51 protein-coding genes and 1 tRNA gene (1 of these 52 running past the window's edge) are annotated in these 57,671 nt (G+C 52.8%); 23 read left to right on the top strand and 29 right to left on the bottom strand.

Annotation, left to right across the window (positions count from 1 at the left end; translation table 11 throughout):
• On the top strand, window positions 1-358 hold the 3' portion of the coding sequence (locus ACXAFR_RS24985; protein WP_475182302.1) for a peptidoglycan DD-metalloendopeptidase family protein. It extends 800 nt beyond the left edge of the window; only the last 358 of its 1,158 coding nucleotides appear in the window; its start codon lies beyond the left edge, outside the window; its stop codon occupies window positions 356-358.
• 8 nt (window positions 359-366) lie between these two features.
• A complete protein-coding gene (locus ACXAFR_RS24980; RefSeq protein ID WP_475182297.1) occupies window positions 367-1,503 on the top strand; it encodes an anhydro-N-acetylmuramic acid kinase in 1,137 nt (378 codons plus the stop codon).
• On the opposite strand, the gene erpA is transcribed toward ACXAFR_RS24980, so the two are convergent.
• From erpA to argC, 4 genes are all read right to left on the bottom strand, one after another.
• Window positions 1,465-1,818: an iron-sulfur cluster insertion protein ErpA gene (erpA, locus tag ACXAFR_RS24975; protein WP_475182294.1), complete on the bottom strand. Its 354-nt coding sequence runs from the start codon at window positions 1,816-1,818 to the stop codon at window positions 1,465-1,467. The two genes, ACXAFR_RS24980 and erpA, sit on opposite strands and share 39 nt — an antisense overlap.
• Window positions 1,819-1,973: 155 nt before the next feature.
• Window positions 1,974-2,399, bottom strand: coding sequence for a bactofilin family protein (locus tag ACXAFR_RS24970; RefSeq protein ID WP_475182292.1), 426 nt, complete (start codon window positions 2,397-2,399; stop codon window positions 1,974-1,976).
• 27 nt (window positions 2,400-2,426) lie between these two features.
• Window positions 2,427-3,164 (bottom strand): DUF6776 family protein, encoded by a 738-nt coding sequence (locus tag ACXAFR_RS24965; protein ID WP_475182289.1) that lies wholly within the window; start codon window positions 3,162-3,164, stop codon window positions 2,427-2,429.
• Between the two features lie 46 nt (window positions 3,165-3,210).
• Window positions 3,211-4,266 carry an N-acetyl-gamma-glutamyl-phosphate reductase gene (argC, locus tag ACXAFR_RS24960; protein ID WP_475182286.1) on the bottom strand — a complete coding sequence of 352 codons (1,056 nt, stop codon included), beginning with the start codon at window positions 4,264-4,266 and terminating at the stop codon, window positions 3,211-3,213.
• A 145-nt stretch (window positions 4,267-4,411) separates the two neighbouring features.
• On the opposite strand from argC, the gene ACXAFR_RS24955 reads away from it, so the two are divergent.
• From ACXAFR_RS24955 to hemL, 4 genes are all read left to right on the top strand, one after another.
• A complete protein-coding gene (locus tag ACXAFR_RS24955) occupies window positions 4,412-6,178 on the top strand; it encodes a chloride channel protein (protein ID WP_475182284.1) in 1,767 nt (588 codons plus the stop codon).
• A gap of 26 nt (window positions 6,179-6,204) precedes the next feature.
• A complete protein-coding gene (hemJ, locus tag ACXAFR_RS24950; RefSeq protein ID WP_475182281.1) occupies window positions 6,205-6,648 on the top strand; it encodes a protoporphyrinogen oxidase HemJ in 444 nt (147 codons plus the stop codon).
• Between the two features lie 66 nt (window positions 6,649-6,714).
• Window positions 6,715-7,512 carry a bifunctional hydroxymethylpyrimidine kinase/phosphomethylpyrimidine kinase gene (gene thiD / locus ACXAFR_RS24945; RefSeq protein WP_475182278.1) on the top strand — a complete coding sequence of 266 codons (798 nt, stop codon included), beginning with the start codon at window positions 6,715-6,717 and terminating at the stop codon, window positions 7,510-7,512.
• A gap of 132 nt (window positions 7,513-7,644) precedes the next feature.
• Entirely contained in the window at window positions 7,645-8,925 is a 1,281-nt protein-coding gene (gene hemL / locus ACXAFR_RS24940) for a glutamate-1-semialdehyde 2,1-aminomutase (RefSeq protein WP_475182277.1), read from the top strand.
• A 58-nt stretch (window positions 8,926-8,983) separates the two neighbouring features.
• On the opposite strand, the gene ACXAFR_RS24935 is transcribed toward hemL, so the two are convergent.
• The 4 genes from ACXAFR_RS24935 to mrcB all read right to left on the bottom strand — a co-directional run bounded on the left by ACXAFR_RS24935 (window position 8,984) and on the right by mrcB (window position 14,722).
• Window positions 8,984-9,352, bottom strand: coding sequence for a PilZ domain-containing protein (locus ACXAFR_RS24935; protein ID WP_475182273.1), 369 nt, complete (start codon window positions 9,350-9,352; stop codon window positions 8,984-8,986).
• A complete protein-coding gene (locus ACXAFR_RS24930) occupies window positions 9,349-11,694 on the bottom strand; it encodes a DUF1631 family protein (RefSeq protein WP_475182269.1) in 2,346 nt (781 codons plus the stop codon). The genes ACXAFR_RS24935 and ACXAFR_RS24930 overlap by 4 nt, the downstream gene beginning before the upstream one ends.
• Window positions 11,695-11,975: 281 nt before the next feature.
• On the bottom strand, window positions 11,976-12,407 hold the full coding sequence (locus ACXAFR_RS24925; RefSeq protein ID WP_475182266.1) for a tetratricopeptide repeat protein: 432 nt from the start codon (window positions 12,405-12,407) through the stop codon (window positions 11,976-11,978).
• Window positions 12,404-14,722 carry a penicillin-binding protein 1B gene (gene mrcB / locus ACXAFR_RS24920; RefSeq protein ID WP_475182265.1) on the bottom strand — a complete coding sequence of 773 codons (2,319 nt, stop codon included), beginning with the start codon at window positions 14,720-14,722 and terminating at the stop codon, window positions 12,404-12,406. Before mrcB ends, ACXAFR_RS24925 begins: the two co-directional genes overlap by 4 nt.
• Before the next feature lie 199 nt (window positions 14,723-14,921).
• Between mrcB and ACXAFR_RS24915 the strand changes: the two genes are divergently transcribed.
• On the top strand, window positions 14,922-15,923 hold the full coding sequence (locus tag ACXAFR_RS24915; RefSeq protein WP_475182260.1) for an adenosine kinase: 1,002 nt from the start codon (window positions 14,922-14,924) through the stop codon (window positions 15,921-15,923).
• Between the two features lie 11 nt (window positions 15,924-15,934).
• On the opposite strand, the gene ACXAFR_RS24910 is transcribed toward ACXAFR_RS24915, so the two are convergent.
• The 5 genes from ACXAFR_RS24910 to ACXAFR_RS24890 form a co-directional block, all read right to left on the bottom strand.
• Window positions 15,935-16,570: an HAD-IA family hydrolase gene (locus ACXAFR_RS24910; protein ID WP_475182258.1), complete on the bottom strand. Its 636-nt coding sequence runs from the start codon at window positions 16,568-16,570 to the stop codon at window positions 15,935-15,937.
• A 9-nt stretch (window positions 16,571-16,579) separates the two neighbouring features.
• Entirely contained in the window at window positions 16,580-17,584 is a 1,005-nt protein-coding gene (locus ACXAFR_RS24905; protein WP_475182316.1) for a DUF2333 family protein, read from the bottom strand.
• A 120-nt stretch (window positions 17,585-17,704) separates the two neighbouring features.
• Entirely contained in the window at window positions 17,705-18,127 is a 423-nt protein-coding gene (locus ACXAFR_RS24900) for a copper chaperone PCu(A)C (RefSeq protein ID WP_475182256.1), read from the bottom strand.
• Between the two features lie 90 nt (window positions 18,128-18,217).
• Window positions 18,218-20,152, bottom strand: coding sequence for an EAL domain-containing protein (locus ACXAFR_RS24895; protein ID WP_475182253.1), 1,935 nt, complete (start codon window positions 20,150-20,152; stop codon window positions 18,218-18,220).
• A 121-nt stretch (window positions 20,153-20,273) separates the two neighbouring features.
• Window positions 20,274-21,029, bottom strand: a complete 756-nt coding sequence (locus ACXAFR_RS24890; RefSeq protein WP_475182251.1) for a tetratricopeptide repeat protein — start codon at window positions 21,027-21,029, stop codon at window positions 20,274-20,276.
• Window positions 21,030-21,143: 114 nt separating this feature from the next.
• Between ACXAFR_RS24890 and ACXAFR_RS24885 the strand changes: the two genes are divergently transcribed.
• The 4 genes from ACXAFR_RS24885 to accC all read left to right on the top strand — a co-directional run bounded on the left by ACXAFR_RS24885 (window position 21,144) and on the right by accC (window position 25,535).
• Window positions 21,144-23,012 (top strand): protein-disulfide reductase DsbD family protein, encoded by a 1,869-nt coding sequence (locus tag ACXAFR_RS24885; RefSeq protein WP_475182248.1) that lies wholly within the window; start codon window positions 21,144-21,146, stop codon window positions 23,010-23,012.
• 207 nt (window positions 23,013-23,219) lie between these two features.
• Entirely contained in the window at window positions 23,220-23,660 is a 441-nt protein-coding gene (aroQ, locus tag ACXAFR_RS24880) for a type II 3-dehydroquinate dehydratase (protein WP_475182247.1), read from the top strand.
• A 48-nt stretch (window positions 23,661-23,708) separates the two neighbouring features.
• Window positions 23,709-24,167: an acetyl-CoA carboxylase biotin carboxyl carrier protein gene (gene accB, locus ACXAFR_RS24875; protein ID WP_475182244.1), complete on the top strand. Its 459-nt coding sequence runs from the start codon at window positions 23,709-23,711 to the stop codon at window positions 24,165-24,167.
• 27 nt (window positions 24,168-24,194) lie between these two features.
• The gene (gene accC, locus ACXAFR_RS24870) at window positions 24,195-25,535 is read left to right on the top strand and encodes an acetyl-CoA carboxylase biotin carboxylase subunit (RefSeq protein WP_475182243.1); all 1,341 of its coding nucleotides are present in this window, start codon (window positions 24,195-24,197) and stop codon (window positions 25,533-25,535) included.
• A gap of 56 nt (window positions 25,536-25,591) precedes the next feature.
• On the opposite strand, the gene ACXAFR_RS24865 is transcribed toward accC, so the two are convergent.
• Both ACXAFR_RS24865 and ACXAFR_RS24860 read right to left on the bottom strand, forming a co-directional pair.
• Window positions 25,592-27,379: an NAD(P)/FAD-dependent oxidoreductase gene (locus ACXAFR_RS24865; protein WP_475182241.1), complete on the bottom strand. Its 1,788-nt coding sequence runs from the start codon at window positions 27,377-27,379 to the stop codon at window positions 25,592-25,594.
• 276 nt (window positions 27,380-27,655) lie between these two features.
• A complete protein-coding gene (locus ACXAFR_RS24860; RefSeq protein WP_475182239.1) occupies window positions 27,656-29,590 on the bottom strand; it encodes a sigma-54-dependent Fis family transcriptional regulator in 1,935 nt (644 codons plus the stop codon).
• A 255-nt stretch (window positions 29,591-29,845) separates the two neighbouring features.
• On the opposite strand from ACXAFR_RS24860, the gene ACXAFR_RS24855 reads away from it, so the two are divergent.
• Entirely contained in the window at window positions 29,846-31,063 is a 1,218-nt protein-coding gene (locus ACXAFR_RS24855) for a hypothetical protein (RefSeq protein WP_475182238.1), read from the top strand.
• A gap of 30 nt (window positions 31,064-31,093) precedes the next feature.
• On the opposite strand, the gene ribA is transcribed toward ACXAFR_RS24855, so the two are convergent.
• The 9 genes from ribA to nrdR form a co-directional block, all read right to left on the bottom strand.
• Window positions 31,094-31,690: a GTP cyclohydrolase II gene (gene ribA, locus ACXAFR_RS24850; RefSeq protein WP_475182236.1), complete on the bottom strand. Its 597-nt coding sequence runs from the start codon at window positions 31,688-31,690 to the stop codon at window positions 31,094-31,096.
• A 42-nt stretch (window positions 31,691-31,732) separates the two neighbouring features.
• Window positions 31,733-32,401: a retropepsin-like aspartic protease family protein gene (locus tag ACXAFR_RS24845; protein WP_475182234.1), complete on the bottom strand. Its 669-nt coding sequence runs from the start codon at window positions 32,399-32,401 to the stop codon at window positions 31,733-31,735.
• On the bottom strand, window positions 32,388-33,368 hold the full coding sequence (thiL, locus tag ACXAFR_RS24840) for a thiamine-phosphate kinase (protein WP_475182233.1): 981 nt from the start codon (window positions 33,366-33,368) through the stop codon (window positions 32,388-32,390). The genes ACXAFR_RS24845 and thiL overlap by 14 nt, the downstream gene beginning before the upstream one ends.
• Window positions 33,369-33,395: 27 nt before the next feature.
• The gene (nusB, locus tag ACXAFR_RS24835) at window positions 33,396-33,842 is read right to left on the bottom strand and encodes a transcription antitermination factor NusB (RefSeq protein WP_475182230.1); all 447 of its coding nucleotides are present in this window, start codon (window positions 33,840-33,842) and stop codon (window positions 33,396-33,398) included.
• A 36-nt stretch (window positions 33,843-33,878) separates the two neighbouring features.
• A complete protein-coding gene (ribH, locus tag ACXAFR_RS24830) occupies window positions 33,879-34,349 on the bottom strand; it encodes a 6,7-dimethyl-8-ribityllumazine synthase (protein WP_475182227.1) in 471 nt (156 codons plus the stop codon).
• A gap of 12 nt (window positions 34,350-34,361) precedes the next feature.
• Window positions 34,362-35,519 carry a bifunctional 3,4-dihydroxy-2-butanone-4-phosphate synthase/GTP cyclohydrolase II gene (gene ribBA, locus ACXAFR_RS24825; RefSeq protein WP_475182225.1) on the bottom strand — a complete coding sequence of 386 codons (1,158 nt, stop codon included), beginning with the start codon at window positions 35,517-35,519 and terminating at the stop codon, window positions 34,362-34,364.
• A 22-nt stretch (window positions 35,520-35,541) separates the two neighbouring features.
• The gene (locus ACXAFR_RS24820) at window positions 35,542-36,207 is read right to left on the bottom strand and encodes a riboflavin synthase (RefSeq protein WP_475182223.1); all 666 of its coding nucleotides are present in this window, start codon (window positions 36,205-36,207) and stop codon (window positions 35,542-35,544) included.
• Window positions 36,208-36,303: 96 nt separating this feature from the next.
• Window positions 36,304-37,437 (bottom strand): bifunctional diaminohydroxyphosphoribosylaminopyrimidine deaminase/5-amino-6-(5-phosphoribosylamino)uracil reductase RibD, encoded by a 1,134-nt coding sequence (gene ribD / locus ACXAFR_RS24815; protein ID WP_475182220.1) that lies wholly within the window; start codon window positions 37,435-37,437, stop codon window positions 36,304-36,306.
• A gap of 26 nt (window positions 37,438-37,463) precedes the next feature.
• Window positions 37,464-37,928, bottom strand: a complete 465-nt coding sequence (nrdR, locus tag ACXAFR_RS24810) for a transcriptional regulator NrdR (protein ID WP_475182313.1) — start codon at window positions 37,926-37,928, stop codon at window positions 37,464-37,466.
• A gap of 246 nt (window positions 37,929-38,174) precedes the next feature.
• Between nrdR and ACXAFR_RS24805 the strand changes: the two genes are divergently transcribed.
• Together ACXAFR_RS24805 and ACXAFR_RS24800 are read left to right on the top strand one after the other, a co-directional pair.
• Entirely contained in the window at window positions 38,175-39,146 is a 972-nt protein-coding gene (locus ACXAFR_RS24805; protein ID WP_475182219.1) for a Ppx/GppA phosphatase family protein, read from the top strand.
• 109 nt (window positions 39,147-39,255) lie between these two features.
• Entirely contained in the window at window positions 39,256-40,869 is a 1,614-nt protein-coding gene (locus ACXAFR_RS24800) for a cation:proton antiporter domain-containing protein (RefSeq protein ID WP_475182217.1), read from the top strand.
• A gap of 60 nt (window positions 40,870-40,929) precedes the next feature.
• Here the strand turns inward: ACXAFR_RS24800 and glyA are convergent, their stop codons facing one another.
• Complete coding sequence (gene glyA, locus ACXAFR_RS24795; protein ID WP_475182214.1) at window positions 40,930-42,192, bottom strand: serine hydroxymethyltransferase; 1,263 nt, start codon at window positions 42,190-42,192, stop codon at window positions 40,930-40,932.
• A gap of 201 nt (window positions 42,193-42,393) precedes the next feature.
• On the opposite strand from glyA, the gene ACXAFR_RS24790 reads away from it, so the two are divergent.
• The gene (locus ACXAFR_RS24790) at window positions 42,394-44,019 is read left to right on the top strand and encodes a methyl-accepting chemotaxis protein (RefSeq protein WP_475182213.1); all 1,626 of its coding nucleotides are present in this window, start codon (window positions 42,394-42,396) and stop codon (window positions 44,017-44,019) included.
• Window positions 44,020-44,100: 81 nt separating this feature from the next.
• On the opposite strand, the gene ACXAFR_RS24785 is transcribed toward ACXAFR_RS24790, so the two are convergent.
• Window positions 44,101-46,185, bottom strand: coding sequence for a sensor domain-containing protein (locus ACXAFR_RS24785; RefSeq protein WP_475182210.1), 2,085 nt, complete (start codon window positions 46,183-46,185; stop codon window positions 44,101-44,103).
• Window positions 46,186-46,488: 303 nt separating this feature from the next.
• Here ACXAFR_RS24785 and ettA point away from each other — a divergent pair, with 303 nt between their 5' ends.
• The 3 genes from ettA (at window position 46,489) to ACXAFR_RS24770 (ending at window position 49,133) form a co-directional block, all read left to right on the top strand.
• Window positions 46,489-48,153 (top strand): energy-dependent translational throttle protein EttA, encoded by a 1,665-nt coding sequence (gene ettA, locus ACXAFR_RS24780; RefSeq protein ID WP_475182209.1) that lies wholly within the window; start codon window positions 46,489-46,491, stop codon window positions 48,151-48,153.
• Window positions 48,154-48,323: 170 nt separating this feature from the next.
• Window positions 48,324-48,749, top strand: a complete 426-nt coding sequence (locus ACXAFR_RS24775; RefSeq protein ID WP_475182207.1) for an Hsp20/alpha crystallin family protein — start codon at window positions 48,324-48,326, stop codon at window positions 48,747-48,749.
• Between the two features lie 60 nt (window positions 48,750-48,809).
• On the top strand, window positions 48,810-49,133 hold the full coding sequence (locus ACXAFR_RS24770; RefSeq protein WP_475182204.1) for a TraR/DksA family transcriptional regulator: 324 nt from the start codon (window positions 48,810-48,812) through the stop codon (window positions 49,131-49,133).
• 52 nt (window positions 49,134-49,185) lie between these two features.
• On the opposite strand, the gene folB is transcribed toward ACXAFR_RS24770, so the two are convergent.
• Both folB and tsaD read right to left on the bottom strand, forming a co-directional pair.
• Window positions 49,186-49,542: a dihydroneopterin aldolase gene (gene folB, locus ACXAFR_RS24765; RefSeq protein WP_475182310.1), complete on the bottom strand. Its 357-nt coding sequence runs from the start codon at window positions 49,540-49,542 to the stop codon at window positions 49,186-49,188.
• Window positions 49,543-49,581: 39 nt separating this feature from the next.
• Window positions 49,582-50,610: a tRNA (adenosine(37)-N6)-threonylcarbamoyltransferase complex transferase subunit TsaD gene (tsaD, locus tag ACXAFR_RS24760; protein WP_475182307.1), complete on the bottom strand. Its 1,029-nt coding sequence runs from the start codon at window positions 50,608-50,610 to the stop codon at window positions 49,582-49,584.
• 313 nt (window positions 50,611-50,923) lie between these two features.
• Between tsaD and rpsU the strand changes: the two genes are divergently transcribed.
• The 5 genes from rpsU (at window position 50,924) to ACXAFR_RS24735 (ending at window position 56,297) form a co-directional block, all read left to right on the top strand.
• On the top strand, window positions 50,924-51,139 hold the full coding sequence (gene rpsU / locus ACXAFR_RS24755) for a 30S ribosomal protein S21 (protein ID WP_475182202.1): 216 nt from the start codon (window positions 50,924-50,926) through the stop codon (window positions 51,137-51,139).
• Window positions 51,140-51,271: 132 nt separating this feature from the next.
• Window positions 51,272-51,724, top strand: a complete 453-nt coding sequence (locus ACXAFR_RS24750; protein ID WP_475182200.1) for a GatB/YqeY domain-containing protein — start codon at window positions 51,272-51,274, stop codon at window positions 51,722-51,724.
• Between the two features lie 140 nt (window positions 51,725-51,864).
• Window positions 51,865-53,892 (top strand): DNA primase, encoded by a 2,028-nt coding sequence (dnaG, locus tag ACXAFR_RS24745; RefSeq protein WP_475182197.1) that lies wholly within the window; start codon window positions 51,865-51,867, stop codon window positions 53,890-53,892.
• Window positions 53,893-54,082: 190 nt separating this feature from the next.
• Window positions 54,083-55,954: an RNA polymerase sigma factor RpoD gene (gene rpoD, locus ACXAFR_RS24740; RefSeq protein ID WP_475182196.1), complete on the top strand. Its 1,872-nt coding sequence runs from the start codon at window positions 54,083-54,085 to the stop codon at window positions 55,952-55,954.
• Window positions 55,955-56,220: 266 nt separating this feature from the next.
• Window positions 56,221-56,297: transfer RNA gene (locus ACXAFR_RS24735), tRNA-Ile, on the top strand.
• Window positions 56,298-56,411: 114 nt separating this feature from the next.
• Here the strand turns inward: ACXAFR_RS24735 and ACXAFR_RS24730 are convergent.
• Window positions 56,412-56,654: a hypothetical protein gene (locus ACXAFR_RS24730; protein ID WP_475182193.1), complete on the bottom strand. Its 243-nt coding sequence runs from the start codon at window positions 56,652-56,654 to the stop codon at window positions 56,412-56,414.
• Window positions 56,655-57,671 lie beyond the last annotated feature (1,017 nt).

The raw sequence follows: 57,671 nt of genomic DNA, 5'->3' as shown, positions 1-57,671 counted from the left end.
ATCCGGTTATTCCAAACCGAATGGCAATTACATCGTTCTCCAGCACGGCAATAATATTCAAACGAAATATCTCCATCTGGATAAACGCCTCGTTAAGAAAGGCCAAAGAGTTAGGCAAAAGCAAAAAATTGGAACTGTCGGGACAACAGGCTACTCAACTGCGCCGCATTTACACTATGAATTCCTTCTAGATGGCGTACATCGCAACCCCCGCACAATTCTTGAGAAACTCCCCAAAGCTGCTTCCGTCCCTCAAAACGAGCTGGCTGAATTTACCGCACAAACACAGCCGTTGCTGGCAAACTTGGAAAAACATCATCAAGAAGTGATGCTCGCACGCGTTGACGACGCGCAATAAGGAGCTGTATGCAAAGATATATTGGCTTGATGTCAGGTACGAGCTGCGACGGCGTGGAGGCCGTGTTACTCGAAGATGATGGTCTCAACCTGCGCTTGAATGGTCACTCATCCCTCCCCTACAGCGAATCGATACGCCAAGCAATTTTAGATCTGTGCCAAGAAGGTGGTAACGAAATCGATCGAATGGGGCAACTGGACCGTGAGTTGGGAGAAATCTTTGCACAAGCAGCCATACTTTTACTCGACACCAGCAAACTTTCAGCCACAGATATCGAAGCTATCGGAAGTCACGGCCAGACCATCCGCCATCGCCCTCCCGGCGGCGAGCTAGCACCATTCACATTGCAAATTGCCGACCCAAACGTCATTGCTGCCCGCACAGAAATTACCACTGTCGCAGATTTTCGCCGGCGTGATATGGCCCTTGGCGGCGAAGGGGCGCCTCTGGTTCCGGCCTTTCACAATGCTGTTTTTCGCTCCCCGGCAACACCTCGGGCCATCGTCAATATTGGCGGTATCGCCAACATTACTGATTTAAGTTCAGAAAACCGAGCGCCAGGGTTTGATACCGGTCCAGGGAATGTCTTAATGGACGCATGGATAGGTAAAAATAAGAATTTGCCCTACGATCATAACGGTGATTGGGCGCGCAGCGGCAGCGCTTCTCCCGAATTATTGCAGCAACTCAAAGAACATAGATATTTTTCTGCGCCGCCACCTAAAAGTACCGGGAGAGAGATGTTCAATTTAGAATGGCTAGAAACCATTCTAAAGGACAACGGGCACTTACGAGCCGAAGATATCCAAGCGACACTATGTGAATTTACGGCCATCACAATTGCCGAAGCCATCGCTCCGCACGCCCCCCACTGTAATGAAATCTACATATGTGGCGGTGGCGCAGAAAATGGCTTTTTAATGGAAAGATTGAGCAAAAGTTGCTCAGCGCCCGTCGCAAGTACAACTCAATTGGGCATACACCCTCAGCAAGTTGAAGCCGCCGCTTTTGCTTGGCTTGCAAAACAAACACTCGAGGGACTGGCAGGGAACGAGCCCAGCGCTACCGGCGCCGTAGACTATACCGTTTTAGGAGGTATATATCCGTCAAACCGCAAAGGACGAGCCACAGCCACACGTGGATGATGCATTCGGGTTTTGTACAAGGAATCGCGACCCCTGCAGACTTTCTTCATAATCTACAGTCGACCCGGCGAGATAGGGAAAACTGATCGAATCCACCAACAACGTGATTCCGCCCTCGTCGATGACGGCGTCATCATCGGCAGCAATTTCGTCAAAAGTGAACCCATACTGGAAACCTGAACAGCCTCCTCCAGTGACAAACACTCGTAGTTTCAGATCGGGGTTTTCCTCTTCTTCAACCAATTCACGTACTTTCGCCACTGCGCTGCCGGTAACATTCAGCGTTTGTGGGGTAAATATCTCTGGCGTACTCATGGCATTATCCAATTACAAACAGCAATGGCGCTGATATTGGGCCATTACCGGTGGAAACAAAGCGGTTAGCAAGTGAAGATGTTACTGGTTTCAGCGCCGTCAATGCAACGATGGGCCCTGCGAATCAACGTTTGTTCTGCCAAAAGGCAAAACGGTTAGCTTTTTGCCAACTTATTCGCTTCGCTAGACTCAGCAGCTGAAAGATCTGTCAGAACTTCCAGAGATGCCATTTCCGCTTCAGGCCCCGCAAACACCATACTCCCCTCTATTTGGGCGCCTTTAACAATTTCAATCAATCGATAATAGATATTTCCCTGAACCACGGCTTTGGCGGCAAGCTCCAAATGCTCCGTAGAGGTGATTTCACCCTTTACCAATCCGTTAATGATCACGGCTGGCGCTCGGATCTGCCCCTCAACCACGCCTTTATCCATGACTCTAACGCGGGCATCTGCCCCCTGAACTGATATCACACTGCCGGTAACCCGCCCCTCAATTTCCAGATTGCCGCTAAAGACAATATCACCGGTAATTTCGGTAGCTGCTGAGATCAGCGTTGTTCCACCGGGAGATAATGACATCTTCTTTCCTCGCGTCAGGCCCATTCTCTACCTCTCTGTTATCGCCCAAGCCAGTGTTTTCTTGATCTCAGCGGGGGTTTTTCCCTGAGTATGTACCGCCATATCAATACGCTCCGGCTCAAATCCTTCGGGTAACTCCATGGAACCAGAAATATTTTGGAAGTACTTAAACCGCAATTTGATATCTCGCTTCGCATTATCGGCGGAAATCGAATCCAGGGGTAAACGCAATAGTTTTCCATCCTGCCTGCCAACAATATCCACATTGAGCCAGCCACTGACCAACTCATGTCGCGTAGCAAATTGCTGTACCGTTAATTTATAGTCGAAACGACCTGGCTTTTCCGTCTGAGCCAACGAAAATGCTCCAAACGCCACCCCTTTTTGTTGACCTGAGGGCGACATGAGCCCGCGATAAAACGTGATATCCTCATCGAGAGTAGCGATTGTCGATTTAAGCTGTATCACCTGCTGCCGTAATTCTTCCGTCGCCTCCCGATCAATCTTTGCCCCCAGCGTTAGATTTGCCACTTGCTGCCGCAATTCGGCATTTTCGTAGCGTGTCGATTCAAGCTGACGCTGAAGATCAAAAGGTTCGCCGGTGATGGGTGAAGGAGAGAAGCCTGGCGCACGTATTCCAGCCTGAAAAGATACCCAGCCCGTCAGAATAATTAGCGTGCAAAGCCCCATTGCAATGGCAACATAGAGCCAGGGGCGCCAGGGCACGACCAGCATTCGATGCTGGCTACTGCCTTTTACTGTCATTGAATAATCCAAAACCTCCGCCGGGACCTCCGGCTGAAGCGCCTCCTCAGGGAAGCAATGCCGGCTGCTGCAGCCCCTGGCTTTCATTAAAACCAAACATGATGTTCATATTTTGTACGGCCTGACCTGCAGCGCCTTTGGTCAGATTATCGATGACTGACAACACAACCAGGGTATCTCTCCCCTGGGGTTGAAAAATCGATACTCGACAATAGTTGCTGCCCTTCACCGACCGGGTCTGAGGAAGGCTGCCCGGAGGCATCACGTCGACAAAAGGCTCTTGCCGATAGCGCTCTTCATACAGAGACTGCAAATCTCCCTGATCTACTTTAAGCCTAGCATAGAGCGTCGCGTGAATGCCCCGAATCATTGGCAGGAGATGAGGTACGAAGGTCAATTTAATTGAATCACTTGAATTGGCGCTCATATCCCCCAATCCCTGTTCAATCTCGGGTAGATGGCGATGCCCGGAAACGCCGTACGCCTTAAAGCTATCACTGACCTCCGTCAGCAGATTATCGACTTTTGCCTGGCGACCAGCACCACTCACGCCTGATGCGGCATTGGCGATCAGCGACTTGGCATCGACCAAGCCTTGCTCTATGAGAGGCATGAAGCCAAGTTGCACAGCCGTAGGGTAGCAACCGGGACACGCCACAAGTCGTGCGCCGGCAATTTTGTCGCGGTTAATTTCCGGCAAACCGTAAACGGCCTCGCTCAATAATTCTGGCGCGCCATGACTCATGCCGTACCACTGGCTCCACAACTCTGCGTCACGTATACGGAAATCTGCCGACAGATCGATTACCCGCGTCCCGCGTGAAAGCAGATCTGCCGCCGTCGACTGAGCAACACCATGAGGGGTTGCGAAAAACACGACATCGCAAGCCGCCAACTCAGCGGGATCTGGCGAAGAAAATTTGAGATCGGTAAAACCTCGCAGGCTGGGAAAGAGATCCTCAACACGCACACCATCCTCCGCCCGAGAGGTAATGGCTCGCAAATTGACCTCCGGATGATTAACCAGCAAGCGCAATAATTCGACGCCGGTATAACCAGTTCCACCCACAATGCCCACATTGATCACTATTTGTACTCCCATTTCGTTTTTGCCGACGCAGAAAGCCCATCTCGTGCGCCCGACGTAATTGCTCCGACGACCATTTAACGCCAAAATGTCATCACCTGACAGGGGACAACACAGTCAGGCCTGAGTTGATGGCTTACGGAATGACAGATTTTATAATATGACACAGGCGAGTGGCGAATCGCCCTTACGGCAGAAAATAAATCACCGGACGCAGCTATTACTGGATCGCCTTCGCCATCGCGTCGCCCATCTGGATGCCCTTCCTCAGCTCACCATTCTGGGACTGCTCTGCGGCATGATGGCGGCAGGCATAATCGTCGCTTTTCGCTATGCCATTGACGAACCACTTCTGGCGCTGTTTGGTAGCAACAGCGATGATTTCGAGTCGCTACCTCGCTATTGGCACTTCTTGCTGCCATTCTGCGGCGCATTGATACTCGGTACGCTTCTGCATTACACCCCTGCTCGCTATCGCCAAGTCAGTGTCTCCCACGTTCTCGAGCGACTCAATAACCACCAGGGCAGACTGCCCCTCGCGAACAGCCTCGTGCAATTCTTTGGCGCCATTATCGCACTCCTTTCCGGACAGTCGATGGGGCGAGAAGGCCCTGCCGTCCATATGGGAGCCGCGGCCGCCAGCCAGCTCGGACAACTGTTAAAGCTGCCGAACAATTGTCTTCGCACGCTGATCGGTTGCGGTGTCGCCTCTGCGATCGCAGCCTCATTTAATACCCCCATGGCCGGTGTCATTTTTTCCATGGAAGTTATTTTGATGGAATACACCATCGCCGGTTTTATCCCTGTAATTATGGCGTCAGTCACAGGTGCGACCATTTGCCAGCTCATCTTCGGAACCGACCCAGCCTTCTCTGTGCAACCACCACAGATGAATTCTGTTTGGGAACTGCCACTAATCGCGTTAACCGGCTTGGTTACCGCAATTTTTGCCGCCTTGTTTATTCGCATACAGCTTGGCATGAACAAACATCGAGAGCGCCCGATTTTTCTCCGCATTCTCATCGCAGGAACGCTCACGGGACTCATAGCCCTAGCCTACCCACAGATATTGGGAATTGGCTATGACACGCTCGACGCGGCCATGCACGGAGAAATTGCACTAACGCTTCTCATAGGCATTTTAATCGGGAAGTTGATTGCCACAGCCGTCAGCGGCGGCCTCGGTATTCCGGGTGGAATCATCGGTCCAATTTTGTTTATCGGTGCGGCTCTTGGGGGTTGTATTGGCTTACTTGTGCAAAACCTCGCCCCAGGCGGGGGTAATCCAAGCTTTTATGTACTTATGGGAATGTCGGCCATGATGGCCGCCGTCATCAACGCACCTCTCACCGCCCTGATAACCGTTTTTGAACTTACCCACAATCCCCACAGCATTTTCCCAACGATGCTTATTGTGGTCGTGGCCGTAATTACCACCCGACAATTATTTCGATGCGACGGGATATTTCTCGCACAACTGGAGGCGAATGGATTCAGCCTGAAACGAGGACCGATACGTCGCGCCTTGGACCGAGTCGGCGTCCGCAGCGTGATGGAAACCAATTTTCTGCGCACGCCCAACAAGCAGTCTGTACGTCAACTGACCGCCAAGCTACTCCAGAAACCGAAATGGCTGGTGATCGACGAGCCTGACCGGGATAAATTTCTGCTGTCAGCCGCCGATGTCTCTGCATTTCTGGACTCAGACGAAGCCAAAACGGAAGAGGATATCGAACTATTATCTATTCCCGGCCGCCGCTTTCGGCTGGAACCCATTCAGCAACAGGCGAGCCTCTATGAAGCTCAGCAAATGCTGCAACAGAACAAAGCCGACGCGCTCTACGTAGAACGCAAGGTTTCCGATTTGTTGTCACCGGTGATCGGTATCATCACCAATAGCCAGATCGACAACTTCTATCAGATGTAATTTCGACACAATCAAGGGCATTAACCATGGCTGCAGCGCTGCTCCCCTACTTCCTCTGGCTAAAAGCCTTCCACATTATTTTTGTTGTCTGTTGGTTTGCCGGAATATTCTATCTGCCGAGGCTTTTCGTTAACCACGCCATGGCTGAAAACGCTGCCGTGCAGGAGCGCTTGCTCATGATGGAAACCAAGCTTTACCGGTTCATCACGCCCTTTATGTGGCTCACACTGCTCTTTGGTATCTTGATGGCGATCAGCAACTGGGGTTTCTATGGAACTGCGGTATGGTTTCACATCAAAATAACGCTGGTCGTTATTCTGGTAGGCTATCACCACGGTTGCGGTCGACTACTGAAAAAATTTGCCTCGGGAGAAAATCAGCGCAGTCATCGCTTCTACCGAATTTTTAACGAAATTCCAGTGTTGATCCTGTTTGCCATTGTCATACTCGTAGTCGTTAAACCCGTATAAAAGTACGCAAACTTGCAGCTGTGATAGACTCATGAAAAACCAATAACGGTACAGGATGGATTCTCGATGACCGCATTAACCGCTCAGCCACCCGTTATTCTCTCATTTCTACACCACGATCCGTCAGGCAATACCGGGATCCAGGCTGATATCGAATGTGCTGCCAGCCTCGGCTGTCACAGCGCCAGCATCATAACGGCGTTATTTGCTACGGATACTGCCGATCAGGCAGATATCTACCCCGTTGATCCCACACTGGTTATCCATCAGGCAAGGGCGATCCTCGAAGACATGCCAGTCAAGGCAATAAAGGTGGGCTTCGCGGGGAGCATCGAAAACGTCGAAGCCATCCACTCAATTTTAAGGGATTATCCAAACATTCCCGTTGTTGTCGCACCGTTGACTCAGAGCGTTAATTCACAGCTGGACCATTCCAACGAAGTGGCTGCTGCGGTGGAAGAGCTACTTCTCCCCCATTCTTTGGTCACCTCTCTCGATTATGAAAATGCCTGTCAGATTGCTCAGCAAGCCGACAGCGTCAAAGCCAGAGCCAGAGAAATTCTGGATAAAGGCTGCGAATACCTCGTCCTTTCCGGTCTGCCAGAACGCGATTCCCACAATCAGCTGTACGGCCCGCAAGGTCTAATTAGGAATTTTTCCTGGAAGGAATCCCATTTCTTTTGCGACGGCTGTCACGCCACCTTTACAGCGGCATTAAGCTGTTACATTGGACATGCGCTCACTGTTGAAGAAGCCGTTGAACAAGGAATCAACTTCACCCGCCAGGCCATGAGCCATGCCAGACGACTGGGCATGGGACGAGCCACCCCAAATCGCTTTTTCTGGGCAGACAGGAATCGCTGAACCTCACCGATTCCGTCTTGGCCTTACCTCCAGCTATCGGCGTGAAGGTGATCAGCGGTTACAATGGCACTCGTCACAAGGCGCCTAAATTGCGCGCCCGTAATTCACACCCAATAAACCGGAAGCCATGACATGAGCCGCTCTCAGGATCTTTATTCTCTCGCACAACGACGCATACCCGGCGGTGTAAATTCACCGGTTCGTGCCTTCCGCGCGGTTGGAGGCACACCCGTCTTTATTGAAAAAGCGGAAGGCCCCTATCTGTACGATGCCGACGGTAAGCGTTATATCGATTATGTCTTGTCCTGGGGACCAATGATCCACGGCCACGCCCACCCTGAAATCGTTGAAGCCGTTGTAGCAAAAGCTCGTTCCGGATTGAGCTTCGGAGCGCCCACAGCCATTGAAACCACTTTGGCCGATACCTTATGCGAACTGGTGCCGGGCATGGACATGGTCCGTATGGTGAACTCGGGAACCGAGGCGACAATGAGCGCCATACGGCTCGCCCGCGGCCACACCGGGCGCGATAAAATCATCAAATTCGAAGGTTGCTACCACGGCCATTCGGACTCGCTGCTTGTAAAAGCTGGATCAGGCGCCCTGACGCTAGGAGTACCGAGTTCCCCCGGCGTACCCGCAGGCCTCGCCGAGCACACGATCACTCTGACCTATAACGATATCGCAGGCATTGAAGAGACATTCTCCAAACTCGGCGAGCAGATTGCGTGCGTCATCGTCGAGCCAGTAGCTGGGAATATGAACTGTATTCCCCCCGTCCCAGGCTTTCTCGAAGCCCTGCGCAGCCAATGCGATCAGCATGGCAGTCTGTTGATCTTTGATGAAGTCATGACAGGATTTCGTCTCGGTCTGGGCGGTGCACAAGGCTACTATGGCATTACCGCAGACTTAGTAACTCTGGGTAAAGTCATGGGCGGAGGAATGCCTGTTGGCGCCTTTGGCGGTCATAGAGACGTTATGTCGAGCATCGCGCCGCTAGGCCCCGTCTATCAGGCAGGCACCCTGTCGGGCAACCCTGTTGCAATGGCAGCCGGGTTAAAAACCCTTGAAATGTGTATGCAAGACGATTTCTACAAACCCGTGTTTAAGCATACAGATCGATTGATGAGCGGACTCAGAGAGCGAGCCGCGAAAGCAGGTATTCCATTCACAACCAATCACGTCGGCAGTATGTTCGGTGTCTTTTTTACCGATGCAGAGAAGGTGACCAATTATGGCCAAGTGATGTCTTGCGATACTGAGCGTTTCAACCGATTTTTCCACGGAATGTTAAATGCCGGGATCTATCTAGCGCCAGCGTCCTATGAGGCGGGATTCATGTCTGCTGCACATTCAGACGATGATATCGACATGACATTAGCAGCAGCGGAATCGGTTTTCGCAACCCTATAACATAAAAAATGCTTGAGCCCTTTCTGTTTTACGCCAGGGCTCAGGTATTCCTGGATTATTAGGCGGAAATACCCCAGCGACCGACCAACTTGCCGATCCGCTGCTTCATATCCGGAGCAATATCTATAATTTTACAGCCGGACCAGAATGAATCTGATTTGACCGCGTTTCTCGCCCAAAGACAATCCACCCCCAAGTAAAGAATGGACTCACCGTCAATGGGTTCTGGCAGCACCAGTCTAACCTGGTAGATGTGATCATCCTTCAGTGGCTTGGCGCCAACCACCAATATTCCTTCAGCATGAATATTAACGAGATAGCCGAGAGTCTCGCCTGTGCTCACATCTTCGACACTGACATCGTCGATCAAATAACTTCGTTCTAAGGCTCGTTTATCGACGACGGCCTCTGAGGGGGCTTCACTCATGACTTGTGCTCCTGTGGTATTCCCTCAGCCTGATTATTCAGATTCTGGAAAATATTTTCGAGAGCCCGTTCAAAAAACGGCTTAGAACTTCCGGCGATGACCTTGGCGCGCTTGTGAAGCATGTCGCGAGCAAGCTCCAGCCCCGCCATCATTGCCACCTTTTTACCCATCTGGTCGACCAACATGTAGTGGAGAGTCTTGGCGTTATACCAAGCAACCTTGAGGCGTTTCCCTCCTTCAAATTCGAACCAGGTCCCAAATTCGACCATTTTCAGGTGCTCAACCATCTCCAGCTCTTCAGGAGTCGGGCCGTCTTCGTCATCGGTAGATTTACCCGCTTTTTCATCGGCGATAGCCTCAAGCTTACTGCGCATCGGCTGAGAGGCGGGCTCGACAGCCATGCTTTGTATCGCCATTTTTTGCAGAGAAACGACGGCATCTAAAAGCTTTTTCCCCTTGGCCTGATCGTAGCCAATCGACTTGAAACCTGCCTCTAGGACAGTGATCAAATCTTCCTGCATCTCCAACTGACGGACCTTATCGTCCTCATCAGCCTTGGGCTCGATCGACCAAATAAGATCATCAACCGCTTCCAATCCGCGAATCCAACTCTCTGAATCTTCGCCATAACGCAACAGCGTAAAGGTCAGGTAATCCGACCAGGGCTGCAGCAGCAATAAGAGCGCAGCCGATGGCAATTCACGACTATCCGTGCGCGAACGCACCTCCTCATTGACGCGCATTTTGACTTCACGAAGCTTTTCTTCACCCTGGACCTTCTCCAGGGCACGCTTCTCCATCAACTCCTGGCGACGCCCGATGTTTTTGGTAAAACTGCTGAATTCCAGCAGCAGCTCCGCAAACAAGCGCACATCGGAATCAAACTCCTGCAACACTCGGGAAACGACATTCTTTATCTTTTCATAGATGTCGTATTGACTGCTCCCGTCATTCCCCACCCACTTCACACCGGCTTCTGCCAAATCGTTCAACAGCAAACGAGCCGGATGCTCTGCTTGATCAAAGAAATCCTTGTCTAGGAACGCAACTTTTAGGAATGATGTATGAAGGTAGCTTAAAAGCGCTTTGACAGAATCAGGGAGATTGTCGTCGGAAAGCATGTATTCAAACAGCATTCCCACCAGATCAATGGTATGCATATCCGATGAGCTAATGGCATCATCGGACCCAGTTTGCTGCCCCAGTTGTGCGATAAATTGAGCACGAGTATCTGCCACTGACAGGGTAGAGACCGTCCCCTGAGATGCCGCTTGTAACTGCGTCAGCGCGGTGGCGCCCATTTGTGCCTGCAACGATTGTAGGGCACCCACCAATTGCTGTGCCGAGACGACATTCGCAGGAGGTACTGGCTCATCACCGACCGCGCCTCCAGCAACCGCCTGAGTGTCCGTGGACAATTGCCCAAGACGATCCTGCAGAGTGCGAATGGAATCAACCAGGCGCCACTGGTATTGCGCTGGCGGCAATGTTGGATCGGGAGACTGCAAATAGCCGCTCCCTTCCTCTGGTGATGTCTGCCCTGCCAGTCGCGCTAGAAGTTCGGCGGGATTGCCTGCAACGTCGTTCCATTCATCCACCCGCGATTCCCGAACCTCAGCAACTGGCGGTCCATCATTGGTTGATGGGCGGTATTTCAGATTGCTGAGAATTCCCTGGGAGGCCAAGTAATCATTGACCTCACTGAGCGGCTCTGCCAACTGATTGACCAGTGTTTGCTCAAACGTTTTATACGCCAGAATCTTAATACTGGTGGTCAGATTGATTCGCGCCATGGATTTTCGCAGGGCTTCACAATATTGAATGGGCCCAACCGGATTGCCGCGATCATTGATCTTGCTACCGCCATTGAGAATCGCCAATCTCTGATTCAGCGCCCAAAGCGATTCTGCGTATTGGTTTTCCGCTCGGTGAGTAATCGAGGAGATCGCGATTGTTTCTTCCAGGTCTTCGTTATCCACCAACGAGAGAATATCCTCCTGGAATCGCTCTTCACCGGTATGCGTTGCCAGCTCCCCGCGCTTAAAGCGAATAAACCCCTCCCCGAAAAAACCGAGAAAATAGTGCTCAATTTCTCCGCGTGCCTGTTTTAGCGTCCGGCTTTGTTCACTGAGAACCGTTCTCTCTTGATTGGTTTTCGCCGCATCTACGGCCTGCAGAACCTGCTCTTCCAAGCTCATATAGAAATCTTTAAACCGCCGTCCAGCGTGCTCAAGAGCATACCCCTGACAGGCCTTGAGGCGCTCGACAACCAACTGGTCATTGAGTTCGGAGGGCGTTTCTTGATGTTCGAAACGGCGGTTATCGATACCTGCGTTGCTCATACTGGTTTCAATCCTAAAAAAACCGTGTGTGCTTTCGGCGCGGGGATATGGGAGCCGCCTGCAGAACCACTCACCAGATCGCGACCTTGAAAATCTCAGGAGGCCTATCGATCAACAGAGTTTTCGATACACCATCCCGCTGTCAAAAAAATTTCAACAGTCCATAGATCAGTTTAGTCAAGAATCCGCGTGAACGAGGTCTACTCACCGCAAAATGGTAGGATTTGAGCCAGAACAGCCCAGGGAAGGCAGTAACGGGGAGTTACCACCGATAGAGAACGTTATTGTGCGGACGTCGCATCGAGCTCGGACAACAACGCCTTCACCTCGCGGCAATCGCGACCGCAGAATCGCTGAGCCTGCATGGCAAAGTTGCGAGCCTGCTCGGTTTGGCCCAGGGCCAAATAGCTGTGGGCCAGGGCCGTGTAAAAGTCTCCATTGCGCCGATCGATGCGCAATCCTCGCTCGGCAATTTCTATCGCTTGCGGCCAATCCTCTCCCGCCATTGCGGTCTCCACTTGAGTTTGCAGAAGAGCCACTGCTGACGGCGAGGCCGGCGCCGGGGCATCATCCTGAGGCTGTGACCCTGGCCAATCAGGCGTCTGAACTTCAGCGTCACGCTGAGGTGCTGGAGACTGAGGCTGATACGTTTGGCAGCCACCGAGCACTAAAACCACCAGCAGACAGACAATTCTGTAAGTGTGTCGAATCATAGTATTTTCTTAAACCAATGAATAACGGGATTCTGCAGGTGCACACAGCTCCCCTTGGATCTCGGCCGGCGTGTTTCTGTAAAGGGTACCAGCTGGGCGCCTTCACAATTCTCACCGCTGAGCAAACCCGTTTTAGGGTCGATCCACAAATATTTTAAATTCTCTGCCGCTTGTAACTGTATGGATTCCGTCGCCATTCGCGCGTACAAATCCGTCCAGACACGCAGGGCTCCCGAAGAACCAGTGAGTGGCGTTTTGCCATTGTCGTCTCTGCCAACCCACACGACCCCCAAATGGCGTCCATCATAACCCGCAAACCAGCTGTCACGCTGACCATTGGTTGTTCCGGTCTTTCCCGCCAACATCAATGAGCGAGGCAAGCGCTGGTAGGCGGCTCGCCCTGTCCCCTCTTGCATAACTGCTTGGAGTGCATATTGGATCAGGTGTACCGCCGAGGGTTCCAGAGTTTGTTGTAACTTTAACGGATAGCGTCGCTGAGGATTACCTTCCGCATCCAAAACGGAACGCACCGCCCGCAAGGGCATGTAAATGCCGTCGTTGGCCATTGTGTGGTACATCTCAGTGACATCCAGCGGCGACAGATTCAACGCCCCCAGGAATAACGCCGGCACCTGCGGAATAGCCGTATTCACCCCCAACTGCTGCAACGTCTGGGTAACGGCAGGAATACCAACTTCCATTCCAAGGCGGGCCGTTGCCTGATTGTATGAATGGGACAAAGCCTCCAACAAAGTGACCTCGCCGTGCGAACTGCGACGAAAGTTGTTGGGGCGCCACACTTGACCATTGGGCTCTTCAACAGCGATGGGCTCATCGCTCACGATAGACGCCAAATGGTGCCCGCCTTCCGCCGTAACGGCACTAAGATATACCGCGGGCTTGACCAGAGATCCGATGGGCCGACGAGCATCCAGCGCTCGATTGAAGCCCGCAAATTTTGCATCGCGATCACCGACGACCGCTTCTATCTCACCGCTGCCAACACTGGTGAGAACCAAGGCACTCTGCAGAGAATCCTGCGCCACCTTATAATCCGCTTCCAGCTGTTGGAGTTTTTCCGCGACCGCCTCTTCCGCCTTGCGTTGCGCGGAAAGCGAGAGCGTCGTATAGACCTGCAGACCTTCGACAGCAAGAACGTCGTCGCTGTAGTCCTTACGCAATTGACGTTTGACCAAATCGATAAACGCGGGATAGCTACCGAGTGTTCGCCGAGAAGGATCCACGACAGACAGTGGCTCAGCCTTGGCTTTCTCAGCGTCGGCAGGACTGATCAGCTTTTCGCGCGCCAGAACATCGAGTACGAGATCCCGTCGCTCTTTCGCTCGCTCGGGATGGCGCCAGGGATTATAAAAAGACGCACCTTTTACCAAGCCAACCAATAATGCGATTTCTGCCGTCGACAGACTTACCAGGGGCTTCTGGAAATAATGCCGTGATGCCAGTCCAAATCCATGAATCTGTCGAGGCCCACTCTGACCGAGATATACCTCATTGATGTAGGTTTCGAGAATTTCACCTTTGCTAAAATGGAGCTCTAGCAACAGCGACATCATTGCCTCAGTAGCTTTGCGGGTAAGGCTGCGACTCGGGTCGAGGAAAAAATTCTTAACGAGCTGCTGAGTAATCGTGCTCCCGCCCTGTACAACACGACCGGAACGCACATTGGAAACGGCCGCGCGCAGGATGGCTTTTGGCGATACACCATGATGGCTGGCGAAATTGCGATCCTCCACAGCAATCAATGCCTCGCCCAGCAGCGGCGGGATCTGTTCCAGCTTGACCAGCTCTCGATCCTCTTGGCGGCGGGGATAAATGCCACCAATCACTGCGGGCTCCAAAGTCACTATGGCTTCGGCCGGCTGATCGACGACACGGAAGTCCGCAACCCGATCATCCCTCAAGCGAAAAGTCACACGCTGCTGACTCCGGGTCACGCTTCCAATCTGTCGATCCCTCAGGAAAATCTCAACTCGATCCCCCTGCAAACTCCAGAGGCCAGGTCGAGTTACCTGTTCAACCGGGCGGTAATCCAGGGCTCCTAATTCCACTCTCAAATCATCCAGGCGCAGAGGCTTACCCGTGTAGAGCTCTAGTGGCTGGGCATAGACTCGGGCGGGAAGCTCCCATTTACGGCCGGCAAATTTCTGTCGTACCTCGATATCGAGACACACAGTCCAGACAAAAAAGATAACCAGAGCAAGGGCCATAAAGCCGAAAGCGAATCGCCAAAGTATTTTTCGACGTTGATTAACGGGTTTGGATTTTTTCTTGGGGGAACGACGGAATTTTGCCATGGGGGCGCAGTGTACTGACTCTTACTTAGGTTACAAGGCATAATATAGCGCTTATCCTGACCACCGCTGATCAGATCGGCCATACTTCGAAACAGCCTACGCGCTGTTTTGATTCTGACAGCTCAAATGGTCCACAAGATTACCGTGCGACAATTACCCAGTGCACGGTGCGCAATTCAAAGAATACGGAGCTCCAACTATGAGTGATTACCACATCTACGGCATCGGTGCCGCCCTCGTTGATACAGAAGTCGAAGTCAGCGACCAGGATCTCAGCACACTGTCGATTGATAAAGGCCTAATGACTCTGGTTGACTACGACCGACAAACCGAGCTGCTGAATCACTTCGCGGATCACCTGAAAGGCTCCGCCCGAGCCAGTGGTGGCTCGGCTGCCAACACCATTATCGCGGCTGGGTATTTTGGCGCCAAGACGTTTTACTCCTGCAAAGTTGCCAACGATGACGATGGTCTCTTTTATCTGAGCGACCTGGAAGCAGCCGGCGTCGACTATCACCGAGAACTCGAGCCTGTTTCAGGCATGACCGGCAAATGCCTGGTCATGATCACCCCAGACGCCGAACGCACCATGAACACTTACCTGGGTATCAGTGAAACTCTGTCGACCCATGAACTTCATGAAGGCGCAGCTGCTGGCAGCGACTATGTCTACTTGGAAGGCTATCTGGTGACATCACCAACGGGCCGCGCGGCAGCCATTCGCCTGCGGGAGATTGCCCAAGCTAACGGTCGCAAAGTTGCACTCAGCTTGTCCGACCCCGCCATGGTCGAGTTTTTCAACGACGGCTTAAAAGAAATGATTGGCGACGGCGTCGACCTGCTGTTTTGTAATGAAGCCGAAGCCAAGGGCTTCGTCGCTGCCGAATCGCTGGAAGCGGCGATCCCCGCGCTGCGTAAGTTCGCCAAGACACTGGCAATTACACGCGGTGCCGAGGGAGCCCTGTTGATTGACGGTGACACGCAAGTCAGCGTCGATGCCTTCGCGGTGGAGGCCATCGACACCAATGGCGCCGGAGATATGTTTGCCGGTGCCGTTCTTTTCGGTCTGAGCCAAGGGTGGTCACTAGAGCAAACTGGAAAACTCGCCAGCCGTGCGTCTGCGCAGGTCGTCAGTCAATTTGGTCCACGCCTGCGTCCCGAGCAGCATCAGCAGTTGCTCAGCGAAATCAGTGGAAACTAAGGGCTAGCGCCCTATTCCATCGCCGCCAATATCTTTGGTAGAGCGTCCATAGACGCAAAGCGGCTATAACCTAGGCCGTCGGCAAAGTCATTATTGGGGTCGTATAAAAATGCTGGGATACCGGCTGCCACTGCAGCTGAGACCCCCAGCATTGTATCTTCAATAACGACGCACTTATCTGGCGCTACCCCCATTGATTCCGCTGCATGCAGAAATAACTGCGGCTCGGGTTTCCACACGCCAATATCGTAGGCACTAAAAATATTCTCTCCAAAAAAAGAATCTATACCCGTGGTTTGCAAAGAGCGACGAATTTGATCTGGCGGCCCGTTTGAGCCGACACAGCGCGGCTGTCGAATCTGCCGCAACATCTCCGGCACGCCCGCGACAGGCTGAAGGCGATCGTCAAATAGGCTTCTGCAGAGCGATCGGTAGCTACTGATAAAATCCGCCGGCAGCGACAGGTCATACCGTGCCGCCAAGATTTCTACCACCAAATCGGTATGTACACCTTTGAACTCTTCTACCAACTCGGCGGCACTCATGCGAACGCCGAGCTCACCCAACATGATTTCAAGCCCGAGACACCCCAACAGCTCACTGTCGACCAAAGTGCCATCACAGTCGAAAATTACGCAATCAACCATCTTTACCACTTAACCCCGACTCAATAGCTCTCGTAGATCAATCAAAGCAGCATTCGCACGCGAGATATAGGATGCCATTACCAACGAGTGATTGGCGAAAAAGCCAAACCCTGAGCCGTTCAGAACCATAGGGCTCCACAACGCTTGCTGCGTCTGCTCTAACTCGCGAATGATCTGCTGCAGACTGATCAGGGCGTTTTTGTTTTCCAGAACTCGAGCGAAATCAATTTCCACGGCTTTGAGAAAATGCAACAGCGCCCAGCAACTTCCCCGCGCCTGATAGAAAACATCATCGAGTTCAAGCCAGGGCGTCTTCACACTCATTTCACCAGGAGAAACAGTAGACTGCGTCGCTTGAGAATCGCCGGCGAGATCCGTATTTAAACGGCGCTGACCAACGCTGGCACTCAAGCGCTGCGACAAACTGCCAAGTCGGGTTTCCACCGTGGTTAGCCAATAGCGCAAATTGTCCGCCCGAGCGTAAAACTGCGCGTTATGAACATCGTCGTCCTTCAAACGCGTGATGTAATCGTCTAAAAACTTAATGCCTTGTCGGTATTCAGATTCCGTTGCGGGTAATGCCCAGCTTTTATTATCGAAATTGAAACGAGTTTCCGCCCTCGCGAGAGCAACATCTTCAGTCGATTGAGATTGCGAGCGACTGAATGCCTCTCGCATTGCCTTACTGAGATCGCGCATCTGAACCAACGCGCCATATTCCCAGTTGGGCATATTGTCGAGAAAAATGGATGGCGGCGTCACATCGTTCGATAAAAACCCACCTGGTTTGTCCAGTAAGGTCGTCGCGACATGGCGCAACGCTGAAGTTGTCGCGACACCGGCTTTTGCCCAGGCGGCATCATCTTCCGTTGTACGCAAATCAGCAATTGCGAAGGTATCCGGCTCTCGCGACCAATACCATCCGATTATTAGGTTCAGCACCAGTAACACGGCGACCGCAATCAGCGCAACGCGCCCCAGCTGACCATCAAACCTATCCCGTAAAACGTCCAGTTTGTCTCCAAACACAATTCTTTCCTATGACAACTTTAACTATGGCATTGACTGAAAGCGCAATGCCTCAGGATCAACATCGATCCAAACGCACTGTAACAGCCAATAATTACTTTGAGCTTAAGGGGTAATTTCGGAGGCGACAACGGCTATCTCCTGACCGTCATCCAATTGCAGCTTTATACGCACGGTTCCACTGTGGCGACCATCGGGACACGCCATATTGAACATCATAATATGGTATCCATGACTTTCCAGCGTCACCGTTTGCTGTGACGGCAGACGAATCGCCTTGACCCTGCGCATGCGCATCATCCCCCCGGAATGCTCATGGCCATGCAACTCCGCACGCTCAGCACAGTCAACCTCAACGCCTACCAACCTGCGATCAATACTGCCGGAATTAGAAAGCTCGAGATAACCGACTCCAGCAGTCTGTCCTGGCAGCGGCCAACGCACTCTCGCGCTATCTGCCGAGACATCAGACTCCCCCCAAGCTAAGGATGCCAACCCGCACACCGCAAGCACTCCCCATCTCGCCATACAGATCATAGCCCCTCTCCCTGGTCACTGCCCTGTGGCACCTGCAGGATCACCCCGCAATGATGTGAAAAACGTTAACTGATGGACACCTTACTGCCAAAGCGGTAGAGGCCTAGCCAGAAAGTAGCCCTGCCCACCCGCGACCCCAAGCTCTTGAGACGCTTCCCATTGAGCCAGATTCTCAACGCCTTCAACCCATACGGAAGCACCACAGCTGGACGCGATCTGTAGAATCGCTGTGACGTAACAGCGATCCGCAGCGCTACTGTGCAGATGCTGAACAAACCGACGGTGGACTTTAACCAGCGCCAGTTGCAAATACTGAAGGTTGTCCAAATACGTCGCATTTAACCCGAAATTCTCTAGGGACAGACGGACCCGGCAATCACTCAGCCTCTGCTGTAAATCCATAAGCACTTCCCGCTCAGCACGCAGGATACGTTCAGGAAGCTCGAGAATCAGCCGCTTTGCCAACCAGCGATGCTCTTTGAGAAAGACGACCATCCATTCAATAAACTCTTCATCACGTAGGCTTTGGGGTGACAAATTGATGATCAAATCATCTTCAGGCAGACGCCGGCCATGGTGAGCGAGCAACCCCAACATGTGTCGATCCAAGCGGGCCGCGAGGCCCAAATGCTCAGCCATCGCCAAGACGCTGGCACCCGTGAAGACCTGGCGCTCATGAGGCAGGCGCACCAATACCTCTGTCGCCAATTGCGTGACACCGTCATCGGCGAATATCGCCTGCCCATAGGGCTCCAGCTCAGAATCCGCCAATGCCTGATCCAGCAGTCGTTTCCACTCGGTCGCCCCGAATGGCGCCTCCGGCAGATGCTCCTCCCAGTAAACGCCACCGGCGCCAAGTCTCATCGCCTCCCGCAAGACCAGATCTGTACGTTCCAGCAGCTGTTTTTTACTGCCCAATTCCGGTTCAAAGCAGGCGCCCACAAAAACCTTTAAATGCTCGGCCTGTCCGTTGACTCGAAAGCCATCAATGCGTGTCCACAACTGCACCAACAGTCTTTCGGCTGATTCTCGATCCGTTGCCGGTAAGAAGATGGCAAATTCAGAGCCGCTACGCCGACTGATCAACCCTCGCTCAGCTAAGTTTACTTCCGCACCAATTTGTTCAGCGACTCTTTGCAGCAATGAATCACCGACCGAACGTCCATACTGCCGATTCAACTCTGCCAAACCTTCTATGACCAACAAGGCCATCACACCCGGCGCACCGACAACATCACTATCCAGCAAAGACTGTAAATTGCGATCAAACTCCCGTCGGTCTAACAGGCCCGTAAGAGGATCCAAATGCGCCTCTTTACGCATTTTATCCAGCAGTCGTAACTGCTGGGCGAGGGCACGCTGGACTCGCTCCGCCAGGATATTCATAGCGCGCACAGGCCCTTGTAGCTCTGGTGTAGAGGGTAGAGAGTTCTGAGAATAATTCCCTTCGCAGATGGCTTCAGCTTGCGCCTGCACCTCACGTACCGGTCGCAACAACCAGTGTAAAGCCAGCGCTAATAAGGCATATGCCACAACGCCTGCCGCCACACTCCACCAGAGCTGACTCCAAAGCAATCGCCATAAATCCAGATACGCCAATCCAGGGTGAGAGACCACATTAATCTCTGCCAGACGCTCCCACCCAGAGAGGACTTCAGCCTTTCCGGTTGGCGAGGGAATGTCGATGACCCGAGCAAACCACTCAGGAACAAACTTGCTGTCTTGCGGGGCCTCTAAACGTATTTCTTCTTCCGTACGCAAATCCCGAAAGGTGATTCGCTGATAAAAGCCTCGGTCGAAGATCACGTTCAAAAAGGTACGAATCTGAGCTCGGTCCTGAATTTCCACCGCGTGGGTGATCGTCAGGCCAAGTGATGTTGCCGTGTCCTGCGCCTGCAGCTCGAGCTGCTGATGAAGATTGTCGCGGGCGCCGTGCAACCACAATATCAGGTTGCCACAGAGCAGGATGAGAATGAGACCGGCAATGGCGAGGAGAAGCTGTCGGTATAGGCTCACAATGAGGTTCTTTTGTCAGGTCTGAGTTATTGTTCTTCAAGACATCTGAATCGCGCGGTGCCGAATGATACACCACCCGCTATACACTGTGAGGACTTTTCCCGCGGGATCTGCCTCAGCTTTACAATGGCGGCTGAACCTGAATTTCAGCAGGCGAGCCAATTTGGATGTCACCACGCAAGCGGTAGCCATCGGCCAATTCACGCAAACGCTGGTAAATCCAGCGCCCATCACGGTCGCTTTCAGCAACAATGACCAACGCTTCGTCGGTCTGTTTAACCCGCGCGGCTATGTCCCGCAGCAACGCATCCAACTGAGTATTACTTTTGTTGAACGTCTGACCGGCTAACGAATATGTGTCCCCCTCTGACACAACCGCTTTCGCCGGCTGCTTCGCGGCTGCCAGGTTTTCTCGAAACTCAGCAAGGAGCGGATTATCCGGACTTATTTGTGCTGCATTTTCATAGTAACGCTGGGCATTTTGCAAACGACTGTGGGCCAACTCGTCTGCAGCCAATTGCAAATAACGCACGACGATTGAATCCAATCCAGAGCGGGCCTGTTGGTTATCCGGATCCATACGCAGTACCGCCCGGTACTTATCGTAGGCGTTGTCCCACAGAGGATTCATTAAGCGATCGCGGGCGAGGGCCCGCTCCGCTTCTCGCAGAATTCGGTCAATACGCTCAGCGAACAGCTCCGCAGATGACCGCGCCGTAGAGCTGGCTACAGGCCGCTCGTTGCCCCGCGCCTCTGCGACTGGCGCAGGCTTAGCATTGGGATCTTTATCTGAACCACCGGGCAGCCAACTGCACCCCGCCAACATGCCACTGATTATTACAGCCCAAAGAAATCCATGAACGCGATTTTTGACCATGCAGTGCTTTAACCACCTTGCTACAATTGCCGAAACTCTGCCCTATAACCCGGGTCAAAGCAATGGTGTCCCGCTTCTACCTGCCGGCACCAGCTATTAATGAACGTTACGAACATGTTATTGAAACCCAACGCCACCGCTGGTCTCCTGGCTTTACTGCTGCTGGTCCTCGCTCCGATATCGGCATTCGCTCAGCTGAGTGATCCCGTACCTTTTCGCTGGACCAACAATCCGCCGACGCAATCCAGCAGCACGCCGATACCCTCCCTCGAAAGTACCGAGTTTTTGCCCGTTGAAGAAGCCTATCAACTGGTGCCAAACCTGACGACCGATGGCCAACTGCAACTTACCTGGGACATTGCGGATGGCTACTACCTGTATCAACGCCAGTTAAAAATCGTCGATCTTGAAGAGGACGCTAATCTCGAATTTGATGCGCCTCCCGGAGAAATGAAGTATGACGATTATTTCGAAGAGCATCTGCGTGTCTACTATCATTCACTGACACTGCAACCGGGAACCCGTTTCGACCCATCCGAGCGCTCCCATCGATTAGCCATCCATTCTCAGGGATGTGCCGATGCAGGCCTCTGCTACCCACCGCAGATTCAATATGTCGAGATTAATGAAAATGGCGCCCAATTACTCGACGCCTCCGGCACACCAGAAGCCACCAACAACAACCTTTTACCTGACAGTGTGCGCCCTGATAACGTCAAGCATTCCTTCGCTCCCGGCTATTGGGTAACCGCCATTATCGGAGCGCTTCTCGGTGGCTTGCTGTTAAATTTAATGCCCTGTGTATTCCCTGTCCTGTCTTTAAAGGTGCTAAGCCTCGCAAATGCGCACGAGCAGCCAAACCAGCGGCATTTACACGGCTGGTGTTACACCCTGGGCTCCATCAGCTTTTTCGTACTGCTCGCGACACTGATGCTGTGGCTGAGACACGCGGGCATGGCTGTCGGCTGGGGATTTCAACTGCAATCACCCGTCTTCATCGGCGCCTTGGTTTATCTCTTCTTTATCATGGGCGTGCTGATGTCGACCAGCACTGGTTTTGGCAGTCAACTGGCGGGAATTGGCCAGCGGCTGACCATCGGCCACGGACCCGCCAGCTCTTTTTGGACCGGCGCTCTGGCCTGCCTGGTTGCCAGCCCATGCACTGCGCCGTTTATGGGTGCAGCTGTCGGCTTCGCGGTTACCCGACCGGCGCCGGTCGCACTGTCAGTGTTTGCGGCATTAGGTCTGGGTATGGCCATACCGTTTCTACTACTCAGCTATTTTCCCAAGCTGCTGAATCGCCTGCCTAAGCCGGGCCCTTGGATGGTCACCTTCAAACAGTTGCTGGCCTTCCCCTTATATCTGACCGCACTCTGGCTCCTGTGGGTTATGGGCCGACAGTCGGGTAGTGATGCCATCATCTGGACGGCGCTTGGGCTTTTAGGTGTCGTGTTTGCCGGCTGGCTTTACCACAGGGCCGGGCATAAGCGTTTCCTGCGCTGGATTCCAACGTTGATGTTTCTCTTGGCGTTATTACCCCTGTGCAAAGTCACTGAGCCCCATCAGCGACAGGCTAAAATGAGCGGAGCCTGGGAACCCTACCACCCCCAGCGACTGGAGCAGTTGCTGCAAGAACGGACGCCCGTTTTTGTCAACCTGACTGCAGACTGGTGCCTGACATGTCTCAGCAATGAGAAGCTGGCCATCGAAACTGAGCGGGTGCAACAGGTTTTTCGAGATGCAGGTATTGTTCAACTCAAAGGGGATTGGACAAACTATGACCCTGCCATCACCGAGCTATTGTCGCAATTTGGCCGTAACGGTGTGCCCTTGTATCTTTTGTATTCCGGCGAGCCGGGCGTTCCCCCGCAAGTTTTGCCTCAGATACTCAACACCCATACAATTACCGGTGCGGTCGATAAAATGACAAACCATCGCCGAACAGCCATGGATACTCGGCAAAAGTCCGCTGAAGATGCTTAACGGTTACTTTTCTTCTTTTAAAAACCGTTTTTGCCAGAGAAACAGCGTAATTTCGCCAAAACAGTCGCTAAAATACCGAAACGTAACAAAATCTCGACATTTGCTAGACTAATCGCATTAATTGCGGCACACTCTCTCTCGTTGCTGATCAGCAACGTTGTACCGGAACAATCTACCCTGAATCTATCCTGTCGGAGATAGTCACCTATGGCGACCATCCTGGTTTTGCACGGCCCTAATTTGAACCTGTTAGGGACAAGAGAGCCGGAAATCTACGGATCAACCACTCTGGCAGAGATCAACCAACGCCTGACCGAACTCAGTCTGGCCGCGGGACACCACCTTCAAGCCATGCAAAGCAATGCCGAGTATGAGCTGATCGAGCGCATCCACGATGCCCGGAAGGAGGCTGTCGATTTTATTCTGATAAATCCCGCAGCGTTCACTCACACCAGCGTTGCACTGCGCGATGCCCTGGCTGGCGTTGCCATTCCATTTATCGAAGTTCATCTCTCAAATGTTTACAGTCGCGAAGCGTTCCGACGCCACTCGTACCTGTCCGACATTGCCGTGGGAGTTATTACCGGACTTGGTGCTCAAGGCTACGAACTTGCCTTAAGCGCTGCCTTCGCTCAGCTTGCAAAATAAACGAACAGCAAGCTGCTGAAAGACTACAGACAAACTTGGAAATCCCTCATGGACATTCGGAAAATTAAAAAACTGATCGAAATCCTCGAAGAATCGGACATTGCTGAACTGGAGATCAAAGAAGGCGAGGAATCCGTTCGCATCAGCCGTTCATCCAGCATTCCTGTCGCTGCGGCCGCACCAATGTACGCCGCTCCAGCTCCAGCACCAGTGGCTCCAGCCGCGCCAGCACCTGCCGCTGAGGAGAAAAAAGATTCCAAAGCCTCCCTGAGCGGGCACATTGTGCGCTCTCCAATGGTGGGAACCTTTTACGCTGCGCCAAGCCCTGGCTCCCCGCCATTTGTTGAAGCGGGTCAGCACGTTAAAGCGGGGGATGTCATCTGTATCGTTGAAGCGATGAAGATGATGAACCAGATTGAGGCCGACAAAGCCGGCGTCATTGAAGCAATTCTCGTAGAGGATGGGCAACCGGTTGAATTTGATCAGCCGATGTTCACTATCGTGTAACGGTAGCCGGACGGCAAGGGGCTCATCATGTTCGAAAAAATACTTATCGCCAATCGTGGCGAAATTGCTCTGCGCATCCTGCGAGCCTGTAAAGAGATGGGCATTCGTACCGTCGCAGTGCACTCCCAGGTAGATCGCGATCTCAAGCACGTGAGACTGGCGGATGAATCCGTTTGCATCGGACCTAATCCTTCCAGCGAAAGCTATCTGAATATACCTCGCATTATCAGCGCCATGGAAATTACCGACTCAATGGCGGTACACCCTGGTTATGGTTTTCTCGCAGAAAATGCGGATTTTGCGGAACAGGTCGACAACAGCGGCTTCACCTTTATTGGCCCTAGCGCCAGTGTCATCCGCTTAATGGGTGACAAGGTTTCAGCCATCGCCGCCATGAAAGAGGCTGGCGTACCAACCGTTCCCGGCTCTAATGGACCGTTACCGGAAGACAAGGATCGGTGCATGACCATCGCTCAGGATATTGGCTATCCGGTCATCATCAAAGCTGCCGCCGGTGGTGGCGGCCGCGGTATGCGTGTGGTCAACACCGAATCTGCGCTGCTTAACTCTATTCGAATCACCAAATCAGAAGCGAAAGCCGCCTTTGGTGACGATACGGTTTACATGGAGAAATTCCTGCAGAACCCACGTCACGTTGAAGTGCAAGTGATGTCCGATGGACAGGGCCATGCCATTCACCTTGGTGACCGGGATTGCTCGCTGCAGCGCCGCCACCAAAAAGTGTTGGAAGAAGCACCTGCGCCCGGCATCGATCCTGAAGCTCGTGCACAAGTTCTGCAATCCTGTGTCGACGCCTGCGTTAAGATTGGCTATCGCGGAGCGGGAACCTTTGAATTCTTGTATGAAGACGGCCGTTACTACTTCATCGAGATGAACACTCGCATCCAGGTAGAGCACCCAGTGACCGAAATGGTCACCGGCATCGATTTGATCAAAGAGCAAATTCGCGTTTGTGGCGGAGAAAAATTGTCCTTTACTCAGGATGACATCCAAATAAAAGGGCACGCTTTTGAGTGCAGGATCAATGCCGAAGATCCCAAATCCTTTATGCCCTGCCCTGGAAAAGTGACGCAATTTCACCCCCCAGGCGGCCTCGGCGTACGAGTGGATTCGCACCTCTACAGCGGCTATACAGTACCACCCAACTACGACTCAATGATTGCCAAGGTCATTACCTATGCGGACACCCGCGAGGAAGCCCTACTGCGCATGCGCAGTGCGCTGGATGAGCTGGTGGTTGACGGCATCCGCACCAACATCCCTCTTCAACAGGATTTGGTCAGAGATTCCGGCTTCGTGAAAGGTGGCGTTAACATCCACTATCTGGAAAAGAAACTGGGCCTTTAATCCCGGTCACATTGCCTCTCTCGCGGCAAACTCGCTTTGAGAGAGGCTTTTATCTACTAACTTGTGTGATGCACGTCTTGCAGACCGTACACAGACACATTCAATCCTTCCATACGCGCTTTCAATTGCATCGAGAGATACAGACTATAGTGTCGGCTCTGGTGTAAGTTCCCACCGTGAAACCAGAGTGCCGGTTGCTGCGTGGGCTTCCACATATTGCGCTCTTCTCCCTCCCAGGGACCGGGATCCTTGGGGGTATCTGAGCCCAGTCCCCAACATTTGCCAACTTTGTCGGCGACCTCTTGGGAAATGAGATCTGCGGCCCAGCCGTTCATAGAGCCGAAACCCGTCGCGTAGACGACCAGATCGGCTGGCAGCACGCTGCCATCCTGAAGAACGACCGCATCCTCGGTCAGATGCGACACATCTCCACTGGCCAGTTTGATATCACCATTCGCCACCAGCTCGCTGGCGCCGATATTAATGTAATAACCCGAACCCCGGCGCAGGTACTTCATAAACAGTCCCGATCCGTCAGAGCCCCAATCCAATTTAAACCCAACGTTTTCCAGCTTCGCGTAAAATTCCGCATCCTGTTCGCGAATCTGATCATAGAGCGGAATATGCCATTGATGCATGATTCGGTAGGGCATGGATGCAAAGATCAGGTCGGCTTTTTCGGTCGTCATACCGCCTTGCACCGCTTCTTCGGAATAGAGAGACCCGAGTGCAATTTTCATGAGGCTGTCCGACTTCACAATATGCGTCGACGATCGTTGCACCATGGTGACGTCCACGTCGTTTTCCCAAAGTGCGGCGCAGATATCATGAGCGGAATTGTTGGACCCGATGACCACCACCTTCTTGCCGCGATAGGCATCCGGCCCCGGGTGTTTCGAGCTGTGCTGTTGTTCTCCACGGAAAGTATCCTGCCCGGGGAACGATGGCACACTGGCCTTGCCAGACATCCCGGTTGCGAGAATCAGTTGTTTTGGCCGCAGAGTTACCGGCTTGCCATCACGAATAACGTCAACCAGCCATTCGTCAGCGTCTTCGTCATAACGGGCGCTTTCGCAGCTGGTGCTGCTCCAATAGTTCAACTCCATGATTTTCGTGTACATCTCCAACCAATCTCCCAACTTGTCCTTGGGCGTAAACACCGGCCAGTTGGACGGAAATTTTAAGTAGGGCAAATGGTCGTACCAAACAGGGTCGTGCAGGCACAGAGACTTGTAGCGATTGCGCCAGGAATCCCCCGCACGCGGATTCTTTTCAATAATAATGGTCGGCACATTCAGTGCTCGCAGGCGAGCCCCCAGAGCAATGCCACCCTGACCGCCGCCGATGATGACGCAATAGGGCTGCTTGGTATAACCGAGTTCCGCTTCTTCCTGCTCGCGATCTTCAAGCCAGGTAGTGCGCCGTTTGTCACTACCGTGTTTTGCACCGAGGGGACGATTAAAATACGTCGGGTTCTCAAACCCTTTCAGTTCCTGCAAAGTCGTCAACAACGTCCAGACCTTACCGTCGCGCAAACGCACCAAGCCACGCCCTACACCTGCGGAGGTTTTAAAGGTGAACCAGGCCTCCGTTACGCCATCGACTTCCGTAACCGCGTCGCTTTCCGACAAGGAAAAATGACGGGGTTTAATGTCACTCAACTGTGAGCGCAACATGTCTCGGACGCCTTCTGGCCCTTCAACGGTCTTGAGATTCCAGGTAAATGACACCAGATCACGCCAGTAGCTTTCTTGATGAAACAAATTGGCTACTGCGTCGGCGTCCCCCGCTTGCAGCAATTCACTAAACGTCGACAGAAACCGGTTGGCCAGTTCTTCACTCATCGATATTCTCCTATGATTTTATTATTTGGATCGGCCACCAAGGTGTGGCGAATATCCTTAGAGCAATGGCTATGCCCATCCAACAAGAGAAATATCGTATTGATTTAAAAGGAATTATTATGATTCAGCCAAAGAGAAATCGTCGCGTACTGTGGCCGACAATCGCCTGTGCAACGGTGGATGCCACGCTCAGATATTAACAATCAGCGGGTATTGGCCCCCAATTCCAATGGGGCTCAAGCCACGACGGGAAGTCGACGCCAAAAAAACGCGTTTCTAGTGGTCGTCAGACTTGCGGCGTAGTCGGCGATAAATCGTTGAACGATCAACCCCCAACATACGCGCGGCGGCAGATACATTGCCGTCACACTGACCAACCGCCTGCTCAATACTGCAAACATCAAGCTGCTGCTGTTGCGCTCGCTGCTGAGCCAAAGGTTGGGTTCGCAACAACCGTTCCGGCAAATGCTCCAGCATCAGCAGACTGTCGTCACACAACAAAATTCCGTAGCGGAGCGCGGTATCAAGCTCACGGATATTGCCGGGCCACTCATACGCCTTCAGAAATTGCAGCACCTCCTCCGAAAGCTCAATATTTGCCTGATGACGCCCCGCCAGGTAGGAGGCTATAGCGATCAGGTCATCTCGCTCACGCAATGCTGGCAACCAAAATTCTGCGGCCGCCAGGCGATGGTAAAGATCATTGCGGAACTCGCCTTCCGCCACCCGTGCTTCAAGGTTGTGGAGCGAGGCGGAAATAATACGAAGGTTGACTTGGGTGGCGCGGGTCGCGCCAACACGCATCACCTCACCTTCCGACAAGACTCGCAACAGGCGGGCTTGCAGAGGTCTGGGCATATCGCCGATTTCATCCAAAAACAAACTTCCGCCGCTCGCGGCCTCAATCAATCCCGCTCGACCTTTTGCCGCCGCGCCAGTAAACGCGCCGGGCGCGTGGCCAAACAACTCTCCTTCAATCAAGGTTTCAGGTATCGCAGCACAATTAACGGCGACAAATGCCCCGGTTCGCCCGGAGGCCTGATGAATCGCTCTCGCAAGTCGCTCCTTGCCGGTTCCGGTTTCCCCTTGCAACAATACCGGCAAATCGGTGGCGGCCACCTTCGCGCATCGTCGCAAAAGCAAACCCAAGCGACGGTCGCCCCAATCCAAATTGGCAAAGGCTTTGCTCACAGAGGCAACGTCCGAAGAAGGCCTCCTACTTTGAGACACCTTCGTCACCGCAGAGTACTCACCAACCGAAGAAGGCCAATCTGGATCCTGCAAACGGGCATACCAACGACTATTGTCCGCCGCGAGCAGAATTCGTTGATCGGGCTCTCGCGCTCGCGCCAACCGAGCCAAATGATCAGTGTCGGTCTGAAAGAAGCGCCCTATTGATGCTCCCAATAAGCGCTGAGGATCACGCCAGGAGCAACCAACAATCTCCGCCAGTTGACGACACGCGCTATGGGTCATCCCCACCACCCGACCATTGGCATCGAGTGCAACCGCATGCTCCGGATCAACATCCAGGAAAGCGGGCTGCCGCGAAAAACACAGTACCCAACCTCGACGCTGCTCGTGCATCAAATTCGCCAATTCAACATGACGTGCAGCCTGCCGAACGAGATGCAGAGCGAGATTCTGACTGATCTTCGGCCCCGGAGGCCGCAGCAGAGAAATATCCAGAACAGCAGCAAGCTGCCCCGCTGGATCGTAGATTGGTGCCGCGGTACAACTCAGTGAAGTATGGGAATCATCGAAGTGATCGCATTGGTGAATCGTCAAGGCCTCGCCCGTTACAATGCAGGAACCAACACCGCAAGTTCCCGCCCGGGATTCGGACCATTCAGCCCCCAGATACAGACCCGCACGGCGCAGCTCCGCCTCAAACTGACTATCACCAAAGTAATCGATGGTAACACCGTCATTATCGGCCAGTAGCAAGACATAATCATGGCCGGCCACCTGACGGAAGAGCTCACTCAATCCGTTGCGCGCGATGTGGATCAGATTCTCACTGCGCTGCCGGTGCTCTCGCAAACACTCAGATGAAACGATGTGCGCCTGAATCCGATGGGCTGGATCCATCCGGTATTCATCGACACAGCGAATCCAGGAATTGACCACCGCCGGATCACGGTGGGAATGGCGACCGTCGAGCACTTGCTCAATTTCGGCAATATGGTGAACCATCGTCTTGGCAGTCATAGGACCTCACACCTTCTTGATACGGTCACAGACACTCTACGCGCCATATCGAGGTAACTATTATTATTGGAGATTGTGACTATAGCGGCGCCCCAGTTGCAACGTCAAAGAAAAGCTCTATTCCATACCGAACGTGTCCGTCCAATATTCAGCACAATATTCGCTGCATCGAACAATAACCGGATCGAATACTCTTACTTATCACTGAGTAAAGCATCACAGTCACAGCCAAACGAATGCTAAGAAGGGATACTTATGCAGATCACAAAGTTGTTTATCCACGCCATAGCCTCCGTAAACTTCGTCGCCATCACCCCCTTGGCTTACACTCAACAACTTCCGGCACCGTCCGGCTGGGAAGAATCCAATACCCCCTCAGGCAGAGTCATAACAAAAGATTCATCCAGAATCGAAGTGGGTCATTGGCAGGTCACTGGCGATCAAACCATGGAGGAGCTTGTCCAATCCCTCCGTCATACGGTACCCACCGGTGCAGACTTTATTTCCAGCGGAGATGTAAAAGCCGAAAGAATACCTGGCGCCTATGCTGCCACACAAAAAATCACCTTGAATGGCAAATCTGGACAAGCCGTCATCTACGGATGTCCTGGTGAGCCGGGCGTCGGTCGCATTCTGCGTCTCGCGGTGGAAAACAGTAAGTTCCTCGACCTCTTCGCCGCCGGCAGCTTTTTAGAAACCATCTGCAAAGATGAACCCAAAGGCAGTCTCGCCGATGTGGCGTCAACCGCTGGTGTTGCAGCAGCTCCCTCTTCTAACTCTCAGGAAATGTCCGAGACCAACGCCCGTCACCACGCAATAGAAGCAGCAAACGAGCCGCGAACAACAGGCCGGGACCTCGTCAAAGAGAACGCGAAAATACCCAACGCCAACCGCCCACTTCGCGCATATATGCATATGGAGCAACGTTTGGAAGGCTACCCAGCCATGCTCGTTCTAAAACCTAAAATGATGATGACGTTTGCCAACGGATGGTCAACCTATTGTTCAGACTGGGATTTGGTGCAGCAGAGACCCTCACCAGGGGATATCGACAACGAAGAACAGGGTTGCAAGCTAACCAAAGACATAGAACAAGACACGGATGCTTTGTCCGGTTTTAAACCAGGAGAGAGGGTCGAACTCTCCTTGGGGCGAATCAGTGGTACAGGATACGATCTCGGCGGTAGCAACAGTTCCGTGATTCGCGGAGGGACTGTCGCCCTCAGTAGAGATGGCCGCATTAAACTGGGCAAGTGGGGCGGCTTTTCCGTCTCGAGTGGCGGAAATGGCGCTGGAGGATCGTCTCGAGGTGCAATTACAGGGCGTTACTATTTGAACGGTTACACCATCACCATAGAGACTGATGATGGCGAGATACTAAACAGCTTTATTGGCGGCAGCTATCACAAAGGGACAACACAGTTTTCAAGTCTGTTTCTGGCAGGAACCTATTTTTGGGATAGAGACAAATAACAGGACCGCAGAAACAGCAGTGTGCTGCCCTTAGGGTTCTGGGTCGAATAAATGCCCTAATTTACCCCGTTTGGTTTCGAGGTACTTCGCATTATGGGGGTTGCGTCCTTTTTCGTGAGGAACACGCTCAACAACGTCGACCCCCAGCTCCTCCAATGCAGCAACTTTGCGAGGATTGTTGGTCAGCAGTCGCAATTGGCGAACACCGAGATACTCCAACATAGGCTTAAGGATGGAGTAGTCTCGCATATCGGCACCAAATCCAAGCTTCTCATTCGCTTCTACCGTATCAGCGCCATTGTCCTGCAAGTGGTAGGCTTTGATCTTATTGATCAAACCAATGCCGCGACCTTCCTGCCGCAGGTAAAAAATAATTCCACGCCCCTCGAGCGCAATGCGATGCATAGCCGCTTGCAATTGCGCACCACAGTCACAGCGTAAGCTGAAAAGTGCATCGCCCGTCAAACACTCGGAGTGTATACGAGCCAATACCGGGGCGTCGTCTTCAAAGTGCCCCATCGTCAATACCACGTGCTCTTTGCCCGTTTCCTTGTCTTCAAATCCGTGCATGTCAAACATACCCCACGGAGTTGGCAACTTGGAAGATTCAACGTATTCGACAGACACTGCAATTCCTCATTCACTCGGCAAACACACTCGTGTGATCACCTAATGGCTCTGCAAAACCAGAACGCCATTTTCTCTAAACATGTTTACCCGGCTCAGGTAGCTGTTTCCCAACAATATAATTTGAGGGAAATCACTCAGGGTAACCAAAGCCTGCACCTGATGGACCGTTAGCTCACCCAGCGTGACACTGTTGAGCATGACTTCATAAGCGTCGGCGTAACCGTTAGCTGTTGACACCCGCGTTGGTCGACCTTTGCGAAAATCCACACCGAGAGATTTCGCCATCGCTTGGTTCATGGCAACGGACGTCGCCCCTGTATCGATCATGACTTTCGTCGGCCGCTTATTAATACGCGCCGGCGTTATATAGTGTCCGCGCGCTCCCGCAGACAAACGGACCTCTCGACGTTGAGCTTCGGTATAGCCAGAAGCAATCTTTTTAGACAAGCCTAAGCGAAACTCTTCACCGGCAATATCAACAATTGCCTCGCGGCTGTTCGCCGACACTAAACGTACTTCGCCCTTAGTCTGCCCCACTTTCAGCAGCTGATTACGACCGTCAATTTTGAGCATGGCGCTGTCGCGAAACAACGCCAGCACCTCAACCTCGGCCGACAACACACTGCCACTCAAGCTCAACATCAACAGACTTAAGCAGCAGATACAGGAGCGAAAAACCTTGCTGCTCTGTTGGCTAAAAGTGCTCATAGCCCGACCGAACAAAATGAAGGGGTTCACCCTCTTGCAACACCTCAACTCGATCGCCAGCAACGACCTCGCCGATATCAATAAACTGCAAACCCTGCTGACTGAATAATTCTCCGAGTGCATCTCGTCGGGATGGAGGCAGAGTGAAACACAATTGGTAGTCGTCTCCGCCCGTCAGAGCCAGGCGCAAAGCCTCGTCACCGCCAAAGTGCTCACGCAAAGCTGCGGACAAAGGAATCTTTTGAGCATCCAGGCAGGCACCGACACCGCTGGCTTTACAGATGTGGCCCAGATCAGCCAATAAACCATCGGAGATATCCAGCGCCGCACTGGCAAATTCACGGAGCAAAATGCCTTCTTCCAAACACGGACGCGGCTGGTAATAACGCCCCCGTAAATAAGTTTGCACCGATTCCGGCAACGACGACTGCCACAGACATTCGAGAGCGGCGGCAGCATCACCAAGTGGACCTGTGACACAAATGCGATCGCCGACCGAGGCGCCGCTGCGCAGCAATGCTTGACCTTTGGGTACCAAACCGTGCGCCTGAATCGTGACCGTCAGAGGCCCCCGCGTGGTGTCTCCACCGGCCAGACGAATTCCAAAGGATGTCAGAAGCGTTTGCAGGGTTTGGCTGAAATCTCGCAACCAAGACTCTTTGAGCTCCGGAAGCGTCAACGCCAGGGTAATCCACGAGGGCTTTGCCCCCATTGCGGCAAGATCACTGAGATTAACCCGCAGAGACCTTTCCGCCAGCAAGCCACCGGGAATTCCTGCGGGAAAATGCACATCGGCAACCAGCGTATCCACTGTAATCGCGAGCTGATGGTCGCTAGGAATTTCAAACAGCGCGGCATCATCCCCAATGCCTAAAATCACCTCAGGCGCATAACGATCGACACCTTCCTGTCCAGAATTATTCTGGCGGAAGTATTGCTCGATGATATCAAATTCGCCCAAAGCCATAGGACTTTTCTACGCTAAGATCGCCCGCTAGCCCTGGCGATCAGCGTTTACCTCCGCCTGTCGATGTTGTACCGCGACTTTATCCAGCACACCGTTTACAAATTTATGAGCATCGGTTGCACCGAATTTTTTCGCCAGAGAAACCGCCTCATTGATGACCACTTTGTAGGGCACATCAATACGCGACATCAGCTCGAAAGTCGCCAATCGCAATAATGCCAAAGTAATGGGGTCGAGTTCGTCCGCTTCTCGCTGCATCAGATACGGGCGATATTCGGCATCCAGCTCACCACAGCGACTCACGACCTGTCTCAGCACTTCTCGAAAGTAATCCGTGTCGGCCTTACTCATGTCATTGTCAGTAAAAAATTCAGCCTCGATAACCGAAACCTGTGCTGAGGTCATCTGCCACTGGTAGATGGCCTGCATGGCAAAATGTCTAGCCTTGCGGCGGGCAGCTGGAGATACATTCATTGGAACATCCGCGAGAATAATCAGAGATCAGATCAGTTAAATTCTGGACAGCAACGACACCATTTCCAACGCCGTTAATGCCGCTTCCTCGCCTTTATTACCGGCCTTGGTACCAGAGCGCTCAATCGCTTGCTCAATTGAATCTACCGTCAGGACACCAAAGGTGACGACTGTGTCACTGGACAGAGAAACTTGAGCCAACCCCTTGGTACATTCACCGGCAACATAATCGAAATGGGGCGTACCGCCTCGAATAACCGCGCCGAGAGCGATGATGGCATCAAACTCACCTTTATCGGCCAAGCGCTTCGCGACCAGCGGGAATTCAAAAGCCCCTGGCGCGTAAAAAATACTGATTTGATCTGCACCGACGCCATGACGACGCAGTGCATCCAGAGCGCCCTCTTTTAAGCTTTCAACAACAAAGCTATTCCAGCGGCTAACGATCAATGCATAGCGGCCATTGCTGCTGGTGAAGTCGCCTTCGACAATAGTAACTGTACTCATGAACTCTCTCTCTTAATTTGGCGCTGCGTTGGGTTCCACAGCCTCCATATCGCCGTCGAGACGGCTGCTGATGTATTCCACAACTTCCAGATCAAAGCCGGAAATCGCATTAAATCGAAATGGGGCACTCATTAGGCGCATTTTTTTCACGCCCAGATCCCGCAGAATCTGCGACCCTGTACCGACTTGCTTGTAAACCAGGTCTTGACTGGGCCGTTCTTGCTTGCCGGACAACAACCAGTCGATCGCCTCGTCGACATCATTGGTGGTTTCGTTGTGGCAAATCATCACGATCACCCCCCGGCCTTCTTCCGCAATGCGTTTCGCTGCGCGATCAAACGTCCAGGGTGCATAGCGATCGTCCTGTGCCCGTCGAATTTTAAAAACGTCCCTCGCGGTGCTACCGACGTGGACGCGAACAAGCGGAGGTTCGCCGCCCGTCAAGTCGCCGAGGATGAACGCAAAGTGTTTTTCGTTGCGTGCTTTGTCCAAATACGTCAAAAGACGAAAATCGCCAAAACGGGTTTGCACTTGCCGCTCTTGAGTGCAGGCAACGGTCTTTTCGTGCAAAGACCGGTAGTGAATCAGATCCGCGATGGTGCCAATTTTGAGATCGTGCTTTTCGGCAAAGCGTTCCAGGTCTGGACGGCGCGCCATAGTACCGTCCTCGTTCATAATTTCAACGATGACGCTGGCTCCTTCAAAACCCGCCAGGCGAGCCATGTCGCACCCGGCCTCAGTGTGGCCGGCGCGACTGAGCACGCCACCGGGCTGCGCCATCAGCGGGAAGATGTGTCCCGGCTGCACGATATCGGAAGGCTGGGCATCTCGAGCGACGGCAGCACGTACCGTGCGGGCGCGATCGGCGGCGGATATCCCGGTCGTCACGCCTTCGGCGGCTTCAATCGATACCGTGAACGCCGTCGAATGTTGAGCCATGTTATCGGTCACCATCAGTGGCAGATCCAGCTGCTTACAGCGCGCCGGGGACAAGGTCAGGCAAATCAATCCCCGGGCGTGAGTCGCCATAAAATTGATGTCTTCTGCGCGCACCTGTTCTGCCGCCATGACAAGATCGCCCTCATTTTCGCGATCTTCATCATCCATCAGAATGACCATTTTGCCCTGGCGAATATCGTCGATCAGCTCTTCGATTTTATGTAACTTCATACCTGTTCCGTCTCGTCTCCGACTAATTGCCGCGATAGAAGCCGTGCTCTGCAAGAAACGCCAAATCAATGCCTTTGGCAGTCGGCTGCGCAGCTTTATCTCCCATGAGCAACCGCTCCAGATAGCGCGCGATCACATCCACTTCCAGATTGACCCGAGTGCCGGGACGATAATCTCCCATAACCGTTTTTTCGAGCGTGTGAGGTACGATATTCAACTCAAACTCACAGCCATCGACTGCATTGACGGTAAGACTGGTCCCGTCCACGGTTATAGACCCTTTGTGCGCGATATATCTGGCGAGCGCTTCGGGCGCACGAATGCGAAATCGTTCAGAACGCGCATCGGGATTTCTCTGCATCACCTCACCAACACCGTCGACATGACCGCTGACCAGATGCCCCCCCAGACGCGTTCGGGGGGTCAGGGCTTTTTCTAAATTGACTCTGGCGCCCACGCGCAATTCGCGTAAGGTTGTAATGTCCAGCGTTTCAACAGAAACATCGGCCCAATACCCATCTCCGGGAAGATCAATCACTGTGAGACAAACGCCGTTGGTCGCAATCGAGTCCCCCAGACAAACATCGGCGAGATCTAGCTCTCCCGATGCAATCCGCAGACGTAAATCGCCATTGCGGGGCTCCATCGCAGCGATGGTCCCAATCGCTTCAATAATTCCAGTAAACATAGCTCTCCTTCCGGTAATCGCGAGACTCGAAGGCGGCGCCATCTCGTAACGCTCTGCGTTTGAGATGACAATCAACCCTTGGTTAGCCTCCGTGAATCAGGCTTCAGGATCTGGCGCTGCCGTTACCCGGATATCCGACCCAACCATGCGCACATCGTTGATTTGCAACGGTAAACTGGACGCCATGGACTCCAGAGGCAATTCAAACAATGGCCGAGCCAGACTTCCCATTAATTTAGGCGCCATATAGATGATCAGCTCATCGACCAAGCCTTGACGCAAAAAGGCACCGGCCAGTGTTGCCCCCGTCTCGACCATAACCTCATTGCAAGCTCGCTGCTGAGCCAGATAGTCCAACAACCCGCGCAAATCCACACCGTTCGCACCCGGCAGAGATACAAATCCAGCACCCGTACTTTCAATATCTAGCCGGAACTTCGATTGAGTGCTAACCACTATTAAATCGGCGGGCGATTGTAACACCTTAGCGCCGAGGGGAAGCTTCTGCTCTGAATCCAGCACGACCCGCAACGGCTGAACGCTGGCGGCTAATTCAGCGTCCTCAAGGTTCAGTTCATTGGTACGAACCGTCAGTGACGGGTCATCCAATAGCACGCTGCCAATTCCGGTGATAATGGCGCATGAGCGAGCCCGCAGCTTTTGTACGTCAGCGCGCGCAGCCGGCCCAGTAATCCATTTACTGCTGCCATCAGCCATCGCCGTGCGGCCATCCATGCTCATCGCCATTTTCAATCGCACCCATGGACGCCCGGATTCCATGCGCCGGATAAAACCAGGATTTAACGCCCAGGCTTCTTTTTCAAGAATAGGCCCAGTAACCTCAATACCCGCCGATAACAAACGCGCAATGCCTCTGCCGCTGACATTTGGGTTTGGGTCTGTCATCGCGTATACCACCCGTGCAACACCCGCCGCGACAAGCGCCTCAGAACACGGGCCGGTGCGCCCATAATGACTGCAAGGTTCCAAACTTACGTAGACAGTTGCTCCGACGGCGGCCTCACCGGCTTCTGCCAATGCCACAACTTCAGCGTGAGCTTCACCCGCTTTACGATGCCAACCTTCTCCAACAACCTGCCCCGATTTCACTAACAGACAACCGACCCTAGGGTTCGGCATAGTGCTGTAAAGGCCCTTCGCCGCCAGTTGGAGCGCACGAGCCATGTAGCTGGCATCTTCAGGAAGAAGCTGATCTAAATGTACCGACATGAATTAAACTTATGAAAACAGGACGTTTAGTAATCTTTGGGATTTTTTTCCAGGCGGTCGATTTCCGCACGAAACTCGTTGAGGTCTTTGAAGCGCCGATAGACTGAAGCGAAACGTACGTAAGCCACTTCATCGAGCGCGCGAAGCTCCTCCATCACACGCTCCCCGATCGAACGCGCAGGAACTTCCCGCTCACCGCCCGCCTGCAAACCATGCTTTATGCTGCTGATGGCGGATTCAATGGCTTCAGCACTTACAGGCCGCTTTTCGACTGCTCTGAGCAAGCCGGCGCGCAACTTTTCTTCAGCGAAGGGTTCGCGGGTGCCATTCTGTTTAATGACCCGTGGCAACACCAGTTCGACGGTTTCGTAGGTGGTAAAACGCTCATTACAGGAAAGACACTGACGACGGCGCCGCACCTGGTCACCATCAGCAACCAGACGCGAGTCGATAACCTTGGTATCTAATGCACGACAGAACGGACAATGCATGGCGCCATCCACAGGACATAAAGGCTGCATGATAGCACATCCCCTTTCCACTGTGCGCCATGACAGTGCTAACCGGGAGATTCGAGGCAATAAAAGCCAGATGGCGTCATGTTTTTGGGAATTTTTGGCAATTCGCTGTCGTAAAGCCAGGAAACCGTTGGTGATCCCGCGCCATCCGTCTACAATTTAAAAACCGGTAATCCACGGAAAAACAACGACATTCACCCCAACTAGCGTTCGTTCTACATGACTCTATGTGTCGCCGCCTTGGATCTCGGATCAAACAGCTTTCACCTGGCGATCGCCGAGGTCCGCTCCGGTAAAATTCACAGCATCCATCGGGAGAGTATCCGGGTGCGGCTCGCCGCGGGTCTTAACCGGGAAAACCAGCTGAGCAAACGAGCCATACAGCGAGCATTAAGAGCCTTATCCGAATTTGGACAGCGGCTCCGCGAGCACCACATCGACCACATCCAATGCGTTGCCACCCACACGTTTCGTACAGCAAGCAACCTTAAGGATCTGCACCCAGCGGCAGAACAGAGGCTGGGCCACCCAATCCGAGTGCTCAGTGGCGACGATGAAGCTCGCCTGATCTACAGCGGCGTCTACTCAGAACACCCGACACCAGGACAGCGCCTGATGATTGATATCGGTGGAGGCAGTACAGAGATTGCACTCGGCGACAGTGCCCTGCCACGACTGTATCAAAGTATTCCCGTCGGCTGTGTCACCTACACCCAACAATTTTTCCGCAACCGCAAACTGAGCGAAGACGCATTTCAAAGAGCCATTCAGTCCTGCACGGACATTCTGAAAGCGCGACTGCAACCAGAGATACAGACAGCGCCCTTCGTGCAAGTCTATGGCTCATCGGGCACAATACGTAGCCTCGTCACTTGCGCCAAAACGCTTAAGCTGTCGAAAGGTCCGCTGACACCAGCAACGCTGGAAGACATCAAAACGCATTTACTGCTCTTCCCAACCAGCAGCGCAGTTCATATTGCCGGCGTCGGTAGTGATCGCGCCGATCTACTGTGCGGAGGACTCGCCATATTGATCGGCGTCACCAAACTGTTCGACGTGACCAAATTGACCTTCAGTCAATCTGCATTAAGAGAGGGATTGCTGCTGGAGACAGCTGCCCTCGCCCAAGGACTGAATAATTCCCTAAACGTCAATCTGGATGAAGAAATACCTCTCTCTATAGCCAAATAGTTGCTTTGCTATCCTAAACCTATAACCTTTGGCACTATTCATCGCCAAGATACTTGTTGAACCACTGCGCCCGTCCACCGGGTTTTGACTTGGAGCCTGAAGCCAGCCCATGGAATTTGCCTGGATCCTGTTTGCCTTCCTCTGCGGGATAGGCGTTAAACTGATCTCTCTTCCCCCCTTGATCGGTTACCTCTGCGCGGGTTTTCTGCTGAACTTTCTCGGCTTCCAACCCACAGAAAGTCTGACCGAGCTGGCCGACCTCGGCATCACCCTAATGCTCTTCACCATCGGCTTAAAGCTAAACCCCTGGTCGCTTACGAAGCCTGAAGTCTGGGCAGGCACTCTCGCCCCTATGGTTCTCTGGCTGCTCGTATCGCTGCCGCTTTTGCTCGGCGGAGCCGCCCTATCCCTGTCACTGTATGTTGGAGTCGACCAACAAAGTGCTGCGCTGTTGGCCTTTGCCGGCAGCTTTTCCAGCACTGTCTGCGTAGTAAAACTGCTGGAAGAGAGCGGTGAAATCCGAACCCGTCACGGCCGCTTAGCGATTTCTATCCTGGTTATGCAGGACGTTGTCGCCGTCGCATTTCTGGTCCTTGCCACGGGCAAAACGCCCTCCATCTACGCGCCATTGTTACTGTTGCTTATCCCATTCCGCCCGGCGTTTAACTGGATCATGCAGCGTGCGGGTCACGGCGAGCTACTGCCCTTGACCGGTTTATTTCTCGCTTTGGGCAGCTACCAGCTGTTTGACTTGGTGCACATTAAAGGCGACCTGGGTGCTTTGATCGCCGGTATGATGCTGAGCCATTTCCCGAAAGCCTCGGAACTCAACAAGTCTTTAATGAGCTTCAAGGACCTGTTTTTAATCGGTTTTTTCCTATCGATCGGCTTTACCGAACTGCCAGATATGGAGATGCTGGCATCAGCTCTACTGCTATCGGTACTGCTACCGGTCAAGTTTTTGCTGTGTTTCGCGGTTCTCGCTGCATTGCGCCTAAAAGTTCGCACGGCTTTTCTAACCTCTTTAGCGCTAAGCAACTTCAGTGAATTCGGTCTGATTGTGGCCGACATCAGCAGTGAAAGCGGCTGGCTTGATCCACACTGGCTGGTCGTGCTCGCCGTTGCCATCTCCATTTCGTTTGTTTTCACCAACATTCTTTATCGGCGAGCCCACGGTATTTACCGTCGCATAAACTCCTACCTGAGACGCTTTGAGCGGCACCGTCGCCTACCGGAAGACGAAGTGATTCAGCCCCAGAATGCAGAAATCCTGGTGATCGGGATGGGTCGAGTCGGCCGCGGGGCTTTTGAAGCACTCTACACCGTGCTCGGAGATAACGTCTGGGGCATGGACTCGGATCGGCAGCGGGTCGAAGTGCAGCAACAGCGAGGGGTCCATGTATTTCTTGGGGATGGCGAAGACGCAGATTTCTGGGACAACCTGGATACCTCATCCATCAAGATGATTCTTCTCTCCCTGCCATCCATAGAAGACATGCTCAATACCACCAAGCAGGCCAGAGCGGCTAACTATCAAGGCATGATCGCCGCGATCGCCCGCTACGAAGACGATCGCAATCACCTTCTTAATATGGGCATCGATAAAGTCTTTAACTTTTTTACGGAGGCGGGTACGGGCTTTGCCGAAGAAGCGCTGACGCTGATAGGGAAAGAAAAAGTGGTAAAGGAAGAGCCTGAAGAACCGGCTATCGCCCACAGCTGATTGACGCAGGGCGTGATCCGACAGGGAGCCAGACGGCTCCCTGTGGTTAATTGGCAGGCCTTAGCCGTATACCGGAAACTCCTTGCACAATGTAAGGACCTTCGCTTTCACCTCAGCGATGACCGCCTCGGAGCGATCCGTTCCCAAACTGTCCAGAACATCGCACATCCAGTGGGTCAGCTGCGCCACTTCCTTCTCGGCAAATCCCCGAGTGGTGATCGCTGGCGTACCGACACGAATACCTGACGTCACAAACGGTGAACGAGGATCGTTGGGCACAGAGTTCTTGTTGACGGTTATATTGGCTTCACCAAGCGCGAAGTCTGCATCTTTACCTGAGTAGTCTTTGCCGATCAAATCTACCAGCATCAAATGGTTTTCAGTACCACCCGATACGATCTTGAACCCACGATCAATAAAGGTTGCCGCCATGGTTTTCGCATTGGTGACCACCTGCTGCTGGTAAGTGCGAAATTCATCCGACATGGCTTCTTTAAACGAAACCGCCTTAGCTGCGATGACGTGCATCAAAGGCCCACCCTGGCCACCGGGGAAAACCGCAGAATTGAGCTTCTTGGCAATCTCTTCATTTTCCCGAGCGATGATAATGCCACCGCGAGGGCCACGTAGCGTCTTGTGAGTCGTGGAAGTAACAACGTCAGCGATGGCAACAGGGCTAGGATAAACACCCGCCGCGACCAGACCGGCAACATGCGCCATATCAACGAACAGATAGGCACCTACTTTATCAGCGATGTCGCGGAAGCGCTGCCAATCCATAATTTGCGAATACGCAGAGAAACCCGCAACAATCATTTTAGGCTCGTGCTCCAGCGCGAGGCGCTCGACCTCATCGTAATCGACCTCACCAGTTTCTGGATTCAGGCCGTACTGCACCGCGTGATACGTCTTACCAGAGAAGTTAACGCTAGCCCCGTGAGTCAAATGACCGCCGTGGGCAAGACTCATTCCGAGGATCGTATCACCAGGGCTGACCAGCGCCTGATAGACCGCCGCATTAGCCTGAGATCCCGAGTGAGGCTGAACGTTGGCATAGGCAGCTCCGAACAGCTCTTTAACACGTGCGATCGCCAACGCTTCTGCCTTATCGACATACTCGCAACCGCCGTAATAGCGTTTACCAGGGTAGCCTTCGGCATACTTGTTCGTCAGCTTAGTCCCCTGGGCAGCCATGACCAATGGACTGGTGTAGTTTTCCGATGCGATCAGCTCGATGTGCTCTTCCTGCCTGCACTCTTCCTGGCAGATCGCTTCCCAAACTTCTGGATCAAATGATTCTAGCGACGAAGTCGATTCAAACATGACGGCAGCCTTTCAAGTTAGTAGAGGGCCGTGAAACGGTACCCAGGGAAAAAGGGCGGCGATTGTACACTATTCAACCGCTCGCGCCCAAGAGGGACCTTTCATAAGGCGGAAATTTGCGCCAAACAATCCGGCGACGAGTTAATACCGCTTCTATACTTCAGGAACAATATTGGATGTGGATACATAAAGGCTATAAGCATGTTCTCTAGTTTAAAAAGTCGCTTTGCCCTACCCCTGGGCATACTGACGGTGGGCCTGGTGGTACTCGGCAGCGTTGACCAACGATCGATCTCACTGCTTAAGGATGATCTGGAATCATTTTCTGGCAGCTTCCTGCCAGCTATTGACTCAGTTCTACAAGCTGACCGGGATTTGTACCAAGCTCGCGTTGGCGAATTTGAGCAAATCCTGGCGACCAGTAACAGTGCCCGCCAAGCGGCGGCGGCAACCATTGAGGAAAATCGTGACCAAGCGAAGAATCGCATCGCACGCTTCAATGAACTCTTGGCAGCTCACAGCGATGTCACCATCGACCGCCAGCAACTGGAAAATGGTTTTAGGGCGTGGGAGCGCACCACCGCCGACGCCGTCAGCCGAATCAACGCCGGCGATCAGTCTGGCGCCCTCGCCATACTGAACGGTGCGGGCAATCAGCACTTCAGTGCACTTAGAGAACTCTACGATGCCGCGGGCGAAAACGCCGCCGCAACCATGGCAGCGCTGCGAGACCAACAGATCGCCAAAATTGATCGCAACCGCACCATTACCCTGGCAGCGATAGCGCTACTTGTCATAATTACAGCCTCGTTAACCTACGTTCTACCTAACATGCTGGCGAAGAAAATTCTTCTGTTGCGAGACCGGATTAACACCATCGCATCCGGCGATGGAGACCTGACTCAGCAAATACCCGTCAGCAATAACGACGAGCTTGGAGAGCTGGCAAAATCCTTTAACGCGTTTCTCGGCAACCTCCGCACCTTGGTACTGGACGTCAAATCCGAATCACAGCAAATCATACGGTCGTCGACCACCCTGAATGAATCCTCACGCGACAACCACAGCCGTGCCGAAATTCAATCCTCCACCGCAGATCGCGCAGTGGCAGAAATGGAGCGCTTGGTAACCGCCATCGGCATGGCCGCAGAATCGACCCGCACCACTGCCGAACAAATGACCGACATCGGAGACATTTCGACTCGTGGCCAGCAAAACATCAGTCAAACTCTGGCCAGTATGGAAAAAACCCGCTCAACGATCGACAATGCGACCCGCTTGGCAGAGGTGTTACAGAGTGACTCCGAACAAATTGTCTCAGTACTGGATGTTATTCGCGGCATCGCGGAACAAACCAATTTACTCGCGTTGAATGCGGCGATTGAGGCCGCCCGCGCAGGGGAACAAGGACGCGGCTTCGCCGTGGTTGCCGACGAGGTCAGAACTCTGGCCACCCGTACCCAACAGTCTACTGACGAAATTAATTCTGTGATTGAACGCTTGAAGAACGGTGTCAGCAATGTGGTATCTGCCATAACCGATGGTCAGAAAATTGCCGACGAATCTCAAACCGCAATTCGCACGACAGAAGACTCCCTCTCTCAGATTAGCGCTCAAGTCACCCATGTGAAACAACAGGCAGAAAACACCGCGCGCTCGACCAAAGACCAAGCGGCCTCATCTCAAGAAATTGTGTCGGGACTGTCTCACCTGAAGAAAGAAATCGATGCTACCTCGAAGATTCTTGAAGATGTGCATCGCATTTCCGGAAAACTATTTGAAGGCTCTCAAGCCCTCTCGAGAAACGTCGCCAACTTCCGTGTTTAACGATGTTAGCGGGCAGCTATTACGACTGCCCGCGCACGTCCACGTCCGAGCGTTGGCTTCTCGCACCATTGAACTAGCCGCCTAGCTCACTGCCCTCAGCGCGCGCCGCGCCGGTACTGGCTGACTCAACAAATACCCCTGAGCCTCATCACAGCCCAAAGTTGTCAGAAAGTCTAACTGAGCCTTGCTTTCCACGCCCTCTGCCGTCACCCGTAATCCCAGACTATGCGCCAGAGCGACAATCGCCTGCACGATGCGTTGATCTTCGCGAGCGGGCAGACCGGCTACAAAACTGCGATCGACCTTGATCGCCGTCACCGGAAAACGTTTCAGGTAATTCAACGACGAATAACCGATTCCGAAATTGTCGATAACGATCCCAATCCCCAAACGAGTCAGCTCTTCTAACGTCTGCAACGTGAACTGGTGATCGTGCATCAGCACACTTTCGGTGATCTCGACTTCCAAAGCACCAGCCGGGATTTCCTGCTGTGATAACACATCCTGCAAGGAGCTTACGAGATAGCCGCCAGAGAATTGCAAGGCGCTCACGTTCATGGCGATCCTCGGACAATCACCGCCCCGTCTGCGCCAGCGCTTCCACTGCTGACAGGCTTGTCGTAACACCCAGGATCCCAGTGGCCGTATCAGCCCAGTCTCTTCCGCAATGCTGATAAATTCATTGGGTAAAATCAGGCCTTTATCGGGATGCTTCCAACGCACCAACGCCTCATAGCCGGTACGGTGCCCATCGATCAACGACACGATCGGCTGATAGTGCAACTCGAACTGCATCTCTTTAACCGCCTGGTGCAGCTCATTTTCCATGCTTGAGCGCTGACGGGCTTTTTCATTCAAAGATCGGGTGTAAAACTGATAATTATTTTTACCGGCGCTTTTCGCATGATTTAGCGCAGCGTCAGCATTTTGCAGTAGCGTTTTCGGTTCACTGCCGTCCGATGGAAAAAAGGCAATGCCGACACTGGCGCTGCTGAAGAGCTCCTGCCCCCGTAAAGGGAAAGGCTGCATCAACGCCGAACGAATTTTTTCTGCAATATTCGTGGCATTGGTCACCGCCCTCTCGTGACTCTTCAGATCACCAATAATGACAGCAAATTCATCTCCCCCCATTCGGGCGACAGTATCCTCACAGCGCACACAATCACTGATTCTCTGACCGACTTGATGCAGGAGAGCATCGCCGAGCGCATGCCCCAATGAATCATTAATCACCTTAAACCGATCTAGGTCCAACAACAGCAAGGCCACCTGTGAACTGTTTCGCTGGGCACGACTGATCGTCTGGGCTAAACGGTCATTGAAAAGGCTGCGATTCGGAAGGCCGGTTAAAGGATCAAAAAAGGCCAGACGTTGAATCCGGTTTTCACTGTTTTTCTTTTCGGTAATATCCGAAAAACAACTGATGGTATTCACCACCTTGTTATCACAATCACGCAAAACCGTGATCGCAACCCAGGCAGGAAACACATGTCCGTCCTTATGGCGGTGCTGAATTTCCCCTTCCCAGCAGTCGTTTGCCTGCAAACTGTCGGTGATAGACTGAAAAAACGCTGGTGAATAGCGTTCGATATCAATGACTCTCGGCGTCTGGCCGAGAATTTCCTCAACATCGTAGCCGGTAAAGCGCGTAAAGCTCTGATTGGCCTGGGTAATTTTTCCTTCAGCGTCGGTGACATAAATTCCGGTCAAGGTGTTTTCAAACACCGCTGAGGCGAGCGCATTATTATCAACAGGATGCCTGCGGGTGCTCATATCACGACAAATACAAACAGCACCGCGCATCTCCCCGGAAGGGTCCATCGACGGAATACACTGCACACTCAAGGTGACTCGGAATCCATCGCGGTGATTCATTGCCAGGATTTCTGGCTCGCAGGCATAACCCGTTTTTATTTCAGCTTTTAACTTGTCGAGCTGACGCTGAATAAACTTCTGAACACCGAGAAAGCGCTTGTCATCGGCATATTGAATGGCGTGGTTGTAGAGGCGTTGGAAAACACGATCGCTGTACCCGAGCACAGTTTCAACGGAAGCGCTGACATAATGCATAGTGCCATCCGCACGAACCCCGAGAACCAGGTCGCTGAGTTCAGCGCGAGCCTGCTCCAACAGATAGTTCATCTGTGTTTGGTCCTGTTGCGACACAGCGCCTCCCTCATTCGGCGTCAAGCCGAGAGTTGTTTATTATTGTGATACCCGAAGAATACAAACTTTAGCTTCCCAAGTATAGAAAGATATCTTCACATAGCGCGCTGTTTGCTGCAGATATAGTGAAGAACTCTAAAAACAGCGTTTTGATTTCGTTAATTCCGGGAAGTTTTCCCTGACGTTGCGCAGATTCTGACGGCGGCGACCTGTACCTTCGCCATTGACTCTATCCGGCGATTTTCCGACACTTGCACCCCCGCAGCGCCACCACCCAACTTCACAACGAGGTCTTATCCATCCATGGCACAATATGTCTATTCAATGAACCGAGTCGGTAAAGTCGTCCCGCCCAAACGGGAGATTCTGAAAGACATTTCGCTCTCCTTTTTCCCCGGTGCCAAGATCGGCGTTCTTGGCCTCAACGGTGCCGGCAAATCCACACTGCTGAAAATCATGGCGGGCGTCGACAAAGACTACAACGGCGAAGCCCGGCCAATGCCCGGCATCAAGGTCGGCTACTTACAGCAGGAGCCCCAACTGGACCCAGCCAAAGACGTACGCGGCAACGTGGAAGATGGTGTCCGCGAGGCACTGGATGCTCTGGCCGACTTGGATGCGGTATATGCCGCCTATGCGGAACCCGATGCCGATTTTGACGCATTGGCAAAGAAACAAGGGCAACTGGAAGATATCATTCAAAGCTGGGATGCCCACAACCTAAGCCATAAACTCGAAGCGGCAGCCGACGCTCTGCGACTGCCACCTTGGGATGCCGATGTCACGAAATTATCCGGCGGTGAAAAGCGCCGGGTAGCACTCTGTCGTCTACTCATGTCCCGCCCGGATATGCTACTCCTCGACGAACCCACCAACCACCTGGATGCCGAAAGCGTCTATTGGTTGGAGCGTTTCCTGGTGGATTTTCCTGGCACTGTCGTCGCCATCACACACGATCGCTATTTTCTCGACAATGCCGCGGGCTGGATTTTGGAACTCGACCGAGGCCACGGCATTCCTTACGAGGGTAATTACTCCAGCTGGCTCGAGCAAAAAGAAGCGCGACTGGCGCAGGAACAGCGCTCAGAGGCTTCGCATCAAAAAGCCATCAAAGCAGAATTGGAATGGGTTCGCCAAAACCCTAAAGGTCGCCGCGCGAAAAACAAAGCCCGTCTTGCTCGCTTTGAAGAGATGCAAAGCCAGGAATTCCAAGAGCGCAATGAAACCAACGAGATCTACATTCCACCAGGTCAGCGCTTGGGCGACAAAGTCATTGAATTTGACGGCGTCAGCAAATCCTTCGAGGGTCGCCTGTTGTTCGATAACCTCAGCTTTGCCATCCCCAAAGGCGCAATCGTGGGTATTGTCGGCGGTAACGGTGCAGGTAAATCTACGCTATTTCGAATGATTTCCGGCAATGAACAACCGGACACGGGCAGCATCACCATCGGCGAAACCGTCGACGTGGCATTCGTCGAACAAAGCCGCGCTAACCTGGACGATAAAAAAACCGTATGGGAAGAAATTTCCGGCGGCCAGGATGTTCTGCATATCGGCAATTACGAGATCAATTCCCGCTCTTACGTGGGCCGCTTTAACTTCAAAGGTTCAGACCAGCAAAAACGTGTCGGTGAACTTTCTGGTGGGGAGCGCGGTCGACTGCACCTGGCTAACACGCTGAAGCAAGGTGCCAACGTGCTGCTCCTTGACGAACCGTCCAACGACCTCGATGTAGAAACGCTGCGAGCCCTTGAAGATGCACTGTTAAACTTCCCTGGCTGCGCACTGGTCATCTCCCACGACCGCTGGTTTCTCGATCGGATTGCCACACATATTCTGGCGTATGAAGGCGACAGCGAAGTCGTGTTTTTCGAAGGGAACTACACCGAATATCATGAAGACTTTATCGCCCGCAAAGGCGAGAAAGCACAACCTCATCGTATGAAGTACAAACCACTGAAAAGCTGATTCCCTCCGTTACAAAAGGGCTGGCAATAACCGGCCCTTCCTCTCCCTCCAAGCTTACCGATTTTCCCCAACTCAACAAGCTATTGATCTGGCTCAATACGCCCAGACTCCGCAAGGCAAATACTTATAGCGCTCCTTCAATAAAGCTACCTTTTCAAAAGGAGGGTCTTATGAGTCTTGTTCCCCGCAGTTCTCTGTTTGACTTCGACAGCTTTTTTGACCGGTTTCAAACCCCGGGGCTCGTCAGTGAAAACAGCGGCAACTTTTTTACGCCGCGCGTGGATGTCAGAGAAAAGGATCATCTCTATATCATTACGGCGGAATTGCCCGGCGTAAAAAAGGAAGACATTCACATCAGTCTTGAGAGAGGTGTTTTGACTCTCGAAGCAGAATCCGTCATGGAAGATCGTGAAGAAAAAGATGGACGGGTGTTGCGGCAAGAACGCCGCTATGGACGCTTTACTCGCAGTTTTACACTGGGAGATCGCGTCCAGCAGAGCGACATCAGCGCCAATTTTGACAATGGAATATTGACGTTGACTGCCCCCAAGATCGGGCCTCAAGAGGCCGAAAGCCGTCGCATTGAAATTACATGAGCATGATGTAACCCCACCCCCTGTTGGCGGCCTTAGGGCCGCCTATTTTAGAGCCCGGCTATGAAACATATTGATATTCGTAAAACACTTCTGAAGCGCAAAGCCGAGTTGAACCAACGGTTGATGGCTCTGGAGTTGGATTTACAGAAAAGTTACAGCCGCGACTGGGCCGAACAGGCGCAGGAGCGAGAAAACGATGAAGTTTTGGAAACCCTCGCCAGCAAAACCGCCAGAGAAATTGTAAGCCTGGAGAAAGTGCTGAAAACCTTGGGGGGCGATAAATTCGGCATCTGTCAGCAGTGCCAACAACCAATAGATACGGCAAGGTTATTAGCCTTACCAACTGCCGTAACCTGCATACACTGCGCCGCAAAGGCACACTAGTCCCCCGGTGATTTCGGTCTGAAACAGCGCCACACCCACCAGGCTGCTGGCGCTAGCGAGGCTCGCCCCGCTCGATCATGACGCCGACCGATTGCGTGCCCGGCAAGGCAGTCGGCTTGCTCAATGTCAAACGAACCCAGGGCACACTGAACTCCTCCAGAATGACCTGCGCAATCTCCTCTGCCATTCTCTCAATCAATAAGAACTGATGTTCCGCTGCAAACTCACACAGGCGCTCAGAAATCGCCTGATAGTTCAGGGTCTGGCGAATGTCGTCGGTTTCTGCCGCCTTCGCAATACTGGTGGCCATCTCCAAATCCAACAACAATGTTTGCCGAACCTGGCGCTCCCAGGCATGAATGCCAATGACGGTATCTAGCGCCAACTCACGAATAAAAATAATGTCCATCATAGTCCTGTTATCTCTTTGTCCTTTATTCGCCGGGAGTCAAACACCAGGTAAACTTTCTATATTCCAGCGCGCCTGAGCCTTAACGCTCAAATCTTCGGATTGACCAACCAGCAGCCGCTGACAGCCGGCAAACGCAATCATCGCCCCATTATCGGTACAAAACTCCGGCCGGGCATAAAAAACCTCACCACCTATCTTGCCCAACTTTTCCTGCAAGACCGCTCTTAAACGTCGATTAGCGGCCACCCCGCCTGCCATCACGATAGTCTTTAATCCCGTCTGCTGTAAGGCACGAACACATTTGCGAGCTAAGGTATCGACCACAGCCTCCTCAAAGGCACGCGCAATATCGGCTTTCGTTTGCGGATCGACAATACCCTGCTTGTCCGTGTGCCGGGTTACCGTATTTAAGGTAAACGTCTTTAAACCGCTGAAGCTAAATTCCAAACCCGGACGATCGATCATCGGGCGAGGAAAGGTAAAACGCTCGGGATCCCCCTGTGTTGCCAGTTTCGCCACATTGGGGCCTCCGGGATAATCCAGCCCCAACATTTTCGCCACTTTATCAAATGCCTCACCGGCGGCATCATCCAGGGACTCGCCAAGAATCTGGTAGTCACCAATCGAATTCACCTGCACCAATTGCGTGTGGCCGCCAGAGACCAACAGGGCGACAAAGGGAAACGCCGGTGGGTTTTCCTCAAGCATCGGAGCCAATAGGTGACCCTCCATATGATGCACGCCCACAGCCGGGATCTTCCAGCCATAGGCCAGGGAACGACCAACACAGCCGCCAACCAGCAGCGCACCCAGAAGCCCTGGCCCTGCGGTGTAGGCAATCGCGTCAAGGTCGGTTCCGGACATCTGCGCATCGTCCAAAACCTGCGTGATCAGAGGCAAAATCTTGCGGGCATGATCCCGTGATGCCAGCTCCGGCACGACACCACCGAACGCCTTGTGCAACTCGATCTGACTGTAGAGCCGGTCGGCCAGTAAACCTTGCTCACTGTCGTAGATCGCAACCCCCGTTTCATCACAGGATGTTTCAATACCTAACACTCGCATTTTTTCTGGCCTCCGCGCGCCATCGCCGGTTAAACTTGGGACACCGGCCCCGAGAAAGGCCGCTATCATAAGCAGACAGCCCTTCAGAACCAACTCATATACGGCTTTGGGCTTGCGAACGCAGAAATCCTTGCATCCCCGTCACCATCTGTATAAAATTTGCGCCCTTTAGATTAGGGCTGTTGTCAGATCTGTGCGGCCTGAACGGTATTTCGGGTAGCTGACGCCGCGAGAGTCACCTCTTACGAGCGGGTTTACACAATCATCCGCCCGAATCTTCATAAATTACATTGAGTTAGTTACAGGAAACCGAATGCCTTCTGTAAAGATCAAAGAAAACGAGCCATTTGATATTGCTTTGCGCCGCTTCAAGCGCTCCTGCGAAAAAGCCGGTGTTCTGGCTGAAGTTCGTCGTCGCGAGTTCTACGAGAAGCCAACCACTGTTCGCAAGCGCGCTGCCGCAGCTGCTGTTAAGCGTCACGCCAAAAAGGTTCAGCGCGAATCTCGCAAGTTCCAGCGCCTCTACTGATCTTTGCCAGCGCTGTTTAGCAACTCTGCAAAAAAATACAGCGCCCATTGAATCACCCCTTAAGTCGACGCTCTGTCGACTTAATGCTGAAATCTCACCTTCGATGACTGTGCTAATGCACCGGAGCTTTCTGTGTCTACAGAAATCAAAGACCGTATAAAATCAGCAACCAAAGATGCCATGCGCGCGAAAGAAAAAGAGCGCCTGACAACACTGCGGTTGATTCAAGCTGAAATTAAACGCATTGAAGTCGACGAACGCATCGATGTCGACGATCAGCGCCTGCTGGCTGTCTTGGATAAAATGTGCAAGCAGCGCAGAGATTCCATCACCCAGTTCGAAGACGCTGGCCGCGATGAACTGGCCGCCAAAGAGCGCCAGGAAATGCTGGTCATTGAAGAGTTTTTGCCCCAGGCGTTGAGCGAAGACGAAATCACCACCATTGTCGCGGATGCCATTAGCTCCAGCGGCGCCAGCGCACCTGGAGACATGGGCAAGGTCATGGCTATAATCAAGCCACAAGTACAGGGCCGCGCCGACATGGGTGCGATCAGCAAGATGGTCAAGGCGCAACTGACAGCCTAATCTGCCAGCCCCTCGGCCAGAAGCCGCCCCCACTCGCACCTGGATCCTACGAGCAGGCACCGACCTCGATTGCGGTCGACCTGCTTGACCACTGACATATTTGCTACTGACGGACACTGCGCCCGACGGACCCGTGGACAATGGCTGGCCTCATCCCACAATCCTTTATCGATGACCTTTTGGCAAGACTCGACATTGTCGAAGTCGTCGACTCACGGGTAAAACTCAAACGAGCCGGTAAAAACTACAGCGCCTGCTGTCCGTTTCACGACGAAAAAACCCCTTCGTTTACCGTCAGCCCCGACAAACAGTTTTATTATTGCTTTGGCTGCGGCGCCAGCGGCACGGCGCTCAATTTCGTCCTTGAATATGACCGTGTCGACTTTCCGACCGCGATTGAACAACTGGCCGCCACCGTTGGCCTAACCGTCCCAAAAGAGCAAAACGAACGCGAAAGCCAGCGCGCCAAAGAACTGAAGGAGCTTTTTCAATTAATGGAAAAGGCACGGCAGTTCTATGTCGACCAACTTCGACAGAACGACAAGCGCATGGAGTGCGTCAACTATCTGCGCCAACGAGGACTAGACGGCCGCATCGCCAAAGATTTCTCCCTCGGCTTTGCACCGCCCGGCTGGAACAACCTGCTCGACACACTCGGCGCAGAAAAATCCCCCGCGCAACGCCTGAAAACAGCGGGAATGGTGGTGGAAAACCCCGACAAGGGCACCTCCTACGACCGCTTCCGCCATCGGGTCATGTTCCCGATTCGCGATACCCGCGGCCGGGTTATCGGTTTTGGTGGCCGCGTGCTCGACGACTCCAAACCCAAATACCTGAATTCGCCCGAGACCCCGATTTTCCACAAGGGCCGAGAGCTCTACGGACTCTACGAAGTCCTACAAGATTTACGTCAACCGACAAGACTCCTGGTGGTTGAAGGCTATATGGATGTGGTCGCCCTGGCCCAGTTTGGCATCCGCTACGCTGTCGCCACACTGGGTACCGCTTGCACGCCAGAGCATTTGCAATTGGCCTTTCGCCACACTCAGGAAGTCATTTTTTGTTTTGACGGCGACAAAGCTGGGCGCAATGCGGCGCTGAGAGCGTTGGAATCCGCACTGCCAGCGATGGAAGATGGCCGCCAAGTAAAATTTTTATTCTTGCCAGAGGGCGAAGACCCGGACACCTTGATTCGGCAAGTGGGCGCCACCAAATTTAACCACATGCTGGATCTGGCTCTGCCCTTAGAAGAGTTTATCTTCGACGCCTCCTCAGAAGGCATCGACCTTCGCACTATGGAAGGCCGCGCTCGCTTCAGCAAAAAAGTCGCACCGCTCCTACACCGATTGCCCAAGGGCATATTTCGGGAGTTGATGTACGACAATCTGGCCAAGCGCACGGATGTTCCCCGCGAAACTCTGCAGGAACTGATCGACAGCGAGCCAGAACCGACGCCACCAGCACCGAGATTAACCACACAGCCTCAAGCATCGACATCGCGCAGCGAGCGGGACGTCCCACCGCCACCGCCGCAGGAAATGCCAGAGCCTGGAGAGGGTCCACAGTACCTGGACGCCCCTCCGCCCTACGACGAAGCACCACTGGAAGACGTGTCCTGGGACGACGACATGGCGGCCTACTACGATGATATGCCGCCGTCAGGTCATCCCCCTGAAATCGCAGGCCAAGCGCAGGAGATTGCCTACCAACCCCGACAGACAGCGATCAAGATGCCCGCCAGCCAATTGATCATTGCGCTGTTACTGCAGCACCCGGAATTGGCAGAATCGACCCCGGAACTGCCGGAAATCGAAGCCAGCCAACATCCGGATCTACAGCTATTCGTGACGTTACTGCAGCTTCTGAAAGATCGCCCCGGCTATACACTGTCAAAAATTCTGGGCTTTTGGCGCGCCCGCTATGGCTCGGAGTCCACCGAAAAGCTCGCCAACTTGGCCGCATCAGATCTGCTGCACAACAGCCGCTTACACCCCGACTGTGACATGGCTGGGGAATACCATAACTGCTTACAACGTCTGGAAAAGCAAATGATCGACCAACGCAAACGCGAACAGCTTGCTAGACTCAGCCAGAAGAGGTTTCAGGATTTGAGCGATGAAGAAAAGCAGCTGATTCGGGAATTGCACCTGAACCAGGGATCGAGATAGGCCCGTACAGCCCAATAAACAGTGATAGAGCGCAAGAAAACGCGCCAGATTTCGGTCGAATACCGGAATCTACAAGAGTTTTCAACCAAAATCGATAGGCAGGGGTTGATTTAATAGCCGACGGAACAACATTCAGGCTATAATAGACGGCTTTCTGCCTTCAGTTCACGATCTAGTTACAGGAACTCGAATGACTGAACAATCTGCTCAGCAACAGTCCCGCATTAAAGAGTTGATTACCCGCGGACGTGATCAGGGCTACCTGACTTACGCCGAGGTTAATGACCACCTGCCTGAGGATATCTCAGACCCGGATCAGGTGGAAGACATTATACAGATGATTAACGATATGGGTATCCAGGTGTTCGAAACCGCACCGGATGCAGATACCCTATTGATGGCCGACGGCGAATCCTCCGCCGACGAAATCGCCGCTGCCGAAGCGGCCGCTGCCCTGGCCGCGGTAGAAACCGAAGCCGGCCGCACCACTGACCCAGTCCGCATGTACATGCGCGAAATGGGCACCGTAGAACTTCTTACCCGCGAAGGTGAGATCGCCATCGCCAAGCGTATTGAAGAAGGCACCCGCGAATTAATGCACGCCATGGCCTATTGGCCGGGTGCTGTTCGTGCACTGCTGGACGAATACAAGCTGATTGAAGTCGAAGAACGTCGCATCCCCGATGTTATCGCTGGCTGGCTCGACCCCTCTGAAGAAGTCGCCGCTGCAACGCCAACCAATGACAGTGCTCTACTGGCCGAGCCAGAGAAAAACTCGAAGGATGACGACGAGGATGATGACGAAGACGGCGACGACGATTCCAGCGACGATGATGATGAGGCCACCTCTGGGGTAGACCCAGAAGAAGCTCGCCAGCGCTTCGAAGAGCTTGAGCAAGCCTTAGCGGCTGCCGAAGCCGCGCTCGACAGCCAGGGTCGCGACAGCAAAGAAGCTGGCACCGCTCTGGAAACCCTCGGCGATGTCTTCAAATTCTTCAAGCTGCCGCCACGTCAGTTCGACCCTATTTACGGTGCTTGTCGCACGGTTCTTGATCGCGTTCGCGCCGAAGAGCGTCGCGTCATGGAGCTGTGTGTTCGTTACGGTAAAATGCCACGTAAGACCTTTATTAAGGAATTCCCTGGCAACGAGATCAACGAAGAGTGGATTCCAGAAGTCATCAAGAAAAAGCGCGACTACTCCGAGTCCATCCGCCTGGTCGCCGAAGACATCCTGCGTTCACAGCGTAAACTGCTGCAAATTCAGGAAGAGACCGGTCTTGAGCTCTCAGCCATCAAAGAGATCAACCGTCGCATGTCCATCGGTGAAGCCCGTGCTCGCCGCGCCAAGAAAGAGATGGTCGAGGCCAACCTGCGTCTGGTTATCTCAATCGCCAAGAAGTACACCAACCGCGGTTTACAGTTCCTCGATCTGATCCAGGAAGGCAACATCGGTTTGATGAAAGCCGTCGACAAGTTCGAATACCGTCGCGGCTACAAGTTCTCGACCTATGCGACCTGGTGGATTCGTCAGGCCATCACCCGCTCCATTGCGGACCAGGCCAGAACCATCCGTATTCCGGTCCACATGATCGAAACCATCAACAAGCTCAACCGGGTTTCCCGGCAGATGCTGCAAGAGATGGGACGCGAACCTACCCCAGAAGAACTGGGTGTGCGTATGGACATGCCGGAAGACAAAGTCCGCAAAGTCTTGAAGATCGCCAAAGAGCCTATCTCTATGGAGACCCCGATCGGGGACGACGAAGATTCGCACCTGGGCGACTTTATCGAGGACAACAGCATTACCTCTCCTGTGGATTCCGCCACCTCTCAAGGTTTGGAAGAAGCCACCAAAGAAGTACTGGCCGGCCTAACCGCTCGCGAAGCCAAAGTACTGAGAATGCGCTTTGGTATCGACATGAACACCGACCACACCCTTGAGGAAGTCGGTAAGCAGTTCGACGTCACCCGTGAGCGTATCCGTCAAATCGAAGCGAAGGCCCTGCGCAAACTGCGCCACCCTTCCCGCTCCGACCATCTGCGCGGCTTTATCGACGATTAAGTCATCACAAAGATGGAAACCGCTGCGGGAGCGCTTTATAATGCGCCCCGCGGCAATTGCTTGATTTGTCTTGCGACTCAAGGAGTTAAGAGACATCACTGATAATACGCAAGGTGTTAATCAGTGAATAAATCAAGCTGTAAACGCAGTATATTTTTTGACTGCTGAGCAGGAGCCGCGCAGCGGTGAGAGGAAAGTGTACATCAAGTACATGACCGAGCACCGAGAGTACGCGACGATCTCAGCGGGCAAAAGATCAAGTTTAGGGGCCTATAGCTCAGTTGGTTAGAGCATCCGACTCATAATCGGCAGGTCGCAGGTTCAAGTCCTGCTGGGCCCACCATTCTCTCACCGACCAAATCCAAGCACTCTAGACTTTTAGAGTTAAAACGAGTACTTCAGTTCCTAACTCAGCCCAGATGATTTCCGGTTCGGATTGGCTGTAGAAAAGTATTGCTTATTCGAATATTCGACTTATTTCCGGGTCTTGTAATAATTTCTCTGTAATTTGATTAATACTTGGAATTCCTGCAGGAGCTTCACCCAAAAAAACCTCTTTTCCCATATCCAAACATAGGAATGCATTAGAATCACTGGTTAGATTTTTTAATGTAATCATGGCAATCGCCCCCCTTGAGTCAAAATGGGTGGCACACCAGCCAGCCCCTAAATCGATCTCTATCGGGATAACATGTTCCATAGAACCTTGCTCCGAATCATTTGCCATGGTGCGTTGTCGCAAAAGCTAATAAATCCATCAAAATACCAGATAGGCAGTCACTACAAACTGTGGTGCAACGTAGTCTATTAATACCTCAGCGTCGCGTATACACCATATTAAGGATTGTAGTTCATGTGACACATTGGGCGGCTTCTGCTGTGTATGTGGTCGCTGCTTTACACTTTTTTTCAGTATACGCTTATTCATGTTATTTGCTATCCCTCGGATGAGTTCCTGCCCACCATCATGCGAATGGACGAAGCTCACATTACTTGCGAGATATGCAATTGGATCTAAAACAAGGTAATCCTCGATGTCCACCTCAAAAATCAGACCGGGATTATTTCGAGAGGCTCTTCCACAGCCACTACTATATAAAGCGTAGGAATAAGCAACATCGTAGGAGCGAGAAAATGAAGAGAAAGGGGTAACAGAATGAGAGTAACTAATTATGTGCCGAGTTACAGTACCTACAGAAAGTGAGGCTCTACCGGGCCCCTTGAATCCATTTTGGATTGGGTCGTTCTGGGGTAATGCCCAAAATGTTCCAGGCGCAGCTCCTTTATATAGAATCACTTATTATCAACGTCCCTGAATTAATAACCAATAACACCACATGTATACTCATGCTAATTCACACTAAACGCAGATGTATAGGTTTTTTTACCTGGGGCCTTAATAAATCTACAATGAAGAAGAAATTGAATGCGGCAATAAAGATCGATCCTAAAACAACTGATAGCTACAGTTAAAATAAAACTAGATTCTGCCTATAGACCATAAAACAATATGGGCGCCAAAGAGCTAGCGCTTTTATGACTAAAGCTAGAGCGGTTTTTTTAGATTGTCCGATAGCAGTGCTACAGATTCCATGATTTTACCCCGTAGTTTTTTCCACCCAAAAGGCTCCGTATCTTCGTCGTGGAGCGCTAAATCTTTTCGGATAGAAGCCAGTGTCTACGGGAGTGAATTTCGATTGATCCATTACTGAGAAAT

The sequence above is a fragment of the Pseudomaricurvus sp. ABR4_320 genome, assembly GCF_056159445.1.
The sequence above is the reverse complement of the archived record's forward strand: the minus strand, read 5'-3'. Positions and strand labels throughout refer to the sequence as shown.

Excerpts from the sequence above, each read along its gene's own strand:
- ACXAFR_RS24790 (WP_475182213.1), top strand. The coding sequence starts at position 42,394 with ATGTTCTCTAGTTTAAAAAGTCGCTTTGCCCTACCCCTGGGCATACTG.
- hemL (WP_475182277.1), top strand. The coding sequence starts at position 7,645 with ATGAGCCGCTCTCAGGATCTTTATTCTCTCGCACAACGACGCATACCC.
- accC (WP_475182243.1), top strand. The coding sequence starts at position 24,195 with ATGTTCGAAAAAATACTTATCGCCAATCGTGGCGAAATTGCTCTGCGC.
- ACXAFR_RS24860 (WP_475182239.1), bottom strand. The coding sequence starts at position 29,590 with ATGACTGCCAAGACGATGGTTCACCATATTGCCGAAATTGAGCAAGTG.
- ACXAFR_RS24890 (WP_475182251.1), bottom strand. The coding sequence starts at position 21,029 with ATGGTCAAAAATCGCGTTCATGGATTTCTTTGGGCTGTAATAATCAGT.
- accB (WP_475182244.1), top strand. The coding sequence starts at position 23,709 with ATGGACATTCGGAAAATTAAAAAACTGATCGAAATCCTCGAAGAATCG.
- ACXAFR_RS24770 (WP_475182204.1), top strand. The coding sequence starts at position 48,810 with ATGAAACATATTGATATTCGTAAAACACTTCTGAAGCGCAAAGCCGAG.
- ACXAFR_RS24980 (WP_475182297.1), top strand. The coding sequence starts at position 367 with ATGCAAAGATATATTGGCTTGATGTCAGGTACGAGCTGCGACGGCGTG.
- rpsU (WP_475182202.1), top strand. The coding sequence starts at position 50,924 with ATGCCTTCTGTAAAGATCAAAGAAAACGAGCCATTTGATATTGCTTTG.
- glyA (WP_475182214.1), bottom strand. The coding sequence starts at position 42,192 with ATGTTTGAATCGACTTCGTCGCTAGAATCATTTGATCCAGAAGTTTGG.
- hemJ (WP_475182281.1), top strand. The coding sequence starts at position 6,205 with ATGGCTGCAGCGCTGCTCCCCTACTTCCTCTGGCTAAAAGCCTTCCAC.
- nusB (WP_475182230.1), bottom strand. The coding sequence starts at position 33,842 with ATGAATGTATCTCCAGCTGCCCGCCGCAAGGCTAGACATTTTGCCATG.
- mrcB (WP_475182265.1), bottom strand. The coding sequence starts at position 14,722 with ATGGCAAAATTCCGTCGTTCCCCCAAGAAAAAATCCAAACCCGTTAAT.
- argC (WP_475182286.1), bottom strand. The coding sequence starts at position 4,266 with ATGGGAGTACAAATAGTGATCAATGTGGGCATTGTGGGTGGAACTGGT.
- ACXAFR_RS24900 (WP_475182256.1), bottom strand. The coding sequence starts at position 18,127 with ATGGCGAGATGGGGAGTGCTTGCGGTGTGCGGGTTGGCATCCTTAGCT.
- dnaG (WP_475182197.1), top strand. The coding sequence starts at position 51,865 with ATGGCTGGCCTCATCCCACAATCCTTTATCGATGACCTTTTGGCAAGA.
- folB (WP_475182310.1), bottom strand. The coding sequence starts at position 49,542 with ATGGACATTATTTTTATTCGTGAGTTGGCGCTAGATACCGTCATTGGC.
- ACXAFR_RS24935 (WP_475182273.1), bottom strand. The coding sequence starts at position 9,352 with ATGAGTGAAGCCCCCTCAGAGGCCGTCGTCGATAAACGAGCCTTAGAA.
- ACXAFR_RS24775 (WP_475182207.1), top strand. The coding sequence starts at position 48,324 with ATGAGTCTTGTTCCCCGCAGTTCTCTGTTTGACTTCGACAGCTTTTTT.
- ACXAFR_RS24855 (WP_475182238.1), top strand. The coding sequence starts at position 29,846 with ATGCAGATCACAAAGTTGTTTATCCACGCCATAGCCTCCGTAAACTTC.
- ACXAFR_RS24805 (WP_475182219.1), top strand. The coding sequence starts at position 38,175 with ATGACTCTATGTGTCGCCGCCTTGGATCTCGGATCAAACAGCTTTCAC.
- ettA (WP_475182209.1), top strand. The coding sequence starts at position 46,489 with ATGGCACAATATGTCTATTCAATGAACCGAGTCGGTAAAGTCGTCCCG.
- ACXAFR_RS24970 (WP_475182292.1), bottom strand. The coding sequence starts at position 2,399 with ATGTCATTATCTCCCGGTGGAACAACGCTGATCTCAGCAGCTACCGAA.
- ACXAFR_RS24820 (WP_475182223.1), bottom strand. The coding sequence starts at position 36,207 with ATGTTTACTGGAATTATTGAAGCGATTGGGACCATCGCTGCGATGGAG.
- rpoD (WP_475182196.1), top strand. The coding sequence starts at position 54,083 with ATGACTGAACAATCTGCTCAGCAACAGTCCCGCATTAAAGAGTTGATT.
- ACXAFR_RS24885 (WP_475182248.1), top strand. The coding sequence starts at position 21,144 with ATGTTATTGAAACCCAACGCCACCGCTGGTCTCCTGGCTTTACTGCTG.
- nrdR (WP_475182313.1), bottom strand. The coding sequence starts at position 37,928 with ATGCATTGTCCGTTCTGTCGTGCATTAGATACCAAGGTTATCGACTCG.
- ACXAFR_RS24910 (WP_475182258.1), bottom strand. The coding sequence starts at position 16,570 with ATGGTTGATTGCGTAATTTTCGACTGTGATGGCACTTTGGTCGACAGT.
- ACXAFR_RS24865 (WP_475182241.1), bottom strand. The coding sequence starts at position 27,379 with ATGAGTGAAGAACTGGCCAACCGGTTTCTGTCGACGTTTAGTGAATTG.
- ribH (WP_475182227.1), bottom strand. The coding sequence starts at position 34,349 with ATGAGTACAGTTACTATTGTCGAAGGCGACTTCACCAGCAGCAATGGC.
- ACXAFR_RS24930 (WP_475182269.1), bottom strand. The coding sequence starts at position 11,694 with ATGAGCAACGCAGGTATCGATAACCGCCGTTTCGAACATCAAGAAACG.
- erpA (WP_475182294.1), bottom strand. The coding sequence starts at position 1,818 with ATGAGTACGCCAGAGATATTTACCCCACAAACGCTGAATGTTACCGGC.
- thiL (WP_475182233.1), bottom strand. The coding sequence starts at position 33,368 with ATGGCTTTGGGCGAATTTGATATCATCGAGCAATACTTCCGCCAGAAT.
- aroQ (WP_475182247.1), top strand. The coding sequence starts at position 23,220 with ATGGCGACCATCCTGGTTTTGCACGGCCCTAATTTGAACCTGTTAGGG.
- ACXAFR_RS24965 (WP_475182289.1), bottom strand. The coding sequence starts at position 3,164 with ATGACAGTAAAAGGCAGTAGCCAGCATCGAATGCTGGTCGTGCCCTGG.
- ACXAFR_RS24925 (WP_475182266.1), bottom strand. The coding sequence starts at position 12,407 with ATGATTCGACACACTTACAGAATTGTCTGTCTGCTGGTGGTTTTAGTG.
- ACXAFR_RS24800 (WP_475182217.1), top strand. The coding sequence starts at position 39,256 with ATGGAATTTGCCTGGATCCTGTTTGCCTTCCTCTGCGGGATAGGCGTT.
- ribD (WP_475182220.1), bottom strand. The coding sequence starts at position 37,437 with ATGTCGGTACATTTAGATCAGCTTCTTCCTGAAGATGCCAGCTACATG.
- ACXAFR_RS24955 (WP_475182284.1), top strand. The coding sequence starts at position 4,412 with ATGACACAGGCGAGTGGCGAATCGCCCTTACGGCAGAAAATAAATCAC.
- ACXAFR_RS24730 (WP_475182193.1), bottom strand. The coding sequence starts at position 56,654 with ATGGAACATGTTATCCCGATAGAGATCGATTTAGGGGCTGGCTGGTGT.
- ACXAFR_RS24915 (WP_475182260.1), top strand. The coding sequence starts at position 14,922 with ATGAGTGATTACCACATCTACGGCATCGGTGCCGCCCTCGTTGATACA.
- ACXAFR_RS24845 (WP_475182234.1), bottom strand. The coding sequence starts at position 32,401 with ATGAGCACTTTTAGCCAACAGAGCAGCAAGGTTTTTCGCTCCTGTATC.
- thiD (WP_475182278.1), top strand. The coding sequence starts at position 6,715 with ATGACCGCATTAACCGCTCAGCCACCCGTTATTCTCTCATTTCTACAC.
- tsaD (WP_475182307.1), bottom strand. The coding sequence starts at position 50,610 with ATGCGAGTGTTAGGTATTGAAACATCCTGTGATGAAACGGGGGTTGCG.
- ribBA (WP_475182225.1), bottom strand. The coding sequence starts at position 35,519 with ATGAAGTTACATAAAATCGAAGAGCTGATCGACGATATTCGCCAGGGC.